Below are 43420 nucleotides of genomic sequence, written 5' to 3'. Positions count from 1 at the left end.
TCCCCTGCCGACGCTTCGCCGACATCCTCGCGGATGCCTGCGCACGGCTTGGGGCCGATGTGGTTCGCTACACCTTCATCGTAATGGACTTTCACCATCTACTCCTTGCCGGTCTCCCGGCGCACCATGATCACTTTTCCAGCAGGCCGGCCTTCACGATGTCCCGGCGCGCGGCGAAGCGCGCATTGCCGAACTGCGCGATACGTCCGCGCGAGTTCACCAGCGCGATCGTGATCACGATCGCGGGCATGCAGCCAATGACGGCTGACAGCAGCGTGCAGACGGAGAGAGCCCGCCTCACCGCAGGGACCTCGCCCCACGCCTGCCAGTAGTCGTACAGCGTAAAAATGCCAACCGCGTCCTGTGGGAGCTTCTGCATCTTTGCGAACAGCAGTCCGCCGAGATATTGACCGAGCGTCACTGCGGCCGCGACGATCACCAGCACGACCAGACACGGAATGAGGATGCGGAGATATTTCGGCATGGTTCGCCCCTGAGTGTCCGGTCGCTTCATGGTTGAGGTGATACCCTCAGCATTGAACCCGGCAACGCGCTTCATCGACAGACCGTCATGCTGTCGGCGGCCGCGATCAACAGGCGCGGGCCAGCGGCCGTCCCCTCGTCGCAATGTTCGAGCATGGCCTGTGCGGCATGCAGTGCCGGCATGCGCGCGAAATTGAGTGTTACGTTGTCACGCAGGCGATCGATGAGCCCGCGGTCTTCCTCCCGGTGATTCAGCACCTGCGGCGGATGCCCAGCGCACGCGGCCGCTTCCCTGTTGATAGAAGTCGTATCGGGCATCATGCCGTCGGCATGCGCAAGCATGCGCAGCGCAATCCTGAGCACGGTCCTGCGCGGTAACGCGAGGTTGACCGCCTTCCTGCGTACCGACTTGCCGCCCCGCTTGACCCCGCAGACCGCGAAGCTTACGGGGTCCGGAAGATCCGGCCCGTAGCTCGAGCCACCCTCCGCTCCGATCAAACTGTCACCAACGCGGAATTGCGGATGTGTTGTCACGCCTCACTCTCCTTTGCGCGTGCCGTTCGACTGAAACCCAAAAGACGCAGCGCAGAGCGCTCGGCCTCGTCGAGCTCGCCCTCTTCTATGCGTGCACTGCCCTGTGCGATTGCCGCACCATAGAGCCGTGCAAGCGCACGGCCCTCCCTGCTCGCCGCGAAAGCCTCTTCCGACGCCGCAGCGCGTCGCCAATGGCCTATCGCGGCTTCGATATCACTCATGCCAATATTCATCTGGGCTCCCGCATCGTTTCATGAAGCCAGCCGTCGAGCGGCCGGTCGCCGCCCTCGTGCGGACCTTGACCGGCACACATGGGTCAACGGGTGTGCTGTCGACCCGGGCTCGCCATCCAGGCAGCGGATTCGACGTCTTTTCCGTCCATTCGACTGGCGACCGGCTCATCGCGCATCCGCCTTCATCCAGTAACTGCGTACGCCACGCGCCCATGCCCATCCGTACACAAGGCACAGTGCAAGCACCCCATACTCGTGTGCGTGCCACGCCATGACGAGCCAGAAAGGCTGTGCGGCAAGCCCGAAGACGCAGGCCCAGCGACGCCGCTGCTCGCGCGGGTCCTGCGACAGGAACACCGCCGCGACGCCGAACAGGCCGATCACAATTTGTCCGATCACGCCATACGCTCCTGCGTCGCGCCAGAAACTGTTGCACCCGTCAGCTCGGCGTGCCGCGACTTCGCCGCGTCCGCTGTCGCGAACCGGCCCTGCGTTTCATTTCCATGCCAGAGCATGTAGGTCCACACGCCGTCGATGCGATAACGCGCGATCGACCAACCGCCGGGATGCACGAGCGCATGGTCGCCATCCCGTTGCCAACCGCCGTGCGGCGCGGTCGGGCTGGTGGGTGATACAGCGCGCTCTTTCATGCGATGCCTCCCAGCAGCTGCCATTTGCCCACCGGGTCGTACCAGATTTCCGACAGGCGCTTGTCGTGCATGAAGAGCACGAGATCGATGGTCACGCGGACCTGATCCATGATGAATCGCCAGTCGAGCGTCTGACCCACCACGCTCTGCTTGATCAGCGTCGCGATACGGGAATGGGCCGACCTGGCGTCGTTGCAGTGAACGGTCGTAATACCGCCGGGCGTACCCGTGTTGAGCAGCGTCATATAGTCCCATGTCTCGTCGCCACGCAGCTCGGCAAGAAACACACGATCGAACTTCATGCGCAGCGTCGAGCGCACCAGTTCCTTTGCGGGCAGCGTATCGCTGAAAAACATGTGCACGCGGTTCGGATGGTTCGGCAGCGACAGCTCCGGCGTATCCTCGATCGTGCCAATCCGCTCATCAGACGGCACGAGATCGGACAGGGCCTTGTTGAGGGTCGTCTTGCCGGAGCCGGTGCCACCGGCGAGCACAATATTGAGGCGGTTCGCGACGGCGAGCTCAAGCAGGCGCGTGACGTTGCGCTGGCGCTGCGCCTGAAGCATGTCCTGCTCGAACGGCTGCAGGTCGAGCGATGCCGACGCCTCCCGGCGCGGCGACATGTCCCGGTAGCCTGCAAACCAGCCGTTGCGTTCGTATTCGTCAACGGAAAACCGCTGGTTCGATGGAATCCGGATGGTGATCGAAATCGTGTCCTGCTCGCACGCAGGCTGCATCAGCACGTGAGCGCGCTGGCCGTCGGGAAGGACCACCGGGTGAATCGGTTCCTTCGTCGAGAACTTGCCACCCTTCATCACCGTGAGGGCGTTGGCGAGCTTGAAGCAGGCGTCGAATGTGCAGGCGGGCGCCTCGTGCCGCTTCCATCCGGCTGATCCCTGTGTCCATATCTCGCCGGGCCGGTTAATGGCCACCTCGGTGAGACTGCCGTCAAAGAAACTGGCGATACCCATCTGCCGGAGGAAGCTGCGCGCGATGGTGCCCTTTTCGATGACATCGATAACCACTACACTCATATGTACTCCTTTAGAATATGGCTGATGCAAGCTGGTAAAAAAAGCTTTCCGGATCGCCGTCCGTGCGATCCCGCCTCTGTGGCGTGCAGCTCGACCTGAACCGGGACCCGGTACAGTCGCCGTCGCCAGGCACGCTGCCCGCCTGATCGCGCACGTTCGCGCAGGCGACATCGAGACAACCGTCGCTACTGGCGCCACAGACGACGCCAGTGTCGACCTCGATGCCGTTGTCGACTGTGGTCAGTACCTGCCGCTGCTGTGCCTGGTGTGAAAGCGCGGGGAGTAAACCCGCCCCGGCACGGCCCGGTGCTGGAAGGGTGGTTGTTGCGAGACGGTTAGTTGCATCCATCAACACGTGCCCGTCGCCGATCCGGCGCAGCGGCAGAAGGTCAGATAGCTGGTACGGCCGGAGCGCATCGATCTTTTCGGCGCGCACCTTCTCTTCGAACGCATCACGCTCGCCACCTTGAAGCGGGAAAGAGTCGGGAAGCGCGATCTGCAGTTCCATCGTGATATTCCTCACGTTCGTCAGTGCCGGGCCGCCGGCGCAATCTCGCTGCCGTCGCTGTCAACGTTCTCGTACACGCTGCTCAGGTCAACGTCGCGCGCAACGAAGATGTTGATCAGGGATCCCTGGTTTGAATAAGCGGTGGGCGGGATGTTGATCGAGTTACGCAGCGTCTCTGCGGCGACGTCCTGCGTCGCGTTCGAACTGTTCGAGAAGGTAATGGTCTGGCCCGCTCCGATCGCCTTGTTCGCCAGCGCCTGACCAAAGTCGCCGATGAGGCTCACCATCAGCGCCCCCTTGAAGCGAAGCCAGAAATGCTCGTCGATGTAGGCGGGAATGCCGGCCGCCCCGAGGGAATCGGTCGCCGGCGAGTTCAGGGGAATACGGACATCGCCGTCGTCGATCTCGTCCCAGATCGCGCCAATGACGCCCTGTCCGTGTATGACGGCGTCGCGCTGCTCGCCTTTGGCCAGCGCGCCCTTGCGAATGAGCAGTGTCGTGCCATCGTCCGACCAGACGTCATCGGCAATCGGACAGCCCAGCAGCCCCGGCCGGTCAGTGCGGACTGCGGTGGCCTGCCCGCACCGGATCATGGTGTTCCGGCTGATCAGGTAATGACGGTCCGGCCGGAACGCGGCACGCATCGGCTGCAGCTTCGAGGGCTGCAGGGACTGGTCGAAGACCGATCCCTTGCTGTTGCCGGCATCATGGTTATCAGCCAGCCCTGCACCAGATGAACCGGCGGCTCCAGATGGCCCGCCCCGCAGCGCCGCGAGCCCCATGGACCTCGCCATGCCGGCCAGACTATTGCCACCGCCGGCGCCGTTGCCCGTCGTGTCTGCGCTGCCGCCGCCTGCGTCACTGGATGCGAGCGCAGAGTCTTCAGGACCACCGGTGGCCCTGCTGTCGCCGGACATGACCAGCACGCTGCCCGAGAGACGCCGCTCAGCGGGTGACAGTGGCCGCGGCCGGTTGTTCGCAATCGCGGTGCCCCGTTCGCCGACAGGGTGCGACGCTGCGCCGGCCGGCGGGGCGAGCTGCTGCCTTGCCGCGGCGGCAGCCGCAGCTTCCGATGCGGCGCGCGCCTGATCGGCTTCGGCCCGCTTGATGCGCGCCTTCTGTGTTTCGAGGTCGGCCCCAGCCTCGCTCGCGCCGCTGTCCTTCGGCTTGTTGAGCGCCGCCTGTTTCGCGTCCTGATGCTGCTGGAAGAGCCGCTGCAGGTAGATCGTGACGCCTGATGCGCCCAGCGCAATCACGACCAGCGCGACCAGCACGAGCCTGAGCTTGCCCGCGCGCGTGCGGCGGCGTCCGGGCAGGTCCAGCGACGGCTGCGGCGCCGTGTCCGCGCGCCCGGCATTGCCGATTTCGTTGCGTTCGCTCATGCGTGTGCACGCTCCCGTCAGTCATCCACCCGATCGCGGCTGCCGTGCGCGCGTTCGATGCGCGCCGTACCGGGCAACGACGAGGCGGTGCCGTTGTAGTGGCCGTCCGGCGAGTAGCCGTCGTTGCGGATGCCCAGCACGGCCTGGCCGTAGCGGATGATGAATGTCTTCGAAACCTCGTGGACGACAACGGTGTCGCCTTCCATATGGAAATTCACCGTCGCCTCACTGCCGTCCGGCAGCTTCGTGAAAATCGTCGGCAGATCGCGCGCGGTCGCGTACCTGAAGTAGGTGAAACGTCCGTCGTCCCACAAGGCGGTAGGCGCAAGCGCGCGATCGCCGCGCATCATGTACTGCATGTTCGCCGCCGGCGCGGATGACCCGGGCGCACCAGGGGACACCGCTGCGCCCGTCGCTCCGGTTTTCGCCGGACCAGCCGGAGTGTCCTGCTGGCCCGCCAGTGCGGCGCTGACGGCCTCCCGGCGCCCCAGCTGTTCGGCCGCGGTCTTCGCCTCCGTGTCCGGATAGTCGAAGCGCAGGATCCACGTCGCGGGCTGCGCCCGCGATACATCGACAAGCGACAGCGAATAGGTGCGCCGGTTGGTCACGAGCACGAGGTTGGTTTCGGGTTGCAGCGCACCGGGCTTGAGCAGCGCTCCGCTGTCGTTGACCGACACGTGCCAGGCGCGGGCATCGCCAATGCCGCCGCCGTCTTTCAGGATGTGTTCTCCGGGCTCGAACTGGATCATCACCACACGGCCTGGCATCGTCGCCACGCGGTAGGCCTGGTCGGGGCTGTACGTCGCGCACTGGATATGCGGGTCGGCGCCGCAGCTCCGCGGGATTTCAAGCGCGTGCACGCGGCCACCGGCGAGCGCACAGGCGGCCATGATCGCGACCACGCCTGGCGGCGAGCGAAGACCCGCACGACTCATGGCCCGCTCCCGGGCATCTTCGATGCGGCCGGTGCGGGATCGGGCGATGCATCCGCTGGCGCGCGGGTGTAATCGCGTGTGACCTCGTAACTGGTACACCGAAACCCGTCCGGATCGATGTCCTGCTGATCCTGTTTCTCTGGCACATCGACGCGCGTGAAGGCCACCGTCGCAATCCACCAGGTCGGGTCCGGGCGCTTCGCCGCCACATTCAACGGGATCACCTGCCGTGAGAAGAACACCTGCGCCGTCGAACCGACAAAGGTGATCGAGCCGACCCGGGCGATGATGCGCGCCTGGTCTTTGAGCAGCTTGAGCGGGCCGGCCGGTCCACGGATGAGCGCGTCATAAGCGTCCTTTTCATGATCGTCGCTCATGAACATCACCGCGCTGTGCATGTCCGAAATCGTCTCCCAGTCGTAGCTCTCGCGCATCTCGACATAGCGGCGCAGGTCCGCGCGGTCGGTTTTTTCAGTGAAGCTCACGTGGCCGTTCGCGGTCGTTGGCAGCACATCCACCTTGCCGGTCGTGTCGTTCACCCGCAACACCGCCGGTGGATTGGGTCTTTTAAGTAGTCCTAAAGCTGTTATGCCAAAAACAGCCGCGAGGGCGATGCCACCCGAGAGCACCGATCGCCGGTCGGCGACGCGCGCCTTTTCTTCGGCAACCTCCATCTTCGACTTCTCGAACTCCCGGGCCTGGTCGAGATACCAGCTGACCGCGTCACGCTGTGATGCATTGATGGTGCTCGCGGATGAATCTGGATGCGCGGCGGTGGCCGCCGTGGGCCGCTGCACGCGCCTGCGCGACGACGTCCCTGCGGCGAACCACTGTCTGATACCTGAAATCATGCTGGTACTCACTCCGGTTACGTACGGCCTGGCGGCTGGTTGACGGGCACCCACTGGCCAGTCGGCTCAGGCGGTTTCGGCGGAGAGCTACAGGCCTGCAGGGTGAAGGCGAGCAGCACGATAGCCATGAGAGTCTTCTTCATCACTGCCCGCCCCGATGCTGTCGCGTCCGGCGCGCGTGCACGAGCGCGTCCCACAACCCGTCGGAAAGAACCGCGCCAGCGCTCGGGATGTGCGTCGCCATGTATAGCAGCACGGCACAAAGGACGGCGAGCATAACGTAACCGGACGGCACCGCCTCAAAAACGCGGTGAAGCTCGGCCAAAGACGGACACAGCACGCCCCACGCGAGCGCGCAGAACATCAGTATCAGCATCGCGTACACGGCGAGTCCCAGCAGGGCGCGTCCAATGACTGCATGCACCGTCGGCATGCTGCGTACAGCATTGGTGTTGTCCTGATTCACAAGTCCTCCTTCTGGAAGTCAGCGATTCACACCGCTTCGCGGTCCTAGCAAAACAGCTTGATCGAAGCCATCGCGCCGACCGTGGCAATCACCGCCGCCATAAGCCACCACCGTGCGATCCGGATGAAAAGTCGTTCCATCACCTACCTCATCTCACTCATGCTGCCACCGGTCTTTGCGGATCCGCCGCCGCCCATTTTTGACAGCGCTGCTGCAAACTTCACGGCACCGCCGATCTTGCCGGTCATCGTCGAGATGCCCACGCCACCGGCAAGAGACGAAGCAAGACCCGGCAGGTTCAACGATATGATCCAGAACGCGAGCCCCATGATGTCGAGGTCTATGACCTGACCGACGGACGGAGCGCCATCAAGCGGGACAACACCCATGGCAAAATTGACCTCCGTGGCACATGCAGCGGCGAACAGCGCGACAAGCAGCACGTAGTTCATGCACTGACCTACCCAGTTCCAGAAGTACTGCCTGACGACCGGGAAGAGCGCAGCAGAAATGAACAGCGGTCCAAGCGCGAGCAGCAGGCCGAGCGCGAACTTGGCGAGAATGATGTAGGCGATCGCGATCGCCATGAACGGGCCGCCAAAAATGATCATCAGCGCAATTGTCCAGATGGCAGCAATGACTTTGAAACCCGACGCCTGGGAGTAGATGGCCTCCGCCGCATTGATGTATGCGTTGAGCAGGTTGTCAAGCCCCGATACGGGGTTATCGCCGTTGGTCAGTGCACCGGCAAGCTGTTCACCCAGTCCGTTGAAAAACGGCACGACATATTCACTGTAGAACTGGATATTCATCCCGCAAGTCAGGATGAACGCCCATGACGCCATGCGCATAAGGAAGTCGTTGATCGGCTCGTTGTTGTCTCCCTGCCAGTACGACCACAGGACCAGCAGCACGTAGATGCTGAAGCACGCCATCATCAGCGGCGAGATCAGCGAAATCATGTGCGACGACCCAGTCTCGATGGTGGTCAGCACGTTCTTGTCAAAGCTTTGCGTCATCGACGTAAAAAGCTGGAAGTTGGCCACGTCTGCCTCCTGCGTTATTGACCGTATCGACTCATCCAGGACTACTTCAGTCCTGCAGCGCTCGCCGCTGCATCGTCACTCGCCGGATTGATTCCCTTAGCCTTGCGTTCGGCCGCAAGCTTCTCGGGTGTCGTACCAAGGAACGCTGCATCGAACTTGAGATCCTGCTCCTGTTGCTGTTCTTCCTGAATGTTGTGCTGATGACGGTCCCACGCGAGGTAGCCGAGATAGCCCGCGATGACCACGAGAAATGCGACGATTGCGCCAAGAAGTGCCTTATTCGCCATTGTTTTTCCCCAGGAATGCGTTGTCGAATTCGCGGTCGCGCTGCGCTTCCGCGAGCTTGAGTTCGACCTGCTGCAACTGTGCGGTGAGCTGCAGGCGCGTCTGCTCATTGGTAACCATCGCTTCTTCGGCAGCCATCCGGTTTTGCAGGTCCGCCTTTTCAGCCGGATCCTGCGTGAGGTTCGACTGCTGCATCAGCGACTGGATGTTATTGAGCCGCGCCATCGTCGCGCTGTACGCCTGCTCGTTCATCGCCTTGTTGGCCGCGAGCACGTCGTAGTAGCGTTGCTGCCCCGGCGTCGAGGCGTCGGTCATGCCTTCCTGCTGCTTGATCGAGCGCATCGACGAGCTGATGCCGGACAGGCTGCCACTCTTCGCCTGGTCATAGATGTCCTGCCACTGTTCCGGCAGGTAGTTGCGCAGCGACGCGTCGTTCATGATCGTGCCCAGGCTGCTGTTACCGGTGAGTGCCCGGTACTGTGCCTCCTGGTTCTCGATCTGCTCCATCAGCTGCTGAACCTGCACCATCTGCTGGGCAAGCTCGGCCGGCGAGATGGTTGGCACACCCTGCGCGTGTGCGATGATCGCGGCACACAGGCAGAGCGCGGTGACGGCCACACGACCGGCCCGCAGCAGGCGCGTGGGGCGTTCGACATCGTTGGCGTTCACGACGTCCCTCCATCAGACAGTGACAGCTCCGTGACCGGCGTCAACAGCGCGTGCCGACGCATAGATGCGGGCGAGCTCGGCGCGCTTGCGCTCGAGGCCACGCCGCAGCTCGTCTGCCCACAGCCGCTCATCGGCGCCGTGCTTCGCCGCGAGGCGCGTGCGCAGTTTGCGTTCGAAGACACGTTCCAGGTAGACCGGTAGCCATACGTCCGGATCTTCCCCCAGCTCCGCGCGCACCGCGTCGCAGATCAATACGTTCTCGCGATCACCCGAGAACACGGCGATCGCGTCGTCCATGCCGCTGAGGTCAAAAACCGCGAACGCCGACTGGTTGCCCTGCTTGATGAGGAACCGGCGCGACGTTGGCGTGAGCTTCCTGAACTCCGTGAATTCCTTGCGCGTCATGCCGTCCCGAACGTACGCCTCCTCTTCCGCCGCCGGATCGGCCAGATACAGGTTGGTCGCAACCAGACTGCGCAGCGCCGGGTAGAGGTCGGCGGCCTTCTGGCCCTGCTCGGGCTGCTGGGTGATGAGCGTGATGAACTCCCCTTCCTTGCGGCCGCTCGCGAGCGTTTCCTCGATCTGCTCGCGGATCGTGCGGAAGCGGATCGGCATCCAGTACTCTTCGATCACGGTCTGCATGAGCCGGCCCTCACCTCGCATCAGCTTCTTGAGGTGGAAAAGCCAGGCAAACGCCGGCTCGGACGGTTCGTAGTCTTCGACGAGGAACGCCTCGACGTCAAAGCCGATCCAGCGCTGCTCCGTCATGTTCAGCGCCAGGTTCGGCGGGTTGTCGAACACCCACCAGAAGCGGCCGTTCTCGGATTTGCACCAGAGCGACAGACGCTGGCGCAGACTGTCATCGCCCTCATCCGGAATGCTGTCCAGCAGCAGGCTGAAGCGCCGCAGGCGCACGTCCTCGATACCCATCACCGCGTCGACGGCGTTGCGGCACTGGATCTTCTCGGCGGCAGTCAGATCGATCTTGACGGATTTGCCCTGATGATCAACGCCGTTTCTGCGTCCGCAAAGCTCGACCAGCCCGTACAGAAACTCGCGATTCTCAGCCGTGTCGGCCAGTTCGAACGGCGCCCAACCAGTCGGTTTGCCTTTCTCCAGATGGACGTAGGCGCCGCGCATCGCGCGGATGAACACTTCCCAGCCTCGCCCCTTGTCCAGCACGAACAGCAGCTGCCCGAACCGGGACAGCATGCCAGCGATGGCGGTCGCGACAGTCGACTTGCCGGCACCGGTGGTGCCTTGCAGCTTCACGTGCGCGGCCAGCTTCTCCGCCACGTTGACGTCGCCCTGCCGGCTCGCATGCGGGCTGAAGTAATAGATGCCCGATGCGGAACGGAATGGGATGACAGCTGAGCCGTCGCCGATAGGGTTGCCCTCGGCCTTGCCGGCCGAATAGTCGTGGCAGGTGAACATCGACGCAAAGTTGCGCGACGACTGGACCTTGGGCCGTGGCTTGACCTTCGCGCCCGGGACCTGCGAAAAATACGTGAAGGGCGCCGAACCGGTCGCGAGCGCCCAGTCGACACCGCACTCGTTCAGCGATCGGGATGCGAACAGGATCCCGTTTTCCAGCGCCTCCTGTGTACTTGCGCCATAGATCACGGCCGCACCATGGTACTCGCCGAACGACAGCTCGCCCGTGTTGACGTAACCCTGCGCATCGCGCAGTTCCCTGACTTGATGCTTCGCCTTGTCGCCGGCGGACTCCAGCTTGTTGATTGCCGAGTCGATCGTGCGGTTTGATTCGAAACCCGTCATGCAGTTAAAGGAATGCACAACCGTGAATTCGATCGGCAGTGAGAGCAACGGATCGAGCTGGCCGAAGCCCGGCTTCTCCGGAAAGCTGCGCAGATCGCGACAGGTGAAGAAGCACCGGTGGTCCGGCACGCCCGGCCCGTCGATCGCGTGTGTGTCGTAGCCGAAGCGAAGATAACTGGACGGAATGACGTCAACACCTGGCTCTGCTGCGACCGGCAGATCACCCGTCACCCCATTCACGAGATAACTGACGAAGCCATACAGCTGCGAAAACAGCATCTTTGTGCCGTTCATATGCGTGCGCTCATATACCGCGAGCAGTTCGGCCTCGTAGTCCGCAAACTGTTGCAGCGCCTGCTGCGCGAGCGACGCGATTTCCTTCAGCCCATCCTCGAAATCCTCGTACTTCAGGATGATCGTCAAGTAATAGCGGTTCTCAAAGAACCGGCCACCCCTGAACTGCCCGCCATGCTGCGTCGAAAACCAGTTCATGAAGGGGCTGCGGAAACGGTACTCTTGATCGGCGTTCACGCGCCGTCGCATGAAAACGCCGTGGTAACCAAGGCGTCCGCCATGGTCGCGGCCCAGTTTGCTCAAGATCTCCGTGTCGCGGTCGAACTTGCGGTCAAGCACCTTGTTTTCGAATACCTCGAACGGCACACCGCGCAGCGCAAGCGTCACCATGAAACGGTTTCCGTCGATGTGCTGCACATGCCTTGTGACCGGATGCCTGAACCTCGGCATCCAGTCTTCGACGGCGCCGATCGCGCCGAGGATCTCGCTCGAGACGGTTGGTCTGCTACCCATCACGGCTCCTGACCGGGCTCACGCAGGCGGCGCTCGCCCTTTCCCAATGGTTGGAGAAAATCGCGAAAGACACGGTGCTGCCGGCCGTATCGCAGTGGCGCGAGCGTCGACGTATTGCCGAAATGCGGCGCCGCTCTCCCGGCATTCACCCGCGCGCGGATGCGCAACTGCCAGAAGTAGAACCGGCAGCGGAACTGCAGCCACATGATCCACAGGCCTTGATCGTCGGTTTCGCAGATGTGCTTGAACCACAGCAGTACCGGAAAGCCGAGAAACACGAACAGCAGGCCGCCCGGGCCGACGAAGAAGGCGACGAGCACACCCGTGAACATCGAAGCGACGACCACCACGAGCATCGCCATGTAGGGCACGCCCCAGATGGCCGCGGTGCGTCCAAGACCATTGAAACCGGGGTAGCGGGCTTTCTCGTCCGACATGATGTGTGCTCAGGTAAAGAGATTCCACAGGTACGGCGCGAGCACGCCGACCACCGCGCCGACCACCGCAACCTTGCCGCCAAGCGTGACGAATTCGCTCCAGTGAGAACGGTCTGCCCAGCACTCCGCCCCTTTCCATAGCAGCACGCACGAAGCACAGACACCGAGAAACGAGTACAGCCAGATCTTGAACGTATTCGCACCCTCCGTCGCTGAATCCAGGCCGCCTCCTGCCAGGGCAAGCCCGGGCGCGAACAGCGCTGCGCCGAGCAACGCCGACCTTGCAGCGCTGGCGATGCCGCCTGCAACATTAATCTGTTGTGCTAACCGAATTGCATAGAGTTTCATTTTGCGAAACATGGCTTCTCCTTTTCAAACGAAAGTCGCAGCGCGGCCGGTCATGTCACTTGCAGGAATCGCTGTCGCAGCCGAAGTCGCCAAAAGCATCCCACGAAGGACGCGCCTGTGGCGCATCACTGATTGCTACCCTCTTACCCGCAGCGCCCACGCGGTGGGCGACGACGGACGGCACGCGAACGGGTCCGCCCGCCTGTGCACGGTCCATCACGACGGGAATCGCCGGCACGACGCTGGTCGATGTATCGACTGGCTGTGCATTGGCCGACACGCGCTGCACGTAGCTCGTGCCGTTGGCGGCCGCCGCGAGACCGCGGGTAAAGTTCCCGCTGTAGTAGCAGCTGATTGCGGCGCGCAGCGCCCTGTCCCCTGTCCCCATCCTGGCAGCCGCCTGTGTATAGCAGCGATGCAAAATGTCCGCACCGGCCTTCAGGTTCGCACACACATCGAATGCGGTTTCGTACGTCAGGCCATAATGGGCGAGGTTCGTCCGGTTGACCTGACCCAGGCCCAGGCTGAAATTGATGCCGCGGGCATCAAGCGCTCTGGCTGTGGCTATCGCTTCGGCGCGATCACGTGGCTGGCGTAAAAGATGGCCGGCGACGACGCCGATCGCGAAAGGGTTAAAGCCCGATTCCGTGCGCACGACCGCCTGAAGCGTGACAGGGTGAACGTTCGGTGCGCACTGCTGGGCCAGCGAGTTGAAATCAAGCATCTCAAATTCTCCGCTACGCACACGGAGCGCTTATTACGCTCCAGCCATGCCCGGATACCATCTGACAAATCTAGCCTGTTGCGTCACTTTAGTCCGTATAATGCGCGTGTCAAGTCATGTTTCAAATAAATGCTTTGACAACATTGCGTGGCGCGTAAGTTCTAGCTAAAGTCGGCATCCAAAAGGAGGGATTAAATGCCCGAAAACAACATTCGGACCGACTCTCTGGCCATCGCCATCCGCGTGCGCAACCTCATGGAGCGACACGGCGTTTCGAAGCGCGCTCAGGCAAGCGAGCTAAGCCGGATCCTTGATCTCAGCTTCTCGGCGGCCAGTCGCAAAATGAAAGGCCAATTGCCATGGGACCTCAAGCAACTCAGCATCGTTGCCACGCGTTTCGGTGAATCGCCCAGTATCCTGGTGGAAAACAACGAAGATTTCGAAGATTCAGCAGGAGAAGAAGGGACGCTGATGGTGAGCCCGCGAGCACTCGCCTGTTCGGTACGGATAGGTGACGAACTGGGCGGCAAACGACCCGCAGACCTCGTCGCTGTTCGGGCCGGTAACAGATGGAACGTCTATCCGGCCGAGATCGCGCCGGGCGGCAGGCTTTTTAATGTGCTGTCTGTCGAGTTGCGCCCCACCCTGCCGCACATCGAGAAGCCGGTCATTGCAGTACTCGATGACGATACTGAAACGCACGAGGCCAATAACGTTTGCGATTATCTGAACGACCACGGCCTGAACGCCGTGCCTTTCTACGACCTCCCGAGTTTTCGGGAAGCGATCAGGAATAATGCGTTCGACGCATTTGTGCTCGACTGGCTGATTAATGACGACACGGCAGAATCAGCAATCGTGGAGATCCGGAAGGCAGAGAATTATTCGGCGCCTATCTTTCTGCTGACGGGACAGCTGAAAAGCGGCAAGGCACGCGAAGATGACATAGCCCGGGTGATCCAGCAGTTCGGTTGCAAGTGGATCGAAAAGCCCGTGCGCATGCCTCTTCTGTTTTCCGAGATTTCGCATGAGATCAACCGGTCAACGCTCTAGCTGCGAAGCGCTCGCCCCAGCCCATCTCCAGCAGCTTCCCGATATGCGCGTTCAATGATTTCGAGGTCGCCCGCCCGTCCGCTTGCCTGAATCCCGTGAAGTTCGGGACGAGAAAGCTCGATGGCCGTGCAACACTTGTAGTCGCGAACGCGCTGGTCTGGTGGGATCGTCGTAAAGAAAGCCGCCGTCGGCACATCGAAACCTGCTGCAATGTGGACAGCCGCCGTGTCGGATGTCACCAGGAATCGGGCGTTCTTCACCCACGCAAGAAACGATGCCGTGTCCGGCGACAGGCTGCTGATGTCCGTATAACGATCGTGTGCAACATCTCCAAAGCCCAGCACTGGGAGGTGAAACCTTTCCCAAAGCTGCGCGACGACCTCCCTGCGAAACGACGGCGGAATGCTACGCACTGGAGTGCTAGCAACGGGACAAAGCAGCACATACGATTGATGCGCCCAATTTCCCGTCAGGTCAGGGACGTTGACCTGTCTGAGCCAGCCGTTCGCTTTGTCGCGTGAAGCAACGCTGTCCGGTGCAATCCCCAAGGCCCACAGAAAAAAATCAATCATGGGCATCGATGAGAAATTCGGCCAGAAAAGATGGTTTCCAAGGTCGAGTTGAAATTCAGTTTCCGGCAATGACCGGACATGGACTGGAAGGTCCATTACGGAGCCAAAGATCGGCGCGGCGAGCACATATAGCTGCTTGACGTAGTCTGGCGCCAGACGTGGGCGGTAGATCGTAAAGACGAGCCCCGGATGCTGTTTCCGTAGCGCCCAGAGTGCCGTCAACCCAATAATCGAGTCACCCAGCGTGACGCCCATTCCGTTAATGACGTGCACCCGCGTCAGGCGCGAATAGTCGATCTCGAACGCGGCAACGTTCGCGTTGCGGATCCCCGGCACGACTGAAAGCGCCCGATAGCCTTCGGCCGGTGTGTCCGATATTTCCAGATCATATGAGGCAACGATATGTCCCGTTTGGGATAAGAGCGAACCTGCGTTTGTGAGCGCGGAAACCTGATCCAGTAAAGTCATGGGTAAATTGTGGTTGAATTCACTACGCCTTTCCGGGCGAGAGGACGTGCAATAGCGTATCCTTCAACACCGCGTTTCGGACAGGCTTATGCAAATGTTGCGTGAACAGCTCAGCCCCGCCATCCGGGAGCAGATCTCTGGGAAAGGCACTGATTCCAATAATCGGGACATGTACATTTGGGCCAGGGAGACTCCGAACCTCGCGTGCGACAGTAATACCGTCTTCCCCAGGCATCTGCACATCGAGCAGGACCGCATCATAGGTAACTTCTCGCAAGGCAGCGAGGGCTTCGGCTGCATCTTCGGCAATATCCACATGCGCACCTAACGACGACAGCACGTCCGCGAACGATTCTCGAGCGGACTCCTGGTCGTCCACGACGAGCAATCTCTTGCCTTCAATGATTGCCGAAACCTTCAGCTCTGTTCCGTCAGCCTCCGTCGCAGCGACGGATCGCTTGACCGGCAAAGACACCGAGATTTTCGTGCCGTGCCCTTCTTCGCTCTCGATCCCGATCGCGCCACCGAGCAGATCAACGAGTCCCTTCACGATCGCCAGCCCAATTCCTGCACCGTCATGCTTCCTCGTATTGGACTGGTCCAATTGCGTAAACGGCTCAAACAACCGTTCAACCGAAGCGGCAGGGATGCCGGAGCCCGTGTCTTCCACCGTGATATCGAGCACGGCGCCAGTCTTCGATGGCTTCATGTCGAGATGCACAACGATGTGCCCTTCATCCGTGTATCTGACCGCGTTCGATAGCAGGTTGCCGAGAATCTGCCGGATACGGTCCGGGTCTGACAGATACCATCCATCTCCTTCGCTAATCAACGCGTCAACTTTCAGTCCTTTTTTCCTGGCAGACGCCTTGGCTTCGTCAACCATCGAACTGATAACGTCTGCAGGCTGAAATTCCCGTTCACGCAACGTAAGTCCGCCGGCGTCCAGCCGGGCGTAATCGGTGAGATCCTTCATCTGTGTTTCAAGTCGACTTGCCGCCACAGCCAGCCTCTTGATTAACGTCGCATCGCGCTCTGCGAATCTGCGCTCCAGCAAGGTATCGGTCACGCTCAAGATGCTTTGCAGCGGCGTCCGCAACTCGTGCCCAATCATCCCCAGGAATGCATTTTTTGCGCGCACAGCATCCCGCTCTGCCTTCATCGCCGCGCGCTGCTGGTAGGCAAGCCTTCTACGATCGACACCCAGCATGAATGCAAGCACGCCAGTACTGCCCAGAATCACCATTAACACCATGCTACTCAGAAAGAAGAGGTGTCGTTTGCTGATCATGTCATCGTAGACTGTGTCGCGCCGCTCGATTTCGGCTGCGCTTACGTGATCCGTGATAACTGCCAGAGGGACATCAAGTTGCCCAAGAAGATTCGACACATCCGCGGCGTGGTCGGGATGTTGCGCGACAGATTGGATGCCGGGTTTCACCTTTTCCAGCACAGCCCCTATCTGGGCTATCGCATTTCGAAACGAGGCATTACGGTTAAATATTTCCGTGGAGTCCGATGGTTGAGCCAGCACGGTGTATTTTGACTGCAGGACATCAAAACGTAGCTCGACCAGGCGGTAATCGGCTTTGCCGGCACCGTAGAGAAGAAGCGCATTCTTCGTCTTGTTCGCCGCGATTTCCAGTTGGGCCACCGGCCAATAGTAATTCTCCTGCGGGCCAGCGAGCGCTTTAAGGCTGGCTGGGGACAGGAGCAGCGAATAGGCGTGGTACACCCAGACGCCGGACACGCAAAGCAGCAGACCGACGGCAACGCCGAGGACTCTTCTTGCGCCGAGTCGACGAAGAAAAATCATTCAACAACGATCTTATAGATTTGCCACACAAATCGAGCCTCGATCGACGCCCGGTTCAGGTCTTCCTGATGCTCGTCGCGAGGATAGATGAGCATCAGCGGCCCGAAACCTTTCTGCTCGAGAGGCTTGCCGTCGCGCTCACAGGCCATGATAACGCCGTACTGCTTCGCGTCCGAAACAGGAACGTCGTGTTCGTAGTCATCGAGCGCGTATACATGAAGCACCTTCCCGCGAGAACCAACCTTGTTCAGGATGCTCTCCAGCGTCGGGCCTCGCCATGTGCTGACCGGCGTCCAGTTGGTCGATGTCCGGATGGTCCTGACGTCGAGGGCAAGCAGACCTGCGTGGCTGAAATGATAGGAGTGGGACTTTGCGTCCGTTACGTTCGCAATATTCCCGCTCACGTCCAAGCCCCATGCTTCCGTTTGGGCGTGTGCCGGTGAAAGGCAACCCACTGCCAGCAACAGGCTCAATCCGAGATTCCTCACAACAGCCCCTCCTTTTGCATGTGTTGATGCACGTCCGGCCGGCGCACGTGCATTTTGCCGCAATATGAACTGTTCGACGTCCTGGGTGCCTCACTGGTGCCTCCCGGTTCGCAGGGACGATCGTCCTGCATCTGCTACCATGACTTATCCTCAACCTTGCTAGAAACCCAGCATGGCGCTCCCAACTTCATCGACCATCGAAAGCTTATCCCGCATCCTTCGAGACCTGCTTGCTTGTCAGGAAGAAATTCGCGCAGCGTACCCGGATGGGGGAGCTGTGAACAGCGCGGCTGCGCTCGGTCGCGTGAACGACCTTGCGGACGAGGCGCATGCGCTTTGGCTGCGGGCTCCATGGCCGGACGAACAGGAGTTTGACGAAATTGTACGGTTAAAGGCCGACATCCAGAACCTGACAGTTGAGTGCCGCCGGGCTCTCGCCGGGTGAGTGACACGGTCGTCTACCCGGAGATAGGGCGCTGCCTTACGCCCTTTGCGGGAACCTGTGGCGCGTGACTTGCTGGCTGAATCGAAGCCTGTTCAGCGAAAGTCACGGAGGAGAAATGCAACAGCCCGCGCGTTCACGGCTGGCATTTGGTCTGGTAACTGCATCGACCGTAGTCGGCACCGCCGGAACGGATCTGGTGCTTCCGGCCGTGTCCGGTATGCCAATCAGCTTGGGCTGCACACTGGAGCAGGCGCAGTATGTTCTCGCCGCCTTCACTGCTGGCGCGGCACTTGGACTGTATGGATTCGGCGAACTGGGAGCACGTGGCAATCAGCGCGAGCTGCTTGCTGGGGCGCTTGGGCTGTACGCTGGCACATCCATCCTTTGCGCGCTGTCTCCGACGTTTGGTAGCCTGATCGGGCTTCGCTTCATACAGGGAGTCACTGCTTCCTGCGCGGCAGTGTTCGCACCTGGCATGATCCGGGCGATCTATGGTAATGGTCGCGCGATCGCTGCGCTGGGCTTGTTAGGCAGCGCGCAGGCGATAGCGGCTGCGCTTGCACCGGTTGCAGGATTATGGCTAGTACGGGCATTTGGCTGGCGAGCGTCGTTTGCCGTGATAGCGACGTTCGCCGGCATGCTGGCCGTCGCGACTACGACAGGCAGGCATTTGCTTCCTGCATGCAGCGCCAACGCCGGGAAAGAGGTTGGCTACGCCCGGCTCCTTTGCAGCTGGGCCTTCATGAGGCAAGCCTTGAGCTATGCGTTGACGGTGGCAGCATTACTGGTGTTCGTCTTCGGTGTGCCGACGGTTATTACCAATGCAATGGGCGGGCATCTGTACGACTTCATCGTTCTGCAGGTATGCGGCATCCTCTGCTTCATCGTGGCCAACAGCACGGCTGCGCCGCTGACTCGCCGTTTTGGCGCATCGCGCCTCATCACCGGCGGGACGCTGATATCCGTCTCGGGAGGCTGGCTCCTGTCCATCTACGCCCTTGCGGGGGGATCAAACATATGGTGCGTGACCACGATGGTCCTACTGCTGGATATTGGCATGGGCCTGCGTGGTCCGGCCGGCTTGCATGCGGCGATGCTCGCCGCGGACGGCGACGACGCCCGGGCCGCATCATTGGTCGGCATCGGCGTTCTGGCGCTGACTGCTTTCGCAACGGCCATGACAGCGCCTTTCATCTCCGTGGGGCTGGTGGCGATCGCTCTGGCCTCTGCAATTCTCGCGGGAACAGCGCTTGTCCTGCTTGTAATACCGCTTGCAAAACCCACGCAGGTTATGGCGGAAAGCTGACGTCCCGTCAATATGTTTGGAAGCTTTCGTCCAACTCATAGTGGATGCTGATATTGGAAAGCCCTGCGTACCGAACTATCGGCTCAATCGCAGTGTGTCATGTCCGCGAACACGCATGAAGTAATCTTGCGTGGGCAGTTGTGCACGCAGAACGAGTACCCGCGTTGGAAAAGTACAACTGACCCGAGGCGGAACTTATTTAACGCAAAGCTGCTGCGAATCGCGGTGATGAGCTGCCGACCGCCGTGGTGCTGGGCGAAATGACCGATGAGCTTGTCAAGAATTGAGAACGAGAGATGGTTTTCCGGCTCCTCGACGAAAATCAGGTGTGACTCGTACGAGGACTCCATTGCCAGCATTATCCTTTCGCTCGCCCTTGCCGACCAATGTACGCGGCACATCGTTAAGGTAAGGCATCACGCCAACCTCCCACGTCGTTCTCGACAATGTGTCCAGCGACCCCGACAACGTCTTGTCCCACGCTGCTGCCCGCACCGCCATTCTGTTCCAAATGCCGGCGGGTAAGGAGGCTCCTCGAGCCGCAGGCTAGGCCTGCCGCGGCCTCAGTTCCGTCAGAAACGCCTTGAGCCCGCCCGCGTCGCCGCTGCGCAGGGAGTCACGCGCGCTCAAATAGCTGTGTTCGGCCCGGATGAAAAACTCCGTCGGGCTCGCGAGCGTCGGTATGCTCCCGAACGCAGCGAGCAGCGCAGTGAGCACCGATTTCAGGTAAGCCTCAAGGTTTGCGCACAACAACGCGATGTTCACCATCCGCCCGGCGCTGTGCACGATGTCGCAGCGGGCGCGGTAGATCCGCTGAAGGTGCCAGCGTAGTCCCTGTTCGACCCGCCCAAGGAATACGTTCATGTCGGCCGGCGATGCCAGAAAACCCATGAACTGGTCAAAGCGCACCCGCGTGAGTGGCATATCGCTGAGCCGATCGTTGATTGTCTGGCGATGCACCGTTTGTGCGAGAACAGCGTAGAGTTGCGCGAAATCCGGCTCTTTCAGCGCGATCGGCTGCGCGTCGACCGGATCGACGAGGTCAAACGAGTGTTCGAGCAGCACCTCACGATAAGCGGCCAGGTGATTTGCGATTGAGACGCCCATCAGCACCGGCGTGAGACTTGACTCGACCGCTCCCCCGATCGACCCGACTCCTCCTGCACCCTTCGCAAGCTGTTCCAACCCGGTCCACCAGTTGACGAGCTTGTTCTCAAAATTGGTCGTGTCCGCGCCCGTGCGATAGAGTCGAAACGCGGAGAGCACCCGGTCGCGTCCTTCCTGCGAAAAACGTTTGCCGGTCACAAGGCGGCTGACATTGTCGGCGAACCGGAGCAGTTCCTCGCCACTGACTGCCGCACGTGGATTGGGCACGACCTTCGGGATCGGGAGCACGCGCCAGAAAACGCCGCCCGACCGGCAGACTGCGAAGTCATCGGAGACGCTGACGTTCGCGTGGTCGTACTCGAAGCGAATGAGATCGAGCACGCGGTTAATCTGCTCATGTAGCAGCTGACCAGCGGCCCTCATGTCCACCGCCTTTATCTCACCCGTGGCGAACAACCTCTTCGGGCGGTCATTCATGTTGCGCAGCGCGGCCACTTCGCGAGGGAGTTCGCGCACAAACCGGATGTCGCCGATATGGTCAGGAAAGGCCGCAACATCAGTAATTCCGTCGATCGCGAAATAGGCCAGCCAGGAGGTGATCGGTGACATGACGATCCGGCGCAGCAGATCAAACCGCTGCGCGGACACGTACTCTTTCTTTTGCACTTTGACTGGCACCAGCACCTGCCGATAGAGCTGGAACAGACCTTCGAGGCTCTGGTCGCGCGCAAGCAGGTAGCTTAGGAGCGCGCCGGTCATCGAACGGATCTCCTTGACGCGCCTCCTCATCACCGCGGGCGTCCAGTTCGAGCAATGCGACCTGAAGGCCGTCAAACAACTCGTCGAGATAGTGCGTCCACAATAAGGTGGTGTATTCGCTCGCGCAGATGCGAATTCAGTAGCGCAGCGTCTCTGTCTGCGCCGCCCTTCTCGGCGTTCCGGCCGTACGCCTTTTCGAGCAGGGCGTGCATGACCTTCGTCGGGGCCGCGAACCGGACACGCTGCAGCACGGCCTCCGCGTTCAGAATCTCGAGCGCTTCCTTGCCAATCATCGCGCGATCCTCTGCCTTTGCATGGGCGAAGCCGGTTACCCGCATCAGCTCCTCCAGGATGTTCAGCGCGGCATGACGCGAACGCGATGCGAGTCAAGCGAGTAGGCATGGGTCATGTTGAACCAGACGGTCACGAACACATGCTGTTCACGGGTGAGCGGAAAATGGGCTAATCTGGAGTCGTGTTTCATTGCGTCGGCTTTTGCATGCGTCGGCTTTTGCATGCGTCGTTTTCCCTGTGATTTCGGGCGCGACTTTTTCGGTTGTGCGTTTTCTTCGGTCAACTTTTTTACAACCGCTTTTTGTTGACCAGGGAAGCCGCCTATAGTACGTCGCATTCACGCATGTCAAGCAAGTCCGTCGTTTTTTGGCGGCACGGTTACTACGGGGCCAGAGGTGTGGGTCTGGGCGGTGTCCCGCTGCATTTTCTGTTCTCCCACTTATATCGAAGGGCTCGTCGAATGGCGAGCCCTTCGCGTTTGCAGCGGCCGTCTTCCCGCTTCTGCCGAACGCTTGCACCATCGCCACCGGGCTTTTCGCCAACTACGCGGCCGTTTTTGGCGAAACCGAACAGTTGATTCTTCTCAGTGCCTTGTGTCGCGCCAGAGGTAGCACCATAGAATTGGTGATAAATGGCATCACTGCTGCTCGCTGCCGGCAGAACCACGGGCAACTGCAATGTGTATAATTCTCAAAAATATACACATGCGAGGTTTGACATGCGCACCAACATTGAAATCGACGACAAGCTGATGGCCGAAGCGCTTGCCGCGACCGGCGTCAAGACCAAGCGGGAAGCTGTCGAACTCGGCTTGAAGACGATCATCCGGCTCAAGCAGCAGGAGCAAATCCGCCAGTTCCGAGGGAAGCTCCATTGGGAGGGTGATCTCGACGCGATGAGAACTGATCGATGACGCTCGTCGATTCGAGCGTCTGGATCGACTACTTCCGGGGCGTGCCCTCGCTGGAAACTGACAAGCTCGACACCTTGTTGGGAACCGAGGCGCTGCTGGCCGGCGATCTGATCGTGGCGGAGGTATTGCAGGGCTTCTCGGCTGAGTCCGAATTCAACATGGCTAGGCAGATGATGACGACGCACCTGAACGTTGTGTCCCTCGTCGGCGCTGACAACGCCATCCAGGCTGCACGAAATTTCCGCACCTTAAGAGCCCAGGGCGTGACGATCAGGAAGACCATCGATACGCTTATCGCGACTTACTGCATTGAAAACGGTGTTTCGCTGCTGTTTAGCGACCGAGACTTCAAACCGTTCGTCGATCTCCTTGGCCTTCGATCCGCCATATTGGATGGCTGATGAAGATGTGCGTCACAGCCCTTTGCAATACACTCTCGTGCAAGCGATCTTGGGCTCCGTACCCGTCGCCGAAAGACCCGAGTGAACGCACCAAGAGAGTTGCGCGGCTCGAAGGCCCGATTGTGTCGCGCAAAATCTGCTGTGGGCGACCTGAACGACCGGTTGACAGACCTCGGATTGCCAACGAGTGTCAGGCGTAGGCACATAGACTTCAAAACGATACGTCCCATGAGGACACTCATCGTGAAGCCTTCGGACACCAGACCTCCGACGCATTGCTCCAGTTTTGGTGCAGAATCTAATTCGTCGATAGTTCATGAACCACTCGGGCGGTCCGCTCCCCCGGATCGGTAGCCTGTGGTCCGTGGAATATTGGCGACACGATGGCGAGGCGCCACGCCAAAATAACACTACAAAAAACGTATCAAACACTACAGGGCCGCTCGTCTATCGGTGTTGCTACCCGAGCGGAACGACAACGGGTGCGCCGGTGTGATCTGGCCGCGCATAGCGCGGCATTTTCGTGAAACATTTCGGCTGAAAGTTGCATAATATTTTACGATTCAATCGCTTACAGCGCTGATCATCCTTTTTTACATGTTTCACGGCGGCACAGCAGGCGCCTTGGGAGATGCGCGACTATCTGGCCGCGGGAGTGATCGGTCAGGATTCCAACTTGTCCGAGCAGCTTGCCGACGCACGCAACATCGACAGGAGGTCGACCGCTGGGCCGAGGGGAACAGAACGCCTCTTCACAAGCGCAAATCGAATAGCGCGGCGCGAACTGGCATCTGCCCAAGCTTGAGTCGGTATGGGCAAGGTGTCGCGCACTGAACTCATCTGGGTGCCTTTCGAGCGGATGGAGCCCCATCGTCAAGGGATCTAGTGTTGGGCGAATCCGAGCGTGGGTTCTGCCTGGATTTCAGCCCACCACGACCTTCCAGACTTGTGGGTATGGCTACGAAAGAAGACTGCTCTCACTGGAAGGAATCGGGGCGGCTCGTCCTCCGATGCGTGTGCTACAAGCGAACGGCGTTTTCGAGTGTGAGCAACGACGGGGAGCGAGCGATACAAGGACTTCATGGCCCACCCAGACCAGTTGTGCGAGCATGGCCTAAGGGGGTGGTTTTCCCCTCGCTGGCGATCATTTGCCGGCCGGACCACTGTCGCCCGATTCCTAACGATACGCAGTGCTCGCGCTGCGCGACGTTTCCTAACGGCGGCCGTCCGGTATCCGGGCGGCAAGCTTTGAGCTACACCCAGTAGCCCACCGGCCATAGATAAGGAACATCGACAAGGCGCTTCTACAGCAACTCTAATACCTAACCTTTATTGAAAGGGACGGGATTCTGGACCCAGTCTGTGTGCGGTACACGGCACAGTCTCGCGATCGCCAGCGGAATCCGAACTAGGCGCCCGGCACCTGTCGGCTTGTGCCGTCAGATATTCTGCTGATGGCGCTGGCAGTCAGCGCCGCTCCGGAACGACGGGAGCCAAATGCTTTGCAGCGTGGCTCCGTACGCCCCCTCGCATTACTTGGCGACAGACACTGTCCGCTGCGTGCCGTCCGGTAACCACTGGTTCGTGCCTCTCGCAGCACCACGATCTGCATGCGCGAGGAAAGCACCGGCGGTACTGAGTCAGCCCTGAATAAAGCGTTTTGTCCGTCGTCGGCGTCAGGCGACGGGCGTTGTCTGATCGAGGGAAACGAAGAATGCGACGAGAACGCGGATGCAAAAAAGCCGCAGCTTCCTGAAGATCATCCGCAGATTGTGGCCCGCGCCGCACAGCACCGCGTGCATCGCGTCGCCGAGCGTCCCCTTTAGCCAGTTCCGGTCGAGCTTCCCGTCGGTCTTCATGTGGCCAATAGCTGGCTCGATCGCGCTGCGCCGTCTTATCATCGCCCGCAATCCTCGCGTGATGCCTCGCCGCAGGCCCGGGTGGTAGATCTTCACACCTTCGATGCTCACGCCCTTGTAGCCACGATCGACGATGGCAACCTCCGGCGCGGCGTCGCACAGGATTGCCGCCTGCTCCAGCGCCTCAGCGAGCGTGTGCCCGTCGTACGGATTGCCTGGCATCGAGCGCATGCCAACGACCAGACCCTCCTTGTGCGTCGTCGTGATCGACACCTTCACGCCGAACTCGTAGGGTGTGCGTGCCTTGCCCTTCGCCAGACATTCGACTTCTGGTGCGTGCAGTGCGTAGAGCTTGTTTTTGTCCTTTGTCTTTTGCGACAGGATGCGCTTCGTGCGCCCAATCAGTTCCTGCAGGGCCGTGCGGCTACCATCGGCGACTGTGCCCAGTTGCCGCTCCACGTCACGCATCACCCGACCCACCCGCGAGCGCAGCGTACGCAGCACTTTCTTCATGCGCTTGTACTGCTTCGCATGTGCGTAACGGCCAATCTGACGCGCCAGGTGGGGCGCCTCGCGGTTGTAGTTCTGCCGCAGCTTCAGACCATGCCGTGCGGCCGCCTTCACCAGCTGTTCGCGACACCGTTCAAGCAACCGTGAATCGGTTGGATGGGCAATCGCCTTCTGCATGACCGTCGTGTCTACAATCACGCGCTTCACACTCGAGGCCTTGATCACGCCGGCACGTTTGGCTGCTTCGATCGTCTCGGCCAGCAGCTCTTCAATGCCTGCCTCGCCCAGCCGCTTGCGCCAGCGCGTCAGACTCGACGGGTCGATCGGCGGCTCGATCTGCAGGTACGTTTCGCCAGTGAACACCTGCCAATACGGGTTTTCCACCCACTGCCAGACGACTTCTTCGTCGGACAGGTCAAATGCGTGCTGCAGATACAGCAGACCGGCGATCAGCCTGGGTGATGTCGCCGGTCGCCCCTTGCGTGACACGAAGCTCTCGCTCATCGCCACGCCCAACCGATCCCAGTTGATCAGCTCGGTCAGCCGTACCAGAGGATGCTTCAGATTGATCTGTTCGCGCAGCGGTTGCCGGAAGAAATCTCCTTCAGTGACAGGCGTCTTCGGACCCATCCGCACCTCGCAGGATTTGCAGGATTTAGGCCTTAATATGCCAGGTCCCTGCAATTTCCACAACGCGAATTCAACCGCGAAGCCACGTCGCGCAAGCTCTTCCGCTTTGTTCAGGGCCGACTACTGAGGGGGTCGCGACACAATCCCGCGACACGTCCTGATCGTTTGGACCTCCATCTTTTACGGGTCTTGCCAATCATGCCTGTCCGACCCGAAACAGGCCGTGGCACATTCGTGAAGGGGAACGGCTCACGAAATCAAAGCGGCCGATGCGGTCGTAATCGCACAAACAGCCATGCGAAAGGCATCCGGGTCAGCGCATGCCACGCAGAGTCATCACATCGGGGAGGTAGTTCAAGCATACGGCGATGGCGCTCGGATGGCGTTGGTCAATCCCGCAATCTGGTGTTCTTAAGCTATCGCTCTGTTGCAACCGGCCTTCGCGCGGAAAAGGCAGTGGATGTTGACAAATAGGCACGCGGCGTCGACCGCATCGTGTCTCGTCTGCAGCGTGCTGAACACTTCAGGGCCAGCTCAAAAGACATGTAGACGTTGGCTCGTTCAGGTTCCCAGCTGAAAGCGACTTTTTCAGAGCGGGAATTGTTGGGCGGCAAGTACAGTGCATGTCGCCGCGAAACGCTTCGTCGCCGCCAGCAATCCAGAATCGCGAGGCTTCTGGGGACTATGAAGTTTGTGGTGAGGCTCAGCTGGCAGCAGTGCTGCTGACCTTCGAGAACGGATTCCATCGAGGAGCCAGACCTCCGGCCTAGCTGTTTTCTTTGCGCACCTGCCTTGCCTTCCGCCGGGTCTGGTGTCGGTATTACTGACACCCTATACATGCGAGGCATCGGCGCTGCAAACCTTCATTTGATGGCCCGCCCGCAAAAGTGTTCGCTGTTTCGACTGCTGCCTTATGCACGGAGGAGTTCGCGTTCGACGTTCCAATACACGCCGGGTGTCAGTATTACTGACGCCATCACTCGTGCCAGGATACCGCACGTGCCGCAAGAGATACTGTGCTTCGATACCTAAGACAGCTAACCAATGGGGGCGACTGCCCGCCATCGCCGCGAGGGTCACAGGTGGGCAGGACGAATGGACCAGAGACCGCAGCGTCAGTATTACTGACACAGCGCGCTGACGCGTTCCCGAGGGGGGACGGTGATACAGACTACAAGCGCTATTGCTAACATTTGCGATAGGTCAACGCCCGACACACCTGAGTTCCGAAACGAGAAGCACGGAAGTCCTTCAACTAGCAGTGTGCTCGACGCGTATCGGTAACACTGAAACCGTGCGCTACAGAGCCGAGTTGCAAAAAAGCCCGCACTCGGCGGGCTCTTCTTCACTCAACGCAAGGACCGTCACCTAGGCTTATCCCCGTACAGTTCGCTGATGACCTGGCGAATACGGGTCTCCTGGGCTTCGGTCAACGCAGCGGCTTTGATTTTGACCGTGAAACTATTCACGTCCTTCGTGATGCTTCCAGCGTGGGTGTTGCCAGCGAAGAACTTCTCTATGCTGCGCTCACGTGCCGTTGTACCCGTTGCGCGACGCGTGGCCATGCTGATAATAGCCGACGCGAATTTGCCTTGCGGCAGATCACCCTTGACGACCTCCGGCCATAATTCGCGAGCCGCCGATTCTCCATCCACGCCGTGCTTCTTGAGCGCCGAAACGACCTCTTCCGCAGCATTGCAGCCCAACAAGCGCGGTTGCAAGTCGAGGTCTCGCTTGATGAAGTCCGGTAGATTCTCAAATGCGAGATATTGGTACAGTCCGGTCCGAGACAGCCCGACCGCCTCGGCGAGTCGCTTGCGTGTCGGAAACTCAGACTCCGAACGCCGAATCGAAATAGCGATTTCATAGTCGGCCAAATCGTCGCGGTCCATGTTCTCCACCAGGGCCAGCACAATCATGTCCTGGTCATTGCAATCAATGACAACCGCCTTGATGTCATCCAGACCGAGAATCTTGTGTGCGCGCCACCGACGCTCTCCCGCGACGATCTGATAACCAGATTCTGCACGGCGGACGACGATGGGCTGTATCAGCCCCACCTCACGAATCGACTCTGCCAACTCTGTCAGCTTGGCTTCGTTGAAAACCCTTCGCGGTTGCCACGGATTGGGAACGATCGCCGATACTGGAACGTTGGATGCGGCGCCAGCCGATTCGAGCTCTTGAACCCGCAACTGTGCGGCAGCCAACGCCCCAGCCATACCAGGCGCGGTCTCTGTGCGTGCGCCTCGCCGGGACGCATCGGGGACCCTTTCTGCCGTCGACCGAATGCCAGCCGTCTTGTCCAGCATCTGCTGGCGAATGTTGTTCGAACCGCTCATTGTGCTGGCCTCCATTGTTTGACGAACTGTTCATCAATCCACCGACAGTACTCGACGAGTGGCTGGCGCACTCGGGCCAACGATTTCGCCTGGCTGTGCGAACTGGCAATGTCGAAGACCGTCGTGAAGGCAAGCGCCCCAGAACTCATCACTGAGCTTGCCGGGATTTCAAACGGGTCCATCCAGTCTCTATAGGCGCCTTGCGCCCATGTCCGGACGACGGGCGCAGCGGAGGTGGCACCATAGTTCACACGTGTCAAAAGCACCGACACGAAGTCGTACTTCTTGTCGGCTTCGTATCGAATAAACGACTTTGCGACGTCCGAAAACAACCTCCAGAAGGAGAGGGAGCTGAAGAAATCCAGGTTCTCCGGGACCATCGGCATGACCATCGCGTCTGCCGCCATCAGGGCATTCAGGTTCAGGTAGGATAGCGAGGGAGACGTATCAAGGATGATGTAATCGTAGTGCTTCCTTAGAGGCGCTAACCCTTCCCTTAGTACGGTCCAGAACTTGAATCCGGGTACTTTCATCTGCATGGCCGGCAAGTGATATTCCGCACCGACCAGTTCGGTGTGAGCCGGGATGATGTCAAGCCCATCCCAATATGTCGACTGTACCTTTGAAAGCAGTCCGCCCTCGATTTTGTGGTCGTACACGAAGGGGAGGACCGTGTCTTCAGGGAAGACCTCCTTCTCTGCATAGAGTCCACACAACTCAGACAGGGATGCTTGCGGGTCAAGGTCAACCACGGCCACCTTCCGGCCGCGCAAAGTCAGTCCCTGAGCCAGGCACATTGTGGTGGTGGTCTTTGCAGATCCGCCCTTGAGCTGCGAGGTGATAAGCACCTTTCCGAGAAAGTCATCGCTCGGGCCGGCCACCAGTGGAGTCTGGTAAATGTCAGACACCTGTTGTACCCATGTACGAGCTTCCGCCAAGGTGAACATGCGGCTACGGCTCCGCCCCGTTCCCGTCGACTCGCCTTCTGGGAGAACCCCATCACTTTTTGCCGCTATATAGTGAACCTGCTGTCGGGTAAGGCCGCAAAGCTCGGCAACCTCGCCCGTCGTGAATCTTGGCGCTAGCTTGCGCGGCCGCGGCGCCAGAATCTGGTCACGCAGTTCGTTTCCATAGTCCGTCACGACATCGGCAAAATCACTAATTTGCGTCAATGTGACAGTTCGATCTTTTGCTATGGGTTGACTGACATTCGCCATTTAGACGTTTTCCTTCAAAAATTTGGCTAAACGTAGAATACAGTAAAAATACAAAACCTACCTTCATACATAGTGTCTTTTCTCAGGATACAGGCCTAATCCTTTGTTTTTCCGTGAGTTACACGCCCCTCCATCTCTTTTGCTGGCACCTTGTGCCACCAAAAGCATCGGACAATCTCTCTCACCTTTGAGACCCATTTGGAACCCATTTGGTATTGCGCAGGACGCGAACGACGCTGAAGGTGAGACCCCTTGGATGCGCCACAAGCAGAAAGTCCGGCTTCTCTCCATTCGGAAGTCTGCCGCGCGGAAACCACCTCTTTCATTTTCACTACATTCGAATGGAAAGGTCGCCAAAGGTGAGAGATTATGTCGTCCCCGAATACCGATCGAGATATTTTTCGGCAGCGGCGACACTATCTCTCACCTTTCGCGGCAACCTAATCCGACTGCAAGCCCGGGTTGCGCAGCGCGTGCCGGGTTTGTAAGTTGTTTTTGTAAACAAATTCCCAACTACACTAACATACAGTGACATTCAAATTTCATATAAAACAACGAGTTACGTTGGAAAGGTGAGAGTGTGTGTACGCAAAGGTGAGAACGATTGTCCGACGCCGGTGAGAGCCAATGTGACTGTAGGGGAGAGTCGCTGTCCACTCCGGTGAGATACGCGCGTTCCTGCATTCTCAAAAGGTGAGAGTCATTGTCGGTTGTCTGTGGATAACCGTGGGAGTGCTATTCAGGCAAGGCTAGTGCGCTTTTCGAGCGGGTGAGAGGTGAGAGATTTTGTCGCCAAGGTGAGAGATAGTGTCGTCAGGGCGCTTTACGCGGCGCTAAGGTGAGAGGTTTTTATTGACATCTCACCTTTCTATGCTAGTCTCTACCAAAATTTTTTAAGAAAACTCCGCGAATCCCATGGCCAGTAGCGTCGAAAAAAAAGTGACACCACTCCAGTACGCGCTAGACCTCTTTGTCGAGAATGCTCCGGCGAACAGAGCCATTGACGCAATCAGTCCGGACACCGATATCGGTTACCAGAAAAACAACATTTTCGCGCGCATCATCGGACTCGGCCTTTCGGCGCGCCGCTTTGTCGACGCGGCTTATTTTGTCGTCGCGCAGGAACCGGAAGTGAAGGAAGCCTATGAGGTGACGCTAAGTTTCTTCAAGTGGTTGATGCGCTATGAGAGCCACAACAAGAAGCACTTCTCAAGCGTTATCCGTAGCGTCAAGTCTTCGATGCTTGAGGTAACGAGCGCGCCAACCGTATCGGTCGACTCGAAGGGGCGGATGTTGGACGTTTCAACAGAATCGAGCGACGTCACTGCGGAAGACGACGAGGACGAGGCAGAAGAAGGGGGTGTAACGCTCAACGATGAGGACGGCGATTGGCTCGAACTGATTGGCCGTGTGAGCGTACGGAACGGCCGTATCCGCTTCAGGGTGCCTGTTGAGCTTCAGAGGCTAATCAAGGACCCCGAGAACTCCTATTGGACCAGCCTGCTTATCACCTCGAAGTTCACGCTCATCTATGCGCGAGCTATCTATGATCATGTGCTGCCTGTCGTGCCTAAAGGCATAACCGAGTGGCTACAGCTCGACCTCGTGCGAAACTTGCCCGGCAAATCTTGGGCAAACAACGCTGAGTTTAAATACTTCAAGCGCGACTATCTCGAGCCCGCGGTCAAGCAGATCAACGAACTGTCCGACATAGAGCTATCGTACGAGACGCGTGCGGGTACGCCCGGTTCACGCAAGAAGGACCAGATTCGCTTTCGGCTCAGGTTTAAGGAAGCCGCAGGGGCGGCAAAGGCAGCCATGCTGAACTCAGCGTCGCTGTTCCTTACACTGGAAAAGGAATTTGGACTTACCGAAAAGCAGTTCGCGAAAATTGCGGAGAACCGCCAGGTGTGGAATGACGCACGCATCGAGCAAGCGGTCGAGTACACACGGTTCAGAATTGCTCGTGGCGACGAAATCAGAAGGGCCGGCTCGTACCTGATGAAAGCTTTGGCGGACAATTATCGGGTTTCGGACGCAGACCGGCAGGTGTCGCTGCTGCAGAGCCAACGTGTCGAGGCGATGGCGACGAAGCAGGATGAAAAGCACGCCAGGGAGCAAGCCGTTGCGGCTGCCAGGCTCGCGGCTGACACAGCCGCCGACCAGCAGCGCCTCGTGGAGATGCGTGCGGCTCGCGAGTTCTTTGACGCGGCCGAGAAGAAGATCAGAGAAGAACTCGTCCGCAAGTTTGTTGCATCGAGCACCATGGGACAGCGCGCGATCGAGCGTCAGGGACTCAAGACGGCCGAGATCACCGAGGCCAATATCGTGGAGTGGCCCAGTGTCGCCACCACGTTCACCTCTTACGTGGCTGCCGAACTCCGAAAAGCGGCACGAGCCGCTCTCAGGGCCTGATGTTGTGGTGAAATTCCACGGGGGATGTCTCATAATCAGGCAAAGGCGAACCCGCACCCTGTGCCGCGCGTCCGGTCGGAGGGTCATCCCTGCGCGGAATCCACGCCCGGTGGATGCGGCGGAAACATGTATGTATTATGCCGCCAACCCTTCGCGCGGCCGGGTTGCGCCCGGTTCAGGTCTGGGTGCCGGATACGCGCGATCCCGAGTTCATCGCGAAATGCCGGCGGCAGTCCCGGCTGCCGGCTGAAACGGCGGCCGAATCCGAAGCGGAAGATCTCGATTTCATTGAGAGCGCGACCGATTTGGATGATTGGGAATGAAGCGCGGTGATGTGGTGACCGACGTGGTGCCGGGCGAATTTGGCAAACTGCGCCCGGCCCTGGTCGTTCAATCGGACATCTACAACGAGCATCCGTCCGTGACGATCCTGCAGATCACGAGTGGGAGCCCTGATTTTCCGCAGTTCCGGATTTCTGTTCACCCGACGGAGCGCAACGGCTTGCGTGCGCCATCACATATGTCGATCGACAAGATTTTCAGTGTGAAGCGCGAGAGGATCGGCAGCGTCATTGATCAGGTTGAGGACGACAAGCTGGCCGCAGTCAACCGCGCGATGCTCGTCTTTATGGGGCTGGCGTGACGATCAATTAACGCAGGACAAGGGAGGTTGCGAAAAGGCAGAGAACCGTCCGCGGGCAAAAAGCGCGTAGCGACGCCGCCTATGAACAAAGCCACATGCAAGGTGCACGAGCTTGCGAATTATCTTCAACCAAAGGCCTCCAGTCCGTTCGAACAAGCTGAAGCATACGAGCCGCAACGCCACTCGGCTTCGTGTCGCCCTGCTCCCATTGACGAACGGTCGAGGCAGTGGTGTTCAGATATACGGCGAACACGCCTTCACTGACCTTCACACCCTTCCGGATGCGCGCGATTTCTTGGGGATTGGACTCCGGCGCTTTTTCGATGCACAGGTCATCATGTTCACGCATCGCTTTTCTTGTCGATGACGGCGGCGTGAGGATAAAAGCGATAGGACGCCGACATGGTCGGACGCCGGAACAAATTCAGCCACATCCGCGCTGCCGGATTCTGTGGCGTAGTAAGTGTGCCCTGGTTCGTTCGAGCGCTCGTCAGAGCCGGGTATCCCGACAAGCGCCGATCGCGGCCGCCATATTCGAGCACGAGTTCGTCCGTGTCCGTGAGGTCGACCGAGCGCATGTCAAAAAGGTAGCGGGTCGGGGGGGGTCCGGTTCCGTTATCTGGACTTCAATGACACGGGTGTACACGCGTCGCAACTGTCCGGTCACGCAGACACGTCGTCGTCGACAGTCCATATTTTTCCCAAGCCGGCTACCTCGCAGAAAATTGCCCACGCGGCGTACGGGATGTGAGACTCGCCGCTGATCCACCGGCGTATCTGTCGCCCACCGCCTTTCTCGCTCAACCCGACCAGATCCGCCGCCTCGCGCCCGGTGAGTCCGGCGCGACGAATGACCTCGCGAACCTCGACGCCGGTCGGCTGCTGCCAGCCCTTGACCCAGGGCACCAGACATTCCTTGCGGATATGTGTATAAAAATCATTCATTCACACCTCGTGTTCACACGGAGACCAGCAGGAACCGGCAATCAGTATCGCGCCCCCACGGCCGCCGCTGCGGGGGATTCACGCTCCCTCCGGTCGCTTGACGACCCCACCCGTGGCAGGTATGCACCTGTACCGGATCGTCCCGCCGCGATTCGCGGCGCGCCGGTGCGCACCCCCACGCCTGCCGGCGCGGGTCCCTAGGCGTCTCGACCCGGGCGCGCGGCGCGCGCGATATTTCCGTGATTATCGCAAGTCCAGCCTGCAGGGAGGAGGGTCGACGCGGCACGAAGGCGATGCGCGTGCCCTGGCTGCCATGTCGTCGCGTACGTTCACAACGGTAGATCCAGCTGGTTGAGCGCGATATGTGTGGCCTCGATCTGCCCGGGAGCGAACCGCGATACATTGATAACCGGCATGCGCTCATAGATCATCTGCCCGTAGGCGTCGGCCAGCAGACGTCCTTTCGGGCATAGCGCGTCTCCTTCGCCGGACGGCTCACGGGCACGCCAATAGTTGATGGCCTGCTCGATCTCGGTGACCGTCAGAAGGGCTTTCATCTTTACCTCGGTGTCATGTGACGACACCCGCGCAGATGACGCGCGAGTGTCCATTGTCGTTTCACGGTCGGGCAGCCGAACCTCATAGAGGTGCTCGCGAACGGCCGACATTTCGGCGTCGGTAAAGCATGCGATGCCGTCGACGAAATCGATCGGGCCAAACTGGGGCCAACGTCAAAAATGATAAGGTTTCCGAACCGTGACAGCAGCACTTCGCCGCCTTTCAGTTCGACGCGTCATTCGACGGTACGTATCCGACACCGTCCAGCCGCTGCATGTTCATTGCACCGGATGCAACAGGCGGCACACGGTCAAATTCCGCGAGCGCAGTGCGCGCGATCGCGCGAAGCTCGTCGCGATGCATTTCGATAGCATGGCCGTCCCGGTCGCGCATGTGGGCGATTCTCTCCAGTGCGCGTGCGGCATTGGCCGCCGCGTCAGCGGACAGTGCCATACGAAAGAGTTCGCTGCGTGCAAGCGAGCGGTCGCCATACTGCCAGACCGCCAACAGCGGAAGTAGCGCGGCGAGCCACGTTGGACGGGTGTTCAGCGTATCCATGTAGGTGTCTCCTGAGGATGCCCGGCCTGCAGGCCGGGGCATCCGGGTTAGCCGCGCAGGCGGCGCAGTTCGTCGGCGAGTACCCACAGGGCCCGGTTGAGCCGGATGTTCTGGTCGATACCGGTTACAGCGCGGGTCGTGGTGGACCGGCCATTTGCATTGCGCCCGTGAAGTCCACCGCGAAGGATGTTTTCCTGAACTCGGGAGAAAGTACTCCAGAGATCCGGTGCGCGATCCTCGACGCGACGTGGGGCGAGTAGTTGACGTTCGGTGACCGGCGCGGGCTTGCCCTCGTCATACCGCAGCGCGAGCGCAGCACGGGCGAAGGCCGTCTGCTCGCCCTCATCAAGTACCGAAGCCATCATGCCTTCGCGCTGTTCTGCAGCGGCCTCGAAACTGTCGAGCATCCTGAATGCGCCTTCGATGACCTCGCTGACTACATCGCCCTTGTGCGGCACGCGGATATCGGCGATGGTGTCGCCGCACACCATGCCGTTCTGACAAACGAACCTGAAGCAGCCCCCAACCATTTGACAGACGCTCTGCCCATTGTGGCTGTTCAGGAGGATGACTTCGTTTGCTTCGGGACCGTTGCGCTCCCCGGCATGTCTCAGGCGAAGCATGTGCTTCGTGTAATCGCGCATTCCCTCGTTGCGCACGCGTGTCTGGCAAACCATGAAGGGCTGGAAGCCTTCCTTGCGCAAGGCGTCGAGCACATCAATGGTCGGGATGTAACTGTAGCGCGCGGAGCGGCTTTCATGGGCGGCCTGCGCAAGGATGGACGGCGCGACCTGTGCAATCTCGTCATTCGACAGTGGGCGATCCGAACGCAGGGCGACGGCATTACGGCTGAAGCGGCTTGCAAGCGTATTCATGCTGTTCCTCACTGAAATGGGAAACCCCGACCGGCCGGTCGGGGGCGGTTGATCAGTCAATGGCGCGGAGGATGTTGGCGGCTTCCAGGTGCTGCACGGCGAACTCGCGCAGCAGGTGATAGCGCTCGATGATGGTGTCGTCGAGTGTCTTTTCCGCGAGATGGCAGAGGGCGAACAGGGTGACGGTAATGCCGAAGGCGTCCGCCCCCATCATGTCGCTGTAGCCATTCAGATACCAGCGCACATGCACGCGCGAGGCCTCGGCAGGGGCCATATAAAAGCCGCCGTTGGACAGCGTGAAGAATTGCCACAGCCCGCCCTGATAACTGGAATCAAGACGTGATGCCCAGTCATACACATAGGACTCGCCGGTGAGGTAGTGGCGGCCAAGATAGCGAGGCAGGACGTTCAGGCGCAGTTCTTCCGGTACAGCAGCAGAGGTAATACGGTCTTGAGTCATGGTCATCGGAATTCTCCGGTTAGTGACCGAAAAACATTTCGGCCTCACTTTTAGTATAGGACAATTTGCCCGTTATAAAAGGTGAAAATAGGTTCGCTGTGATTTAATTTTCCTAAGTATCATTGCCATTAATAAAATATTTTATCAGTGTGTTATATATAGGGCAATATACCCTATTTAAATGGGGTGGCATAATTCGCCTGGTCGCAAACCGGAGAGAACCGACGAAAGCAGAAAGCCCATCGGCCGGAACGGGTGGTGCCGAGAATGGCGCATCGAAGTCGACGCGGGCGAGCTATTTCGATCACGTACCGAAAGCGGGCATTGAGAAGGTGATCAGCAAGGCCGCGTCGCCGAAAGCTGCAGCGGAGCTACGGCGGAGCTACGCTGCATGAAGAAAGGCGACGCGGCGGCAGCTGTGCAGCTTCGGCTGTCGGAGTCCGGCTGCCTGCCCGAAGGGAGAAAAGAGGAGTCGGACACAAGTATGCGTGTTGTGCGCCGCGCGCCCGTATCGTACGCGACGCTTCTCGCATACGCGCGGTTGGCTTGACCGTCTCGGTGCCGACGCTCTCCGCCTTACGGCAACCGGTGCCCTGCAGAATGCATGGGGAGGGGCACGACCCGAGGCGGGGCGGCGGGGCGATACGATTCAGCGCATGGCTTGACCGCCGTATTTGCGTGCTATTTCATCGAGTCCGGTGCTGGAAAGCAGCGGTTGATCATATTGCTGCGCTTCGAGCTTGATTAACTGCATGCGTGACAGGTGCGGGTTTTCAGCAGCGAGTTCATCGAGCGTTCTTATGCGTGCGCGAGGCGAGGAAGTGGAAGACGTGGACGCGTGCGGCGCGGGTGCTACGGGCCTGACAGGGGCGGCGGGTGCAGGGATGGGTGCGGGCGATGCTGGACGGCTGAGGGGCGAGGGTGTGCGGTTCGGTGCGCGTCGGCCCAAGCGTTTGCGGATGCGGTGCAGGGCGTTGTCAAAAACGGCGAGACTCATGGTGAGGCCGCGCTTTTGCAAACGTGCGTGGAGTTCGCGCCTGGAGACACCGCGCGCCAAGGCCGTATCGATCTGCTCGATCAGATCGGCAAGCTGCGCGGTTTCGGAGCGTGTGGTGCTGGTTGCGGGCGCATCGAGCAGGTCTTCGACAACGGCGGCGAGGTCGGTCAGCGGCATGGCGAGGTCTGCGAATAGTCAACGCTGACTGATGGTGCTACAAAAGTGCTAAATAGTCAAAAATGCGTGGTGAGTAAAGCTTTATCAAAGCTTCAGTTATGCGAATTGATGCTTGAACCGTGCAATATAGCTGCTACAGTGCTTGCTATGGTGTGGTGGGTTGAGGCACGTCGGATATGTTTACGCATCGCTACGCGCTTCGTAAAATATCGCGTGCCAAAGGGGCGAGGCCCCTTTGCAACCCCGACGCGGGCCACTGTACCGCGTCCATCGTGCCGACGAGTCCGTCGGCAACAGTCAGCACTGCCTGGTATGCAATACGAATAGGAGGTACTTTCCTATGATCCAGACCAGCCAGTGGGTGATCCAGCGTGTGATGAAGCCACGCGGTTTCGCGCGCAACAGGCGGTGGCAGTATCTGCCGTGGGCGGGTTATACGCATCCCATGACGGGCGATCAGGCGATGCGCGCCTTATACGAATGCGAAGTGCATTGGCCTGCCTATGAATTTCGCGCGCATCCGATCGACGGCGACATGACGCGATTCGATCTGCCAGGGCAGTCGGCAGACTGGACGCATCCCGTGGGGCTCTGATCATGTCGCGCAAAAAGAGCAACGATGGGGCAGGGCTTGGCAAGCCGATTGCGTTCAGGTTGTCCGATGCGGACCGTGCGGTCTATCTTGACAAGGTGAACCGGAGCGGGCTGACGCAGTCCGAATTTTTCAGACAGGCGGTGCTGACGAACCGGACACAGGTGATCGCACGACCGGTGGCAAGTGCGGACCGCAAGCGCCTGCTGTACATCTTCAACAAGACGAGCAACAACCTGAACCAGATCGCGCATCGCGCGAACTCTGAACACAAGAGCGGTGATCTGTCGGAAGCGACTTATGAACAACTGCTCACGCAACTGCAGATGATCTCGCGCTATCTGAAAAGCACGCTCGAGAAAGTGGACTGACCGGATACAGATACAGACAGAGGCGGAAACAGACGGGCATGGACATCGATCGCATACACCGCGCAACGGTCGTCACGCTGGCGACGATATGGTGCGTCGGACGACATGATGAGGGCATGCAAACCTCACCAATCGTGCATCGATCCTGCTACGCCGTGTTTCGCGGCCTTCGTCCTTGTGTGCGCAACAGCGAAGGTGAGCGATGCTGATCCGGGTACGTGGCTATCACGACGGCATCAAGGCCTATCTCGAAGACGGCCAGAAGCAGGACCGTGAGTTCGAGCGCGACGAGATGGACGAGCGAGTGATCCTCGCAGGGGATCTGGCGCTGACCCATGACATCATCCAGTCGATGGATACGACAGCCGAGCGCTACATCAACGTGACACTGTCGTTCAAGGAGGACGAGGTCTCGCGCGAGGTGCTCGCGGACATCGTGCGGGAGTTTGAGACCTTTGCCTTTTCTGCGTACCGGCGCGACGAGTACAACTTCTATGCGGAAGCACATGTTCCGCGACTCAAGAGTTACGCCGACCGGCGCAGTGGCGAGCTGGTCGAACGCAAGGTACATCTTCACGTCGTGATCCCTGAAGTGAACCTGCTGACCGGGCATCGGCTGGAGCCGTTCGGCAAGGTTGACCGGCATCACCGGTTCCTCGAAGCATTCCAGGAGCATATCAACGCGAAATACGGACTGGCGAGTCCGAAAGATAACCGGCGGGTGCAGTTCACCGATGCGTCGGAAATGATCAGCCGGTACAAGGGCGACGTATTCGAGCCCATGAACCGCGAGCTGAAGGCCACGATCCTCGAGGCGTTGATTGCGCGCGATGTCACGTGTTACGAAAACTTCAAGACGCTGCTTACGGAATTCGGCGCAACGCGCACCCGCAATGCGGGTCGTGACGGCGAGTATGAAAACGTCAAGCCGCCCGGTGCGGCGAAGGGCGTCAATCTCAAGGAATTCGTGTTCTCGCGCGAGTTCATCGAACTCGATGCCGACGGCAAGCGTGATGCGCTCGACCGGAACGTCCACGCCGAGTACATCGAACCGGGTATCCCGCGTGCGACGCCCAGGCACTATCTCGATGCCCTGTACGAGTGGACCGACACCCGTGCGCGGGAGATCAAGTATCTCAATAGCGGTAGCAGCTTCTACAAGGCGTATCAGGCCGCGTCGCCGACTGAGCAGCGACGCATTCTCGAGCATCGCGAACAGCGGTTCTATGACGCAGCAGGAGGACTTGATGAGCGGACAGGACGAAGCAGTGGTGGACCAGGGGACTGGCGAGCCTGGGAGTGGAAGTGGCAGCACGGGGGGGAACCGCAGTGGCGCGGCCCACCGCTCGCGGAGCACGAACGCCGGGACCCGTGGCGAAAGTGGAGAAGGGGAGCGGATCACGACCTTGACGCTCGCCTCGATCGACCCGGCCCGTCGTCCCGATCCCCACACGGTGTGCGAAGTGTGCCCGGCCGCGGTGTGGATGGCGACGCCGCGCGACGTCAAATGCTTCTGCCGCCTGATGCACTACTGGAGCTGGGAAACCACCAAGCCGACCGAATTGACCAACTGCGATGGACTGGCGATCGCGAGCGAACGGGAAGAGGCCAGCTAGCCCTTGGCAATACGTCGCTGCTCGACATGATCGCCGCGCGCATGTACCGCGCTTGGGACGCCGCAGACGATGCGGGTCGAGCGCGGCTGGCGGCAACGGCCGCCGACAAGTTCATGCGCGCCGGCGAACCGTTTGATGATCGCGGGCAACAGGGCGCGCCGTTCGGGCTGAACCCTGTCTTCGGGGGCGGACAGGTGCCGAAGGACTTCGAAACGAATGCCCCGATCCGCCATCTCGCGGATGTCCCATCACTGGATGCGATCGGTTCGCTTCCCTTTGACCCGGCAGAGCGCGAGGTCAATGAGATAGGCGCCGCCTTCAACTCGCGCGCGAGAGCGTCGACCGGCCGGGAGGCCGACACCATGCGCGACCAGTTTGCGCGGGACCTCGTGGAGTCGCGCAGTGTTCGACGTTCCCGTGAGCGTGCTGAATTTGCGGAGATCCGGGCGACGCTTGACGCGAGCCGCCTGCTCGCCGCACTTGCGCATTCGCACGGCCTGATCGTCCACAAGTACAGCGTCGGCAAGGGCGCTGACGGTGGCGACCGTATCCGTGCTGGTGCGCGCAATCTGAATGTGTCCGACTTCCTGACGAAAGAGATGAATCTCTCCTGGGCGGAGGCCGCACAATTGCTACGCGATAGCTGGCGCGCGCAAACCGGACGCAGCCCCGGGCATGCGCCGCGTCATACGCCCGAGCGTGACCTCTGGATTGAATTCCAGCAGTGGCGTGTTGCGTATCGCGAGGGGTTGCGCCGCGCGTGGGATGAGCAGGCACAGCGCGAGAAAGACCGGCGCGACGCGATCAAGACCGCGTTCTACAAGGCACGCAGCACCCTGACTGATCGCAGGGATCTGTCTGCGGTCGCGCGGCGAGAGCAACTGGCAGGCGCGCGCGTGGCGCGCCTCGAGGCGGAAGCTGCGCTGCGCGACCGCATTGCAAACGAACGTGACGTGCTCAAAGGTGCAGGTCGGCAACCCCTCACCGACCAGTACCGGGATTTTCTGCAGGAGCGTGCGCAGGCCGGTGATTTACGGGCGCTACGCGAGCTGCGACGCATGCAGCAGATCCGCCAGCTGGTGACGCGTGCGGATGAAGAACACGTCGTCACCGTCCGTGGATCCATGCAAGGACCAGGGTCAAAGCTCGGGGCTGCTCACAACGAACTCATCTACCACGGACCGTCGATCACCTATGAGGTGCGGTCCACGGGTGAGGTTGACTACCGCAAGGATGGCATGGCGGTCTTCGTCGACGAAGGCCGTACGTTGCGGTTGTGGGATGGCGAACGCGAAGCGACCGGGATCGCGCTGCGTTTCGCGCAGCAGAAGTTCGGCGCCACCCTGTCGCTCTCCGGTCCCGAGGCTTTCCAGGCGGCAGCGGCACGGTTGGCCGCTGACACGCGCATGCACATCGTGTTTGAACAGCCGGAACTGGAGCACATCCGTCAGATCCGGCTGGCCGAGCTCGATGCCGAAGCACAGGAACGCCGGGCGGCGCAGCGCGAGCGCGATGCCTGGGAGCGGGACGAACTGCGCAACGCCGTGCGCGAAACGCAACTACCTGTCACTCGCGATCCGCCCACCCCAGGTGGGGACACCCAGTCACCTAACGATCACGATGCGTCCGATCGCGGTCCCGGCAACGGTCCTGGTACCGGTCAGGATAGCGAGCCCGGTCCCGAACAATGAACCATCCACCCGAGAGGAATCGAATGCCCCGGCTTGCAACTGTCAACCGAGACCGTGCCGTGACCGTCCTTGAAGAGATTATTTTCAGGGGCACGCCGTCGCTGGTCGTGAATCTGCCTGCGTATCTCAAAGGCGTCGTTGGTGCGATCATCGTTTTCGCTGCCTACCTGTACGCGGCAACCCGTTGGCCCGTGCCGTGGTATGCGCCCCTGATCGCGTTGGTGCTCATCGCAGTGGGAGTCGTTCTCGCGTACCTCCGAACGGCCTGCACGAAATCATTATCGACCGCCCGGATTACCTGTCGTCAGGGTATTTTCAGTCGCCGGGTCGAAAGCCTTGAGCTTTTCCGCATCCAGGATGTGACGTCGCTGCATCCGTGGTGGCAGCGGCCGTTTGGGATCGGCACCGTGGTCGTGCTGACCAGCGACTCCAACAATCCACACTGGCGGTTGCTCGGGATGCGTGATGCGGAGCAGTTACGCGATAGCCTGAACCGTGCGGCGATTGCGCTGCGCGACACGAAAGGCATTCGAGAAGTCAATATGGGGCGAATCTAGTCTGATAACTTTCGGGTTATCGTCCCTGCACTCAGATGACCTGTCGCTGGAGCGGGAATGTTACCGACACTGGAACTCGATGAAGGACCGGGAAAGAAGCCGCGCAGTGCTCGTTCTCGAGATCAGGGATCGCAACAAAACGGATCGTGGCGTGATCGCCCGATTGCTTGTCGAGCGCGAGACGCGATATGAACGCTACGCTGACGGACAGCTGGATATGGCGCACATCGAGCTCTCATACTGCATGATCGGTGTTCCCGTCGGGCCAGCGAGCGGGCAGGGCGCGTTCAGGGGCTGCTATTCTGCCGTGCAGAATCGCGTTTCCGCGACAGCATCTGACGTGTGGGGACACGGATTCGTGACAATCGATCTGCCGGGACTGGAGGGACAACGGATCGGCACGTATCTCATGAACGAGATCGTCTGCTGGATCCGTCAGTGGCCCGACGCGTACTTGAATAGCATCGAGCTACTGGCAGGTCAGGCATACGGCAAGAACACCGCCCGACGCAACCGCTTCTACGAACAGTTCGGCTTTGCTTTTGATTACGCGGATCCGGCACATCGGGCGGGGATGTCGCGCGCAATCAAGGATATTGCCGATGGCTGAGGCGTCTGCGCGCGAACAGTCACTGTCGTCCCATCTTGCCCTCGTAGCCTGCAGGGATGGTCACGGGAACCGGCATCTGTTTAATGAATTGATGCGGACCGTGTACGTGGCGTGGTTCCTTCAACAGAAAGGATATGGAAAGGAATCCGTCAGCAGCTTCAAGACAGCGGAATATGCTGTGGAGGCTGCGCTGGAAATGGCGCACGTGTCGGACGAATGGGTGCTCGCAGAAGATACCGTTCCCGTTTTTGAACGTCTTTTAGCCCTGCACGATTCGCAGCTCGCGAGCGTACCGCTGCACAAGGTCATTCACGCCGAACAACGTCTCAGGCAGTTTCTTGCGGGAACCGCGATTTCGCCGGTCCCCGACACCGGTCAGGTTGGGATGTCGTAGCGGACCCTGTCAGCCCCAGTGGTGCTGAACACCCGGATGCGCCGTGCGGAAGCGCAGCGATCACGCTGTGTCGAAAAGGTCGAGCTGGCGCGGATCGTCGGTTGCCTGGGCTGCGGCGGGTTGCGTTGCAATCGGCGTCGGTGCGTTCGCCCAGGTTTCGATCCGGAAGAAGTCGGGATTGGCGCCGGCATTTTTCGCGGCGAGCAGCCAGTCCGGCGTCTCACCGAGCCCGTTCCACTCGTGTCCTCGTGCGTCGCGATATAGCGGCGGATGAGCCTCGTCGTGTTGAATCGAAGCAGCCAGCGCTTCGGTCGAGATACCAAATTCTTCCATGCGGCTCCGCTGATCGTCACGCAGAAAGGCGGCGCATCCGACTGGGCGTTAAGCGCCGAGTCAACTTCTAAACAGCCGGCGAGCGACGGGAAACCGTCGCCACGTTCGATGACGGATTCGACTAAAGTACGAGTTAAGAAATGCCATCATTGCTAGACATCATGTATGGACCTGCCGCGCCTCAAGGTACGCGGATTAAGCTTGAGGTGGGGTACACCGCGGCTCAGAGCCGCATTGAGGGGGCAGGCCATGAACCAGTTTAGCAAGTACGTGGGCC

The 43420-nt window shown here is 60.0% G+C and carries 49 protein-coding genes and 1 pseudogene; 14 read left to right on the top strand and 36 right to left on the bottom strand.

Features of this window, described 5'->3' with window-relative positions; genetic code table 11:
* Positions 1-130: 130 nt before the first annotated feature.
* From VSR68_RS40785 to VSR68_RS40700, 18 genes are all read right to left on the bottom strand, one after another.
* Positions 131-484, bottom strand: a complete 354-nt coding sequence (locus tag VSR68_RS40785) for a hypothetical protein (RefSeq protein ID WP_342945117.1) — start codon at positions 482-484, stop codon at positions 131-133.
* A 71-nt stretch (positions 485-555) separates the two neighbouring features.
* Positions 556-1017 carry a hypothetical protein gene (locus tag VSR68_RS40780; protein WP_342945116.1) on the bottom strand — a complete coding sequence of 154 codons (462 nt, stop codon included), beginning with the start codon at positions 1015-1017 and terminating at the stop codon, positions 556-558.
* Positions 1014-1250 carry a DUF3717 domain-containing protein gene (locus tag VSR68_RS40775; RefSeq protein WP_342945115.1) on the bottom strand — a complete coding sequence of 79 codons (237 nt, stop codon included), beginning with the start codon at positions 1248-1250 and terminating at the stop codon, positions 1014-1016. The genes VSR68_RS40780 and VSR68_RS40775 overlap by 4 nt, the downstream gene beginning before the upstream one ends.
* Before the next feature lie 165 nt (positions 1251-1415).
* Complete coding sequence (locus VSR68_RS40770) at positions 1416-1649, bottom strand: hypothetical protein (protein WP_062826864.1); 234 nt, start codon at positions 1647-1649, stop codon at positions 1416-1418.
* Positions 1646-1900: a hypothetical protein gene (locus VSR68_RS40765; protein ID WP_342945114.1), complete on the bottom strand. Its 255-nt coding sequence runs from the start codon at positions 1898-1900 to the stop codon at positions 1646-1648. Before VSR68_RS40765 ends, VSR68_RS40770 begins: the two co-directional genes overlap by 4 nt.
* Positions 1897-2934, bottom strand: coding sequence for a P-type DNA transfer ATPase VirB11 (gene virB11, locus VSR68_RS40760; protein WP_342945113.1), 1038 nt, complete (start codon positions 2932-2934; stop codon positions 1897-1899). The genes VSR68_RS40765 and virB11 overlap by 4 nt, the downstream gene beginning before the upstream one ends.
* A gap of 10 nt (positions 2935-2944) precedes the next feature.
* The gene (locus VSR68_RS40755) at positions 2945-3442 is read right to left on the bottom strand and encodes a hypothetical protein (protein WP_342945112.1); all 498 of its coding nucleotides are present in this window, start codon (positions 3440-3442) and stop codon (positions 2945-2947) included.
* A 20-nt stretch (positions 3443-3462) separates the two neighbouring features.
* The gene (locus VSR68_RS40750) at positions 3463-4824 is read right to left on the bottom strand and encodes a TrbI/VirB10 family protein (RefSeq protein ID WP_342945111.1); all 1362 of its coding nucleotides are present in this window, start codon (positions 4822-4824) and stop codon (positions 3463-3465) included.
* Positions 4825-4841: 17 nt separating this feature from the next.
* On the bottom strand, positions 4842-5759 hold the full coding sequence (locus tag VSR68_RS40745) for a TrbG/VirB9 family P-type conjugative transfer protein (protein WP_342945110.1): 918 nt from the start codon (positions 5757-5759) through the stop codon (positions 4842-4844).
* On the bottom strand, positions 5756-6610 hold the full coding sequence (locus VSR68_RS40740; protein WP_342945109.1) for a type IV secretion system protein: 855 nt from the start codon (positions 6608-6610) through the stop codon (positions 5756-5758). The genes VSR68_RS40745 and VSR68_RS40740 overlap by 4 nt, the downstream gene beginning before the upstream one ends.
* A gap of 142 nt (positions 6611-6752) precedes the next feature.
* The gene (locus VSR68_RS40735; protein ID WP_342945108.1) at positions 6753-7076 is read right to left on the bottom strand and encodes a hypothetical protein; all 324 of its coding nucleotides are present in this window, start codon (positions 7074-7076) and stop codon (positions 6753-6755) included.
* Between the two features lie 143 nt (positions 7077-7219).
* Positions 7220-8095 (bottom strand): type IV secretion system protein, encoded by an 876-nt coding sequence (locus VSR68_RS40730; RefSeq protein ID WP_428983700.1) that lies wholly within the window; start codon positions 8093-8095, stop codon positions 7220-7222.
* A gap of 68 nt (positions 8096-8163) precedes the next feature.
* Positions 8164-8409: a hypothetical protein gene (locus VSR68_RS40725; protein ID WP_342945106.1), complete on the bottom strand. Its 246-nt coding sequence runs from the start codon at positions 8407-8409 to the stop codon at positions 8164-8166.
* A complete protein-coding gene (locus VSR68_RS40720; RefSeq protein ID WP_342945105.1) occupies positions 8399-9076 on the bottom strand; it encodes a type IV secretion system protein in 678 nt (225 codons plus the stop codon). The genes VSR68_RS40725 and VSR68_RS40720 overlap by 11 nt, the downstream gene beginning before the upstream one ends.
* A 12-nt stretch (positions 9077-9088) precedes the next feature.
* Positions 9089-11539: a transporter gene (locus VSR68_RS40715; protein WP_342945104.1), complete on the bottom strand. Its 2451-nt coding sequence runs from the start codon at positions 11537-11539 to the stop codon at positions 9089-9091.
* A 122-nt stretch (positions 11540-11661) separates the two neighbouring features.
* On the bottom strand, positions 11662-12099 hold the full coding sequence (locus VSR68_RS40710; protein WP_342945103.1) for a VirB3 family type IV secretion system protein: 438 nt from the start codon (positions 12097-12099) through the stop codon (positions 11662-11664).
* Between the two features lie 9 nt (positions 12100-12108).
* Positions 12109-12459, bottom strand: a complete 351-nt coding sequence (locus VSR68_RS40705) for a hypothetical protein (RefSeq protein ID WP_342945102.1) — start codon at positions 12457-12459, stop codon at positions 12109-12111.
* Between the two features lie 43 nt (positions 12460-12502).
* Positions 12503-13171, bottom strand: coding sequence for a lytic transglycosylase domain-containing protein (locus VSR68_RS40700; protein WP_342945101.1), 669 nt, complete (start codon positions 13169-13171; stop codon positions 12503-12505).
* Between the two features lie 195 nt (positions 13172-13366).
* Between VSR68_RS40700 and VSR68_RS40695 the strand changes: the two genes are divergently transcribed.
* Positions 13367-14224 (top strand): helix-turn-helix domain-containing protein, encoded by an 858-nt coding sequence (locus tag VSR68_RS40695; protein WP_342945100.1) that lies wholly within the window; start codon positions 13367-13369, stop codon positions 14222-14224.
* Here VSR68_RS40695 and VSR68_RS40690 read toward each other — a convergent pair.
* Genes VSR68_RS40690 through VSR68_RS40680 form a run of 3 tightly spaced genes read right to left on the bottom strand, consistent with a single transcriptional unit; the run spans position 14221 to position 17553 of the window.
* Entirely contained in the window at positions 14221-15264 is a 1044-nt protein-coding gene (locus VSR68_RS40690) for an ADP-heptose--LPS heptosyltransferase (RefSeq protein ID WP_342945099.1), read from the bottom strand. The genes VSR68_RS40695 and VSR68_RS40690 overlap by 4 nt on opposite strands.
* Before the next feature lie 22 nt (positions 15265-15286).
* Entirely contained in the window at positions 15287-17080 is a 1794-nt protein-coding gene (locus VSR68_RS40685; RefSeq protein ID WP_342945098.1) for a hybrid sensor histidine kinase/response regulator, read from the bottom strand.
* Positions 17077-17553, bottom strand: a complete 477-nt coding sequence (locus VSR68_RS40680; protein ID WP_342945097.1) for a molybdopterin-dependent oxidoreductase — start codon at positions 17551-17553, stop codon at positions 17077-17079. The genes VSR68_RS40685 and VSR68_RS40680 overlap by 4 nt, the downstream gene beginning before the upstream one ends.
* Before the next feature lie 187 nt (positions 17554-17740).
* Between VSR68_RS40680 and VSR68_RS40675 the strand changes: the two genes are divergently transcribed.
* Positions 17741-18013, top strand: a complete 273-nt coding sequence (locus tag VSR68_RS40675) for a hypothetical protein (protein WP_342945096.1) — start codon at positions 17741-17743, stop codon at positions 18011-18013.
* A 115-nt stretch (positions 18014-18128) separates the two neighbouring features.
* Complete coding sequence (locus VSR68_RS40670) at positions 18129-19319, top strand: MFS transporter (protein ID WP_342945095.1); 1191 nt, start codon at positions 18129-18131, stop codon at positions 19317-19319.
* Between the two features lie 83 nt (positions 19320-19402).
* On the opposite strand, the gene VSR68_RS40665 is transcribed toward VSR68_RS40670, so the two are convergent.
* The 4 genes from VSR68_RS40665 to VSR68_RS40650 all read right to left on the bottom strand — a co-directional run bounded on the left by VSR68_RS40665 (position 19403) and on the right by VSR68_RS40650 (position 21816).
* Positions 19403-19669 carry a hypothetical protein gene (locus VSR68_RS40665; protein ID WP_342945094.1) on the bottom strand — a complete coding sequence of 89 codons (267 nt, stop codon included), beginning with the start codon at positions 19667-19669 and terminating at the stop codon, positions 19403-19405.
* Positions 19670-19865: 196 nt separating this feature from the next.
* Positions 19866-21185, bottom strand: coding sequence for a hypothetical protein (locus tag VSR68_RS40660; RefSeq protein WP_342945093.1), 1320 nt, complete (start codon positions 21183-21185; stop codon positions 19866-19868).
* 71 nt (positions 21186-21256) lie between these two features.
* On the bottom strand, positions 21257-21523 hold the full coding sequence (locus VSR68_RS40655) for a hypothetical protein (protein ID WP_342945092.1): 267 nt from the start codon (positions 21521-21523) through the stop codon (positions 21257-21259).
* 17 nt (positions 21524-21540) lie between these two features.
* Positions 21541-21816, bottom strand: coding sequence for a hypothetical protein (locus tag VSR68_RS40650; protein WP_342945091.1), 276 nt, complete (start codon positions 21814-21816; stop codon positions 21541-21543).
* A 294-nt stretch (positions 21817-22110) separates the two neighbouring features.
* Here VSR68_RS40650 and VSR68_RS40645 point away from each other — a divergent pair, with 294 nt between their 5' ends.
* Together VSR68_RS40645 and vapC are read left to right on the top strand one after the other, a co-directional pair.
* The gene (locus VSR68_RS40645) at positions 22111-22392 is read left to right on the top strand and encodes a type II toxin-antitoxin system VapB family antitoxin (protein WP_342945090.1); all 282 of its coding nucleotides are present in this window, start codon (positions 22111-22113) and stop codon (positions 22390-22392) included.
* Positions 22389-22793 (top strand): type II toxin-antitoxin system VapC family toxin, encoded by a 405-nt coding sequence (vapC, locus tag VSR68_RS40640; RefSeq protein ID WP_342945089.1) that lies wholly within the window; start codon positions 22389-22391, stop codon positions 22791-22793. Before VSR68_RS40645 ends, vapC begins: the two co-directional genes overlap by 4 nt.
* Positions 22794-24469: 1676 nt before the next feature.
* Here the strand turns inward: vapC and VSR68_RS40635 are convergent.
* From VSR68_RS40635 to VSR68_RS40625, 3 genes are all read right to left on the bottom strand, one after another.
* Positions 24470-25792, bottom strand: a complete 1323-nt coding sequence (locus VSR68_RS40635) for an IS5 family transposase (protein ID WP_342945088.1) — start codon at positions 25790-25792, stop codon at positions 24470-24472.
* 1364 nt (positions 25793-27156) lie between these two features.
* Positions 27157-28134: a ParB/RepB/Spo0J family partition protein gene (locus tag VSR68_RS40630; protein ID WP_342945087.1), complete on the bottom strand. Its 978-nt coding sequence runs from the start codon at positions 28132-28134 to the stop codon at positions 27157-27159.
* On the bottom strand, positions 28131-29351 hold the full coding sequence (locus VSR68_RS40625; RefSeq protein ID WP_342945086.1) for a ParA family protein: 1221 nt from the start codon (positions 29349-29351) through the stop codon (positions 28131-28133). The genes VSR68_RS40630 and VSR68_RS40625 overlap by 4 nt, the downstream gene beginning before the upstream one ends.
* 915 nt (positions 29352-30266) lie before the next feature.
* Here VSR68_RS40625 and VSR68_RS40620 point away from each other — a divergent pair.
* The 3 genes from VSR68_RS40620 to VSR68_RS40610 all read left to right on the top strand — a co-directional run bounded on the left by VSR68_RS40620 (position 30267) and on the right by VSR68_RS40610 (position 32409).
* On the top strand, positions 30267-31766 hold the full coding sequence (locus tag VSR68_RS40620) for a replication initiation protein (RefSeq protein WP_342945085.1): 1500 nt from the start codon (positions 30267-30269) through the stop codon (positions 31764-31766).
* 137 nt (positions 31767-31903) lie between these two features.
* Positions 31904-32089, top strand: a complete 186-nt coding sequence (locus tag VSR68_RS40615) for an antitoxin MazE family protein (RefSeq protein ID WP_342945084.1) — start codon at positions 31904-31906, stop codon at positions 32087-32089.
* On the top strand, positions 32086-32409 hold the full coding sequence (locus VSR68_RS40610; RefSeq protein WP_342945083.1) for a type II toxin-antitoxin system PemK/MazF family toxin: 324 nt from the start codon (positions 32086-32088) through the stop codon (positions 32407-32409). The genes VSR68_RS40615 and VSR68_RS40610 overlap by 4 nt, the downstream gene beginning before the upstream one ends.
* Before the next feature lie 79 nt (positions 32410-32488).
* Here the strand turns inward: VSR68_RS40610 and VSR68_RS40605 are convergent.
* The 7 genes and pseudogenes from VSR68_RS40605 to VSR68_RS40575 form a co-directional block, all read right to left on the bottom strand.
* Positions 32489-32767 (bottom strand): annotated as a pseudogene (locus VSR68_RS40605) (helix-turn-helix domain-containing protein); the annotation flags it as partial.
* 305 nt (positions 32768-33072) lie between these two features.
* Positions 33073-33354 carry an XRE family transcriptional regulator gene (locus VSR68_RS40600; RefSeq protein ID WP_342945082.1) on the bottom strand — a complete coding sequence of 94 codons (282 nt, stop codon included), beginning with the start codon at positions 33352-33354 and terminating at the stop codon, positions 33073-33075.
* Between the two features lie 329 nt (positions 33355-33683).
* Entirely contained in the window at positions 33684-33911 is a 228-nt protein-coding gene (locus VSR68_RS40595; RefSeq protein WP_342945081.1) for a DUF3717 domain-containing protein, read from the bottom strand.
* Between the two features lie 223 nt (positions 33912-34134).
* Positions 34135-34470 (bottom strand): hypothetical protein, encoded by a 336-nt coding sequence (locus VSR68_RS40590; RefSeq protein WP_342945080.1) that lies wholly within the window; start codon positions 34468-34470, stop codon positions 34135-34137.
* 47 nt (positions 34471-34517) lie between these two features.
* Positions 34518-35345 (bottom strand): DUF932 domain-containing protein, encoded by an 828-nt coding sequence (locus VSR68_RS40585; RefSeq protein ID WP_342945079.1) that lies wholly within the window; start codon positions 35343-35345, stop codon positions 34518-34520.
* 52 nt (positions 35346-35397) lie between these two features.
* A complete protein-coding gene (locus VSR68_RS40580) occupies positions 35398-35811 on the bottom strand; it encodes an antirestriction protein (RefSeq protein WP_342945078.1) in 414 nt (137 codons plus the stop codon).
* Between the two features lie 643 nt (positions 35812-36454).
* Positions 36455-36979, bottom strand: coding sequence for a hypothetical protein (locus VSR68_RS40575; protein ID WP_342945077.1), 525 nt, complete (start codon positions 36977-36979; stop codon positions 36455-36457).
* Between the two features lie 340 nt (positions 36980-37319).
* Here VSR68_RS40575 and VSR68_RS40570 point away from each other — a divergent pair, with 340 nt between their 5' ends.
* From VSR68_RS40570 to VSR68_RS40545, 6 genes are all read left to right on the top strand, one after another.
* A complete protein-coding gene (locus VSR68_RS40570) occupies positions 37320-37574 on the top strand; it encodes a hypothetical protein (protein ID WP_342945076.1) in 255 nt (84 codons plus the stop codon).
* A gap of 2 nt (positions 37575-37576) precedes the next feature.
* Positions 37577-37942 (top strand): plasmid mobilization protein, encoded by a 366-nt coding sequence (locus tag VSR68_RS40565; RefSeq protein WP_342945075.1) that lies wholly within the window; start codon positions 37577-37579, stop codon positions 37940-37942.
* 202 nt (positions 37943-38144) lie between these two features.
* Positions 38145-41249: an LPD7 domain-containing protein gene (locus tag VSR68_RS40560; protein ID WP_342945074.1), complete on the top strand. Its 3105-nt coding sequence runs from the start codon at positions 38145-38147 to the stop codon at positions 41247-41249.
* Between the two features lie 59 nt (positions 41250-41308).
* Positions 41309-41806: a PH domain-containing protein gene (locus VSR68_RS40555; RefSeq protein ID WP_342945073.1), complete on the top strand. Its 498-nt coding sequence runs from the start codon at positions 41309-41311 to the stop codon at positions 41804-41806.
* A gap of 79 nt (positions 41807-41885) precedes the next feature.
* Positions 41886-42416, top strand: coding sequence for a hypothetical protein (locus VSR68_RS40550; protein ID WP_342945072.1), 531 nt, complete (start codon positions 41886-41888; stop codon positions 42414-42416).
* Positions 42409-42810, top strand: a complete 402-nt coding sequence (locus VSR68_RS40545) for a hypothetical protein (RefSeq protein WP_342945071.1) — start codon at positions 42409-42411, stop codon at positions 42808-42810. The genes VSR68_RS40550 and VSR68_RS40545 overlap by 8 nt, the downstream gene beginning before the upstream one ends.
* Positions 42811-42870: 60 nt before the next feature.
* On the opposite strand, the gene VSR68_RS40540 is transcribed toward VSR68_RS40545, so the two are convergent.
* Positions 42871-43143 carry a hypothetical protein gene (locus tag VSR68_RS40540; RefSeq protein ID WP_342945070.1) on the bottom strand — a complete coding sequence of 91 codons (273 nt, stop codon included), beginning with the start codon at positions 43141-43143 and terminating at the stop codon, positions 42871-42873.
* Positions 43144-43420: the final 277 nt, after the last annotated feature.

It is taken from the genome of Paraburkholderia phymatum (genome assembly GCF_038900715.1).
Taxonomy (GTDB): Bacteria; Pseudomonadota; Gammaproteobacteria; order Burkholderiales; family Burkholderiaceae; genus Paraburkholderia; species Paraburkholderia phymatum_A.
Note: the sequence above shows the minus strand (reverse complement) of the source record. Positions and strands in the feature narration are given on the sequence as shown.

Bases quoted from the DNA above. Each gene is read 5' to 3' on its own strand.
- VSR68_RS40745 (WP_342945110.1), bottom strand. From the start codon at position 5,759: ATGAGTCGTGCGGGTCTTCGCTCGCCGCCAGGCGTGGTCGCGATCATG.
- VSR68_RS40590 (WP_342945080.1), bottom strand. From the start codon at position 34,470: ATGGATACGCTGAACACCCGTCCAACGTGGCTCGCCGCGCTACTTCCG.
- VSR68_RS40600 (WP_342945082.1), bottom strand. From the start codon at position 33,354: ATGAATGATTTTTATACACATATCCGCAAGGAATGTCTGGTGCCCTGG.
- VSR68_RS40740 (WP_342945109.1), bottom strand. From the start codon at position 6,610: ATGATTTCAGGTATCAGACAGTGGTTCGCCGCAGGGACGTCGTCGCGC.
- VSR68_RS40645 (WP_342945090.1), top strand. From the start codon at position 22,111: ATGGCATCACTGCTGCTCGCTGCCGGCAGAACCACGGGCAACTGCAAT.
- VSR68_RS40595 (WP_342945081.1), bottom strand. From the start codon at position 33,911: ATGAAAGCCCTTCTGACGGTCACCGAGATCGAGCAGGCCATCAACTAT.
- VSR68_RS40765 (WP_342945114.1), bottom strand. From the start codon at position 1,900: ATGAAAGAGCGCGCTGTATCACCCACCAGCCCGACCGCGCCGCACGGC.
- VSR68_RS40750 (WP_342945111.1), bottom strand. From the start codon at position 4,824: ATGAGCGAACGCAACGAAATCGGCAATGCCGGGCGCGCGGACACGGCG.
- VSR68_RS40560 (WP_342945074.1), top strand. From the start codon at position 38,145: ATGCTGATCCGGGTACGTGGCTATCACGACGGCATCAAGGCCTATCTC.
- VSR68_RS40710 (WP_342945103.1), bottom strand. From the start codon at position 12,099: ATGTCGGACGAGAAAGCCCGCTACCCCGGTTTCAATGGTCTTGGACGC.
- VSR68_RS40630 (WP_342945087.1), bottom strand. From the start codon at position 28,134: ATGAGCGGTTCGAACAACATTCGCCAGCAGATGCTGGACAAGACGGCT.
- VSR68_RS40730 (WP_428983700.1), bottom strand. From the start codon at position 8,095: ATGACGCAAAGCTTTGACAAGAACGTGCTGACCACCATCGAGACTGGG.
- VSR68_RS40670 (WP_342945095.1), top strand. From the start codon at position 18,129: ATGCAACAGCCCGCGCGTTCACGGCTGGCATTTGGTCTGGTAACTGCA.
- VSR68_RS40725 (WP_342945106.1), bottom strand. From the start codon at position 8,409: ATGGCGAATAAGGCACTTCTTGGCGCAATCGTCGCATTTCTCGTGGTC.
- VSR68_RS40585 (WP_342945079.1), bottom strand. From the start codon at position 35,345: ATGAATACGCTTGCAAGCCGCTTCAGCCGTAATGCCGTCGCCCTGCGT.
- VSR68_RS40545 (WP_342945071.1), top strand. From the start codon at position 42,409: ATGGCTGAGGCGTCTGCGCGCGAACAGTCACTGTCGTCCCATCTTGCC.
- VSR68_RS40660 (WP_342945093.1), bottom strand. From the start codon at position 21,185: ATGACCGGCGCGCTCCTAAGCTACCTGCTTGCGCGCGACCAGAGCCTC.
- virB11 (WP_342945113.1), bottom strand. From the start codon at position 2,934: ATGAGTGTAGTGGTTATCGATGTCATCGAAAAGGGCACCATCGCGCGC.
- VSR68_RS40650 (WP_342945091.1), bottom strand. From the start codon at position 21,816: ATGCGACGTACTATAGGCGGCTTCCCTGGTCAACAAAAAGCGGTTGTA.
- VSR68_RS40635 (WP_342945088.1), bottom strand. From the start codon at position 25,792: ATGGGTCCGAAGACGCCTGTCACTGAAGGAGATTTCTTCCGGCAACCG.
- VSR68_RS40615 (WP_342945084.1), top strand. From the start codon at position 31,904: ATGCCGCCAACCCTTCGCGCGGCCGGGTTGCGCCCGGTTCAGGTCTGG.
- VSR68_RS40540 (WP_342945070.1), bottom strand. From the start codon at position 43,143: ATGGAAGAATTTGGTATCTCGACCGAAGCGCTGGCTGCTTCGATTCAA.
- VSR68_RS40690 (WP_342945099.1), bottom strand. From the start codon at position 15,264: ATGACTTTACTGGATCAGGTTTCCGCGCTCACAAACGCAGGTTCGCTC.
- VSR68_RS40755 (WP_342945112.1), bottom strand. From the start codon at position 3,442: ATGGAACTGCAGATCGCGCTTCCCGACTCTTTCCCGCTTCAAGGTGGC.
- vapC (WP_342945089.1), top strand. From the start codon at position 22,389: ATGACGCTCGTCGATTCGAGCGTCTGGATCGACTACTTCCGGGGCGTG.
- VSR68_RS40610 (WP_342945083.1), top strand. From the start codon at position 32,086: ATGAAGCGCGGTGATGTGGTGACCGACGTGGTGCCGGGCGAATTTGGC.
- VSR68_RS40655 (WP_342945092.1), bottom strand. From the start codon at position 21,523: ATGCGGGTAACCGGCTTCGCCCATGCAAAGGCAGAGGATCGCGCGATG.
- VSR68_RS40705 (WP_342945102.1), bottom strand. From the start codon at position 12,459: ATGTTTCGCAAAATGAAACTCTATGCAATTCGGTTAGCACAACAGATT.
- VSR68_RS40580 (WP_342945078.1), bottom strand. From the start codon at position 35,811: ATGACCATGACTCAAGACCGTATTACCTCTGCTGCTGTACCGGAAGAA.
- VSR68_RS40715 (WP_342945104.1), bottom strand. From the start codon at position 11,539: ATGGTGACGCTTGCGCTGCGCGGTGTGCCGTTCGAGGTATTCGAAAAC.
- VSR68_RS40575 (WP_342945077.1), bottom strand. From the start codon at position 36,979: ATGCCGCTGACCGACCTCGCCGCCGTTGTCGAAGACCTGCTCGATGCG.
- VSR68_RS40675 (WP_342945096.1), top strand. From the start codon at position 17,741: ATGGCGCTCCCAACTTCATCGACCATCGAAAGCTTATCCCGCATCCTT.
- VSR68_RS40685 (WP_342945098.1), bottom strand. From the start codon at position 17,080: ATGATTTTTCTTCGTCGACTCGGCGCAAGAAGAGTCCTCGGCGTTGCC.
- VSR68_RS40775 (WP_342945115.1), bottom strand. From the start codon at position 1,250: ATGAATATTGGCATGAGTGATATCGAAGCCGCGATAGGCCATTGGCGA.
- VSR68_RS40785 (WP_342945117.1), bottom strand. From the start codon at position 484: ATGCCGAAATATCTCCGCATCCTCATTCCGTGTCTGGTCGTGCTGGTG.
- VSR68_RS40700 (WP_342945101.1), bottom strand. From the start codon at position 13,171: ATGCTTGATTTCAACTCGCTGGCCCAGCAGTGCGCACCGAACGTTCAC.
- VSR68_RS40665 (WP_342945094.1), bottom strand. From the start codon at position 19,669: ATGGAGTCCTCGTACGAGTCACACCTGATTTTCGTCGAGGAGCCGGAA.
- VSR68_RS40550 (WP_342945072.1), top strand. From the start codon at position 41,886: ATGAAGGACCGGGAAAGAAGCCGCGCAGTGCTCGTTCTCGAGATCAGG.
- VSR68_RS40695 (WP_342945100.1), top strand. From the start codon at position 13,367: ATGCCCGAAAACAACATTCGGACCGACTCTCTGGCCATCGCCATCCGC.
- VSR68_RS40625 (WP_342945086.1), bottom strand. From the start codon at position 29,351: ATGGCGAATGTCAGTCAACCCATAGCAAAAGATCGAACTGTCACATTG.
- VSR68_RS40570 (WP_342945076.1), top strand. From the start codon at position 37,320: ATGATCCAGACCAGCCAGTGGGTGATCCAGCGTGTGATGAAGCCACGC.
- VSR68_RS40565 (WP_342945075.1), top strand. From the start codon at position 37,577: ATGTCGCGCAAAAAGAGCAACGATGGGGCAGGGCTTGGCAAGCCGATT.
- VSR68_RS40620 (WP_342945085.1), top strand. From the start codon at position 30,267: ATGGCCAGTAGCGTCGAAAAAAAAGTGACACCACTCCAGTACGCGCTA.